This is a genomic window from Pseudomonas sp. zfem005, from assembly GCF_032621735.1.
In the GTDB taxonomy this organism is placed as follows: Bacteria; Pseudomonadota; Gammaproteobacteria; order Pseudomonadales; family Pseudomonadaceae; genus Metapseudomonas; species Metapseudomonas solani.
Window position 1 is genome coordinate 1 of the sequence record NZ_JAVYJE010000014.1, and the last position, 55,002, is coordinate 55,002.

The 55,002-nt window shown below is 68.0% G+C and carries 52 protein-coding genes and 1 pseudogene; 31 read left to right on the forward strand and 22 right to left on the reverse strand.

From position 1 onward, the window contains the following. Positions 1-127: pseudogene (locus tag RTW82_RS26675) on the forward strand (IS110 family transposase); the annotation flags it as partial. A gap of 147 nt (positions 128-274) precedes the next feature. Here the strand turns inward: RTW82_RS26675 and RTW82_RS26680 are convergent. Next, a complete protein-coding gene (locus RTW82_RS26680; RefSeq protein WP_111261561.1) occupies positions 275-1,228 on the reverse strand; it encodes a LysR family transcriptional regulator in 954 nt (317 codons plus the stop codon). Between the two features lie 171 nt (positions 1,229-1,399). On the opposite strand from RTW82_RS26680, the gene RTW82_RS26685 reads away from it, so the two are divergent. The 6 genes from RTW82_RS26685 to tpx all read left to right on the forward strand — a co-directional run bounded on the left by RTW82_RS26685 (position 1,400) and on the right by tpx (position 7,309). Further along, on the forward strand, positions 1,400-2,905 hold the full coding sequence (locus RTW82_RS26685) for an efflux transporter outer membrane subunit (RefSeq protein WP_316926975.1): 1,506 nt from the start codon (positions 1,400-1,402) through the stop codon (positions 2,903-2,905). Between the two features lie 9 nt (positions 2,906-2,914). Further along, on the forward strand, positions 2,915-5,086 hold the full coding sequence (locus RTW82_RS26690) for an FUSC family protein (RefSeq protein ID WP_316926976.1): 2,172 nt from the start codon (positions 2,915-2,917) through the stop codon (positions 5,084-5,086). Then, positions 5,076-5,276, forward strand: coding sequence for a DUF1656 domain-containing protein (locus RTW82_RS26695; RefSeq protein WP_021219158.1), 201 nt, complete (start codon positions 5,076-5,078; stop codon positions 5,274-5,276). The genes RTW82_RS26690 and RTW82_RS26695 overlap by 11 nt, the downstream gene beginning before the upstream one ends. 7 nt (positions 5,277-5,283) lie before the next feature. Further along, on the forward strand, positions 5,284-6,168 hold the full coding sequence (locus RTW82_RS26700) for an HlyD family secretion protein (protein WP_316927078.1): 885 nt from the start codon (positions 5,284-5,286) through the stop codon (positions 6,166-6,168). A gap of 205 nt (positions 6,169-6,373) precedes the next feature. Continuing rightward, a complete protein-coding gene (locus RTW82_RS26705) occupies positions 6,374-6,628 on the forward strand; it encodes a DUF2790 domain-containing protein (protein WP_111261556.1) in 255 nt (84 codons plus the stop codon). 183 nt (positions 6,629-6,811) lie between these two features. Beyond that, positions 6,812-7,309 carry a thiol peroxidase gene (gene tpx, locus RTW82_RS26710; protein WP_316926977.1) on the forward strand — a complete coding sequence of 166 codons (498 nt, stop codon included), beginning with the start codon at positions 6,812-6,814 and terminating at the stop codon, positions 7,307-7,309. A gap of 589 nt (positions 7,310-7,898) precedes the next feature. Here tpx and RTW82_RS26715 read toward each other — a convergent pair. Continuing rightward, on the reverse strand, positions 7,899-9,236 hold the full coding sequence (locus RTW82_RS26715) for a TldD/PmbA family protein (RefSeq protein WP_316926978.1): 1,338 nt from the start codon (positions 9,234-9,236) through the stop codon (positions 7,899-7,901). Beyond that, positions 9,236-10,666 (reverse strand): TldD/PmbA family protein, encoded by a 1,431-nt coding sequence (locus RTW82_RS26720; RefSeq protein WP_316926979.1) that lies wholly within the window; start codon positions 10,664-10,666, stop codon positions 9,236-9,238. The genes RTW82_RS26715 and RTW82_RS26720 overlap by 1 nt, the downstream gene beginning before the upstream one ends. 233 nt (positions 10,667-10,899) lie before the next feature. Here RTW82_RS26720 and RTW82_RS26725 point away from each other — a divergent pair, with 233 nt between their 5' ends. From RTW82_RS26725 to RTW82_RS26740, 4 genes are all read left to right on the forward strand, one after another. After that, positions 10,900-12,192: an MdtA/MuxA family multidrug efflux RND transporter periplasmic adaptor subunit gene (locus tag RTW82_RS26725; RefSeq protein ID WP_410478860.1), complete on the forward strand. Its 1,293-nt coding sequence runs from the start codon at positions 10,900-10,902 to the stop codon at positions 12,190-12,192. Beyond that, positions 12,189-15,284 carry an MdtB/MuxB family multidrug efflux RND transporter permease subunit gene (locus RTW82_RS26730; RefSeq protein ID WP_316926981.1) on the forward strand — a complete coding sequence of 1,032 codons (3,096 nt, stop codon included), beginning with the start codon at positions 12,189-12,191 and terminating at the stop codon, positions 15,282-15,284. Before RTW82_RS26725 ends, RTW82_RS26730 begins: the two co-directional genes overlap by 4 nt. Before the next feature lie 118 nt (positions 15,285-15,402). After that, positions 15,403-18,510 carry an efflux RND transporter permease subunit gene (locus tag RTW82_RS26735; protein WP_316926982.1) on the forward strand — a complete coding sequence of 1,036 codons (3,108 nt, stop codon included), beginning with the start codon at positions 15,403-15,405 and terminating at the stop codon, positions 18,508-18,510. Beyond that, the gene (locus RTW82_RS26740; RefSeq protein WP_316926983.1) at positions 18,507-19,994 is read left to right on the forward strand and encodes an efflux transporter outer membrane subunit; all 1,488 of its coding nucleotides are present in this window, start codon (positions 18,507-18,509) and stop codon (positions 19,992-19,994) included. The genes RTW82_RS26735 and RTW82_RS26740 overlap by 4 nt, the downstream gene beginning before the upstream one ends. 387 nt (positions 19,995-20,381) lie before the next feature. Here the strand turns inward: RTW82_RS26740 and RTW82_RS26745 are convergent, their stop codons facing one another. After that, a complete protein-coding gene (locus RTW82_RS26745) occupies positions 20,382-21,239 on the reverse strand; it encodes a LysR family transcriptional regulator (protein ID WP_316927079.1) in 858 nt (285 codons plus the stop codon). 105 nt (positions 21,240-21,344) lie between these two features. Between RTW82_RS26745 and RTW82_RS26750 the strand changes: the two genes are divergently transcribed. Further along, complete coding sequence (locus RTW82_RS26750) at positions 21,345-21,806, forward strand: nucleoside deaminase (RefSeq protein ID WP_316926984.1); 462 nt, start codon at positions 21,345-21,347, stop codon at positions 21,804-21,806. Then, the gene (locus tag RTW82_RS26755) at positions 21,793-22,992 is read left to right on the forward strand and encodes a CynX/NimT family MFS transporter (protein ID WP_316926985.1); all 1,200 of its coding nucleotides are present in this window, start codon (positions 21,793-21,795) and stop codon (positions 22,990-22,992) included. Before RTW82_RS26750 ends, RTW82_RS26755 begins: the two co-directional genes overlap by 14 nt. A 6-nt stretch (positions 22,993-22,998) precedes the next feature. On the opposite strand, the gene RTW82_RS26760 is transcribed toward RTW82_RS26755, so the two are convergent. After that, the gene (locus RTW82_RS26760; RefSeq protein WP_021219145.1) at positions 22,999-24,003 is read right to left on the reverse strand and encodes a TRAP transporter substrate-binding protein; all 1,005 of its coding nucleotides are present in this window, start codon (positions 24,001-24,003) and stop codon (positions 22,999-23,001) included. Positions 24,004-24,395: 392 nt separating this feature from the next. Here RTW82_RS26760 and RTW82_RS26765 point away from each other — a divergent pair, with 392 nt between their 5' ends. Continuing rightward, positions 24,396-25,139 (forward strand): SDR family oxidoreductase, encoded by a 744-nt coding sequence (locus tag RTW82_RS26765; RefSeq protein ID WP_265168381.1) that lies wholly within the window; start codon positions 24,396-24,398, stop codon positions 25,137-25,139. A 137-nt stretch (positions 25,140-25,276) separates the two neighbouring features. Next, positions 25,277-27,322 (forward strand): WG repeat-containing protein, encoded by a 2,046-nt coding sequence (locus RTW82_RS26770; RefSeq protein ID WP_316926986.1) that lies wholly within the window; start codon positions 25,277-25,279, stop codon positions 27,320-27,322. On the opposite strand, the gene RTW82_RS26775 is transcribed toward RTW82_RS26770, so the two are convergent. Both RTW82_RS26775 and RTW82_RS26780 read right to left on the reverse strand, forming a co-directional pair. After that, a complete protein-coding gene (locus tag RTW82_RS26775) occupies positions 27,311-28,648 on the reverse strand; it encodes a heavy metal sensor histidine kinase (RefSeq protein ID WP_316926987.1) in 1,338 nt (445 codons plus the stop codon). The two genes, RTW82_RS26770 and RTW82_RS26775, sit on opposite strands and share 12 nt — an antisense overlap. Next, positions 28,648-29,328: a heavy metal response regulator transcription factor gene (locus RTW82_RS26780; protein WP_021219141.1), complete on the reverse strand. Its 681-nt coding sequence runs from the start codon at positions 29,326-29,328 to the stop codon at positions 28,648-28,650. The genes RTW82_RS26775 and RTW82_RS26780 overlap by 1 nt, the downstream gene beginning before the upstream one ends. Positions 29,329-29,472: 144 nt before the next feature. Here RTW82_RS26780 and RTW82_RS26785 point away from each other — a divergent pair, with 144 nt between their 5' ends. The 4 genes from RTW82_RS26785 to queF all read left to right on the forward strand — a co-directional run bounded on the left by RTW82_RS26785 (position 29,473) and on the right by queF (position 33,279). Then, positions 29,473-30,021, forward strand: a complete 549-nt coding sequence (locus tag RTW82_RS26785) for a cupredoxin family protein (RefSeq protein WP_316926988.1) — start codon at positions 29,473-29,475, stop codon at positions 30,019-30,021. Beyond that, positions 30,018-31,682, forward strand: a complete 1,665-nt coding sequence (locus RTW82_RS26790) for a copper resistance system multicopper oxidase (RefSeq protein WP_316926989.1) — start codon at positions 30,018-30,020, stop codon at positions 31,680-31,682. The genes RTW82_RS26785 and RTW82_RS26790 overlap by 4 nt, the downstream gene beginning before the upstream one ends. Continuing rightward, positions 31,669-32,370: a copper resistance protein B gene (locus tag RTW82_RS26795; RefSeq protein WP_316926990.1), complete on the forward strand. Its 702-nt coding sequence runs from the start codon at positions 31,669-31,671 to the stop codon at positions 32,368-32,370. Before RTW82_RS26790 ends, RTW82_RS26795 begins: the two co-directional genes overlap by 14 nt. A gap of 78 nt (positions 32,371-32,448) precedes the next feature. Then, positions 32,449-33,279, forward strand: a complete 831-nt coding sequence (queF, locus tag RTW82_RS26800) for an NADPH-dependent 7-cyano-7-deazaguanine reductase QueF (RefSeq protein ID WP_316926991.1) — start codon at positions 32,449-32,451, stop codon at positions 33,277-33,279. A gap of 87 nt (positions 33,280-33,366) precedes the next feature. Here queF and RTW82_RS26805 read toward each other — a convergent pair whose 3' ends face one another. From RTW82_RS26805 to RTW82_RS26815, 3 genes are all read right to left on the reverse strand, one after another. Continuing rightward, complete coding sequence (locus RTW82_RS26805; protein ID WP_021219136.1) at positions 33,367-33,630, reverse strand: DUF4404 family protein; 264 nt, start codon at positions 33,628-33,630, stop codon at positions 33,367-33,369. A gap of 128 nt (positions 33,631-33,758) precedes the next feature. After that, on the reverse strand, positions 33,759-34,499 hold the full coding sequence (locus RTW82_RS26810) for a hypothetical protein (protein ID WP_021219135.1): 741 nt from the start codon (positions 34,497-34,499) through the stop codon (positions 33,759-33,761). Between the two features lie 76 nt (positions 34,500-34,575). Then, positions 34,576-34,962, reverse strand: a complete 387-nt coding sequence (locus tag RTW82_RS26815; RefSeq protein ID WP_410478861.1) for an acyl-CoA thioesterase — start codon at positions 34,960-34,962, stop codon at positions 34,576-34,578. Positions 34,963-35,084: 122 nt separating this feature from the next. On the opposite strand from RTW82_RS26815, the gene RTW82_RS26820 reads away from it, so the two are divergent. Next, complete coding sequence (locus RTW82_RS26820; protein ID WP_031287576.1) at positions 35,085-35,786, forward strand: VacJ family lipoprotein; 702 nt, start codon at positions 35,085-35,087, stop codon at positions 35,784-35,786. A gap of 59 nt (positions 35,787-35,845) precedes the next feature. Here RTW82_RS26820 and RTW82_RS26825 read toward each other — a convergent pair whose 3' ends face one another. Next, on the reverse strand, positions 35,846-36,145 hold the full coding sequence (locus RTW82_RS26825) for a PilZ domain-containing protein (RefSeq protein WP_021219132.1): 300 nt from the start codon (positions 36,143-36,145) through the stop codon (positions 35,846-35,848). Positions 36,146-36,364: 219 nt separating this feature from the next. On the opposite strand from RTW82_RS26825, the gene rssB reads away from it, so the two are divergent. After that, complete coding sequence (rssB, locus tag RTW82_RS26830) at positions 36,365-37,549, forward strand: two-component system response regulator RssB (protein WP_263402922.1); 1,185 nt, start codon at positions 36,365-36,367, stop codon at positions 37,547-37,549. After that, positions 37,546-38,028: an anti-sigma factor antagonist RssC gene (rssC, locus tag RTW82_RS26835; RefSeq protein WP_021219130.1), complete on the forward strand. Its 483-nt coding sequence runs from the start codon at positions 37,546-37,548 to the stop codon at positions 38,026-38,028. Before rssB ends, rssC begins: the two co-directional genes overlap by 4 nt. Positions 38,029-38,087: 59 nt before the next feature. Here the strand turns inward: rssC and tal are convergent, their stop codons facing one another. Further along, complete coding sequence (gene tal / locus RTW82_RS26840; RefSeq protein WP_316926992.1) at positions 38,088-39,017, reverse strand: transaldolase; 930 nt, start codon at positions 39,015-39,017, stop codon at positions 38,088-38,090. 300 nt (positions 39,018-39,317) lie between these two features. Between tal and RTW82_RS26845 the strand changes: the two genes are divergently transcribed. Next, positions 39,318-39,596, forward strand: coding sequence for a hypothetical protein (locus RTW82_RS26845; protein ID WP_263402925.1), 279 nt, complete (start codon positions 39,318-39,320; stop codon positions 39,594-39,596). Here RTW82_RS26845 and dusA read toward each other — a convergent pair. Further along, positions 39,593-40,603: a tRNA dihydrouridine(20/20a) synthase DusA gene (gene dusA / locus RTW82_RS26850; protein ID WP_316926993.1), complete on the reverse strand. Its 1,011-nt coding sequence runs from the start codon at positions 40,601-40,603 to the stop codon at positions 39,593-39,595. The genes RTW82_RS26845 and dusA overlap by 4 nt on opposite strands. 360 nt (positions 40,604-40,963) lie before the next feature. Here dusA and RTW82_RS26855 point away from each other — a divergent pair, with 360 nt between their 5' ends. Further along, the gene (locus RTW82_RS26855; protein ID WP_316926994.1) at positions 40,964-41,401 is read left to right on the forward strand and encodes a GNAT family N-acetyltransferase; all 438 of its coding nucleotides are present in this window, start codon (positions 40,964-40,966) and stop codon (positions 41,399-41,401) included. A 104-nt stretch (positions 41,402-41,505) separates the two neighbouring features. Here RTW82_RS26855 and RTW82_RS26860 read toward each other — a convergent pair whose 3' ends face one another. After that, on the reverse strand, positions 41,506-42,339 hold the full coding sequence (locus RTW82_RS26860) for a hypothetical protein (RefSeq protein ID WP_316926995.1): 834 nt from the start codon (positions 42,337-42,339) through the stop codon (positions 41,506-41,508). A 608-nt stretch (positions 42,340-42,947) separates the two neighbouring features. Here RTW82_RS26860 and RTW82_RS26865 point away from each other — a divergent pair. From RTW82_RS26865 to RTW82_RS26875, 3 genes are read left to right on the forward strand one after another with little or no spacing between them, the layout of a single operon-like run. After that, positions 42,948-43,631: a CsgG/HfaB family protein gene (locus RTW82_RS26865; protein ID WP_021219068.1), complete on the forward strand. Its 684-nt coding sequence runs from the start codon at positions 42,948-42,950 to the stop codon at positions 43,629-43,631. A gap of 23 nt (positions 43,632-43,654) precedes the next feature. Beyond that, positions 43,655-44,008 carry a DUF4810 domain-containing protein gene (locus RTW82_RS26870; RefSeq protein ID WP_316926996.1) on the forward strand — a complete coding sequence of 118 codons (354 nt, stop codon included), beginning with the start codon at positions 43,655-43,657 and terminating at the stop codon, positions 44,006-44,008. Next, positions 44,005-44,667 (forward strand): DUF799 domain-containing protein, encoded by a 663-nt coding sequence (locus tag RTW82_RS26875; protein ID WP_316926997.1) that lies wholly within the window; start codon positions 44,005-44,007, stop codon positions 44,665-44,667. The genes RTW82_RS26870 and RTW82_RS26875 overlap by 4 nt, the downstream gene beginning before the upstream one ends. Positions 44,668-44,724: 57 nt before the next feature. Here RTW82_RS26875 and RTW82_RS26880 read toward each other — a convergent pair whose 3' ends face one another. Continuing rightward, positions 44,725-46,341, reverse strand: coding sequence for a diguanylate cyclase (locus RTW82_RS26880; protein ID WP_316926998.1), 1,617 nt, complete (start codon positions 46,339-46,341; stop codon positions 44,725-44,727). 357 nt (positions 46,342-46,698) lie between these two features. Here RTW82_RS26880 and RTW82_RS26885 point away from each other — a divergent pair, with 357 nt between their 5' ends. Beyond that, positions 46,699-47,217 carry a DUF3592 domain-containing protein gene (locus tag RTW82_RS26885; protein WP_021219064.1) on the forward strand — a complete coding sequence of 173 codons (519 nt, stop codon included), beginning with the start codon at positions 46,699-46,701 and terminating at the stop codon, positions 47,215-47,217. 47 nt (positions 47,218-47,264) lie between these two features. Here the strand turns inward: RTW82_RS26885 and epsC are convergent, their stop codons facing one another. After that, complete coding sequence (epsC, locus tag RTW82_RS26890; RefSeq protein WP_316926999.1) at positions 47,265-48,206, reverse strand: serine O-acetyltransferase EpsC; 942 nt, start codon at positions 48,204-48,206, stop codon at positions 47,265-47,267. Between the two features lie 79 nt (positions 48,207-48,285). Next, positions 48,286-49,173 (reverse strand): threonine/homoserine exporter RhtA, encoded by an 888-nt coding sequence (gene rhtA / locus RTW82_RS26895; RefSeq protein WP_184490293.1) that lies wholly within the window; start codon positions 49,171-49,173, stop codon positions 48,286-48,288. Positions 49,174-49,237: 64 nt separating this feature from the next. Between rhtA and RTW82_RS26900 the strand changes: the two genes are divergently transcribed. Beyond that, complete coding sequence (locus RTW82_RS26900; protein ID WP_316927000.1) at positions 49,238-49,840, forward strand: XRE family transcriptional regulator; 603 nt, start codon at positions 49,238-49,240, stop codon at positions 49,838-49,840. 4 nt (positions 49,841-49,844) lie between these two features. On the opposite strand, the gene RTW82_RS26905 is transcribed toward RTW82_RS26900, so the two are convergent. The 5 genes from RTW82_RS26905 to RTW82_RS26925 form a co-directional block, all read right to left on the reverse strand. Beyond that, entirely contained in the window at positions 49,845-50,174 is a 330-nt protein-coding gene (locus RTW82_RS26905) for a DUF5629 family protein (protein WP_316927001.1), read from the reverse strand. A gap of 61 nt (positions 50,175-50,235) precedes the next feature. After that, positions 50,236-51,231, reverse strand: coding sequence for an alpha/beta hydrolase (locus tag RTW82_RS26910; protein WP_316927002.1), 996 nt, complete (start codon positions 51,229-51,231; stop codon positions 50,236-50,238). Positions 51,232-51,334: 103 nt separating this feature from the next. Then, positions 51,335-51,658, reverse strand: coding sequence for a hypothetical protein (locus tag RTW82_RS26915; protein ID WP_316927003.1), 324 nt, complete (start codon positions 51,656-51,658; stop codon positions 51,335-51,337). Between the two features lie 85 nt (positions 51,659-51,743). Continuing rightward, positions 51,744-52,289: a cytochrome b gene (locus RTW82_RS26920; RefSeq protein WP_316927004.1), complete on the reverse strand. Its 546-nt coding sequence runs from the start codon at positions 52,287-52,289 to the stop codon at positions 51,744-51,746. Continuing rightward, positions 52,286-53,344, reverse strand: coding sequence for a catalase family peroxidase (locus tag RTW82_RS26925; protein ID WP_316927005.1), 1,059 nt, complete (start codon positions 53,342-53,344; stop codon positions 52,286-52,288). Before RTW82_RS26925 ends, RTW82_RS26920 begins: the two co-directional genes overlap by 4 nt. Before the next feature lie 139 nt (positions 53,345-53,483). Between RTW82_RS26925 and RTW82_RS26930 the strand changes: the two genes are divergently transcribed. Together RTW82_RS26930 and RTW82_RS26935 are read left to right on the forward strand one after the other, a co-directional pair. Beyond that, positions 53,484-53,993, forward strand: coding sequence for a sigma-70 family RNA polymerase sigma factor (locus tag RTW82_RS26930; RefSeq protein WP_021219055.1), 510 nt, complete (start codon positions 53,484-53,486; stop codon positions 53,991-53,993). Continuing rightward, complete coding sequence (locus tag RTW82_RS26935) at positions 53,990-54,742, forward strand: anti-sigma factor (protein WP_316927006.1); 753 nt, start codon at positions 53,990-53,992, stop codon at positions 54,740-54,742. Before RTW82_RS26930 ends, RTW82_RS26935 begins: the two co-directional genes overlap by 4 nt. The last annotated feature ends 260 nt before the right edge of the window (positions 54,743-55,002 follow it).

A 55,002-nucleotide genomic window follows, 5' to 3' on the forward strand; every position in this document is an offset into this window, starting at 1 on the left:
CCTCAGAGCCAAGGGCAAGACCGGCATGCAGATCATCTGCGCAGCGATGCGTAAGCTGCTGAACATCGCTTATGGCGTCTTGAAATCGGGCCAGCCGTACGACGTAAAACTGGCCCTTGCTCACTAGGGATCAAGACGGTATCTACGCAGCGGCGACCGTGGTGCTGGAGTGGGGCACCGAGGTGGGCCGGATGTAGGGTGGATGGCGCTCTTTTCATCCACCGGCGGAGCCCGGCGTGACCACGGATGCTGGGCGGGTGACGCGGTGTTCAGCCTACGGCTGCGGTGGCAGGGCATTGCTGCAGGCGGTGATCACCGCGTCGTCGGCCTTGAGGCGGTCGGGGAGGAAGTCGCGGAGGAATTCCACCCAGGTGCGGATCTTCGCGTCGAGGAACTGCCGCGACGGATAGAGGGCGTAGATGCCCAGGGGGAACAGGCTGTGGCGCGGCAGCACGCGTACCAGGCTGCCGTCGGCCAGGCCCTTCACGGCGGAGTACACCGGCAGCACGCCGATGCCCATGCCGGCGATCAGCGCCTCGGTCATGGCGTCGGCGGTGTTGGCCTGGAAGGGGGTGTGGTTGATGGAGATCATCTGCTGCCCGTCGGGGCCTTCGAACAGCCATTTGTCCAGGGCCATCACCGAGTTCACCAGGCGCAGGCAGCGGTGCTGGGTGAGGTCCGACGGCTGGCGCGGGGCGCCGTGCTTGGCGATGTAAGCAGGGGAGGCGCAGAGCACGCTGTAGGTGGTGCCGAGCTGCTTGGAGATGAAGCCCGAGTCGGGCAGCTCCTGGGCGATCACCACCGAGATGTCGTAGCCCTCGTCGAGGATGTCGGTGGTGCGGTTGGCCAGGGTCAGGTCGAAGCTGACGTCGGGGTAGGTCTCGCTGTACTGGGCGATGGCCTTGATCAGGTAGTGCTGGCCGATGCCGGTCATGGCGTGGACCTTGAGGTTGCCGGCGGGGCGGGCGTGGGCTTCGCTGGCTTCGGCTTCGGCTTCCTCTATGTAGCCAAGGATCTGCTCGCAGCGCAGCAGGTAGCGCTGGCCGGCTTCGGTGAGGGCGATGCGACGGGTGGTGCGGTGCAGCAGGCGGGTGCGCAGGTGGGTTTCCAGGGTGGCCACGGCGCGCGAAACGTAGGAGGTGGTGAGGTCGAGGCGGGCCGCCGCAGCGGTGAAGCTGCCGGTTTCGGCCACGCAGACGAAGGCGCGCATGTTGAAGAGGATGTCCATGAAGGGCTCCGGCCTGGAAGGGATGCGAATTCTGGCATGAAGTACCGAGGGGATTATGGCCGATCAGTACACAATGAATCGCCTATCCGAGCGCTTATCCCGAGGCCGGGCCACACATAGAATCGCCGCCGTTTCGGGCCTTTTCGGCCCTTGCCTCAGGATGTGCCGCACGTGCCCCGCAATCGTCGGCCCGGGTTGACCCGAGCCAGTCTGTTCGCTGTCTTCCCGCTTCTGTGTTCCTGTATCGATTCCTCCGGCCTTGCGCCATCCTCACGGCCCCTGGACGCCCATGAACTGGCGCCGGGCGCTGCCATCAGCGCCGCCCAGGCCGAGGCCGGCTGGCCCGCCGGGCAGTGGTGGCGCGCCTATGGCGACCCGCAGCTGGACCGCTGGATGGACCGCGCCCTGGCCGGTAGCCCGAGCCTGGCCATGGCCGCCGCGCGGGTGCGCCAGGCCCGGGCGCGGGCCGGTGTGGTGGAGGCCGACGAGGCGCCGCAACTGGGCCTGGACGCCAGCCTGCAACGCAAGCGCTGGCCCGACGACGCCTTCTACGGCCCCGGCGACCTGGCCCGCAGCAGCAGCTGGAACAACACCAGCCAGCTGGGCTTCAGCTATCCGCTGGATCTCTGGGGGCGCGAGCGCAGCCGCGGCGAGTCGGCCCTCGACCAGGCCCGGGCGACGGCGAGCGAGGCGCGCCTGGCAGCCCTGGAGCTGCAGGGCAACCTGGTGCGCAGCTACATAGGGCTGGCCCTGCACCACGCCGAGCTGGATATCGCCGAAGCCGAACTGGCCCGCCAGGAACAGCTGCTGGCACTGACCCGCCAGCGCCGCCACGACGGCATCGGCACCGGCCTGGAGGAGACCCGCGCGCAGCTGGGCCTGCCCGAGGCCCACCGGCAGATCGACCTGCTGCACGAAGCCATCGCGCTGGACCACAACCAGCTCGCCGCCCTGGCCGGCGCGGGGCCGGGGGAGGGCGAGGCCCTGCAACGCCCGGCGCTGTCGCCATTGCTGGACCTGGGCCTGCCGCCGCGCCTGCCCCTGGAGCTGCTCGGCCACCGGCCGGACCTGGTGGCCGCGCGCTGGCGGGTGGCGGCCGAAGCGCGGGGCATCGAGGCGGCGAAGGCGGACTTCTACCCCAACGTCGACCTGCTCGGCGGCCTCGGCACCTCGGCGGTGCAGGGTGGGGTGCTGGACTTCCTGCGCTACGACAAGCTGACCTGGGGCCTGGGCCCGGCGCTGTCCCTGCCCGTCTATGACGGTGGCTTGCGCCGTGGCCGCCTGGCCGAGGCGGGGGCCGGCTACGACCTGGCGGTGGAGGGCTACAACCAGGCGCTGGTGCTGGCGATCAAGGGCGTGGCCGATGCCCTGGTGCGGCTGAAATCCCTGCGCGAGCAGCAGCACCTGGCCGCCGAGTCGGTGGCCCAGGCGCAACACGCCTTCGACCTGGCCCAGCTGGCCCGCCAGCGCGGCCTCACCGACCAGCGCGCGGTGCTGGAGGCGCAACCGGCGCTGCTCCAGGCCCAGCGCCTGCAGCAGCAGGTGCGCGCCGCACGCCTGGTGGCCCAGGCCGACCTGTTGCTGCAACTGGGCGGCGGCGTGCTGCCGGTGGCCGCCGGCCCGCAGCCGGCGCGACTGACGCCCAGCGAACCCACGCTGCACATCCCCCATCCCTGAGAAACGACCATGACCACAACCTTGCGCCGCGACCTGGCCAACTGGGCGCGCACCGAGGGCCTGACCTGGGTGTTCATCCTCAAGGCCCTGCTCACCGCCTTCATCGCCCTGTGGCTGGCCTACCGCCTGGAGCTGCCGCAACCGGGCACCGTGCTGGTGACGGTGTTCATCGTCATGCAGCCGCAGAGCGGCCAGGTATTGGCCAAGAGCTTCTACCGCATCATCGGCACCCTGCTGGGGCTGACGGTGATGGTGGCGCTGATCGCCCTGTTCAACCAGGAGCGGGTGCTGTTCATGCTCAGCGTGGCCATCTGGATCGGCCTGTGCACCGCCGGTGCCGCGCGCTACCGGGACTTTCGCGGCTACGCCTGCGTGCTGGCCGGCTACACGGCGGTGATCATCGGCCTGCCGGCGACCCTGCACCCGGAAGGCGCCTTTATGCAGGCGCTGTGGCGGGTGCTGGAGATCACCCTCGGCATCCTCTGCACCGGGCTGGTCAACGCCCTGGTGCTGCCGCAGACCAGCAGCGCCGATCTGCGCGCCACCTTGCAGGCGCGCTTCCGCGACTTCGCCGCCTTCGCCTGCGAGGGGCTGGCCGGGCGCCTGGACAGCGAGCGCTTCGAGGCCCTCAACGCACGTTTCGCCGCCGCTGCCGTGGGCCTGGAGAACCTGCGCAACGCCACCGCCTTCGAAGACCCGCACATGCGCCTGCGCGCCGGGCGCCTGGGGCGGCTGAACAACGAGTTCATGGTGCTCTCCACGCGCTTCCACGCCCTGCACCAGCTGCTCAACCGCCTGGCCGCTGCCGTGGAACCGACCGGGCAGCTGGTGCGCGAGGCCCTGGCGCCCTGCCTGGCGGAAGTGGCCGCGCTGCTGGCCGCCCAGCGCGAGAGCCTGGGCAGCGACGCCGAGGCGGCGGAGTTCGCCGGGCGCCTGGCGGCCTGCCGGCAGGAACTGATGCAGCTGATCCGCGCCGGGCGCGGACGCCTGGCCATGCAGCAGGTGGACGAGGCCGGCGCGCTGGATTTCGATACCGCCGCCGAGCTGCTGTTCCGCTTCGTCGACGACCTCCACAGCTACGCCCTGACCCTGGCCTCGCTGCTGGACCACCGCCACGCCCGCGAGGACTGGCGGGAGAGCTTCCGCCCCCGCGCCAACGCCCTGGCCGCTGCCGTGGCCGGCATGCGCAGCAGCCTGCTGATCCTCGCCCTGGGCACCTTCTGGATGGCCACCGCCTGGCCGGCCGGGGAGACCTTCACCATGACCGTGGGGATGATCTCGGCACTGGCGTCGTCATCCTCCAACCCCAAGCGCCTGGCCCTGCAGCTGACCATCGGCGCCACCGGCGGCGCCCTGGCCGGTATCGCGACCACCTTCTGGGTGCTGCCCTGGCTGGACGGCTTCGCCATGCTCTGCTGCGCCCTGGCGCCCACCTTCGCCCTGGGCGCGCTGCTGCTCTCGCGCAGCCAGTGGTCGGGCTACGGCGTCGGTCTGCTGGTGTGGTTCTGCCTGCTGTCGCTGCCGGCCAACCTGACCCACTACGACCCCTACCGGCTGTTCAACGAGTACCTGGCGGTGCTGCTGTCCATGACCCTGGCCACCCTGGCGGCGGCGCTGATCCTGCCGCCCAACCGGCCCTGGCTGTGGCGGCGCCTGGAGCACGACCTGCGCCTGTGCGCGGTGCACACCGTGAGCGGGCGCATCCGTGGGCTGGTGAGCGGCTTCGAGAGCGGCACCCGGGACCTGCTGGCCCAGGCCTATGCCTTCTCCGCCGGGCGCCCGGACGTGCAGCGCCGCCTGCTGCGCTGGATGTACGCGGTGCAGGAGGTGGGCCACGCGGTGATCGAACTGCGCCTGGAGCAGGCACGGCTGCCGGCGCTGTCCTGCTATGCCGAGTCGATGCCCTGGCGGCAATCGGTGCGGGTGATGGGGCGGGCGCTGATCCGCCTGCTGATCCAGCCCGGCGAGGGCAACCGCCTGCGTGCGCTGCAGGCGGTGGAGCAGGCCATCGAGGCGGTGCGCGCCACCCCCGAGCCCTGTGCGCCGCAGTTCGAAACCTCGCCCTTGCGCCGCCTGCAGAGCTACCTGCACTTCATCCGCACCTCCCTGCTCGACCCGCTGGCGCCCTGGGCTGATGCCCTCGAGCCGGCACCTGCCCCGGTACTCGCCCATGCCACGTGAGATCGCCTTGCACGGCGTCTACCTGCCCAGCCTGACGCTGCTGTTCCTCCTGGCCCTGGCCGGTGGCTGGGTGCTCGACCGCCTGGCCGCGCGCCTGGGGCTGTACCAGCACGCCTGGCACCCGGTGCTGCTGCGGGTCAGCCTGTTCACCTGCCTGTACGGCGCCCTGGCGCTGGCCACCTACCGTTGAGAGATCTCTGTCCGTGAAACGAATCATCAGTGTCGTCGCGACCCTGCTCATCCTCGCCCTGGCGGTGACCTTGGTGCACCAGCTGTGGCAGCACTACATGGAGTCGGCCTGGACCCGCGACGGCCGGGTGCGCGCTGATGTGATCAACATCGCCCCCGATGTCGCCGGGCTGGTGGTGGAGGTGCCGGTGCGCGACAACCAGGCGGTGAAGGCCGGCGACGTGCTGCTGCGCATCGACTCGTCGCACTACGCGCTGGCGGTGAGCGAGGCCGAGGCGGAGGTGGACGCCGCCCGCGCCGAGCTGGACATGCGCCGCCTCAATGCCCGTCGCCGCGCCGACATGGACGACCTGGTGGTGTCGCGGGAGAGCCGCGAGGACGCCAGCCATATCGCCAACGGCGCCGAGGCCCGCTACCGCCGTGCCCTGGCCCAACGCGATGCGGCGCGGCTTGACCTGGAACGCACCGAGGTGCGCGCGCCGGTGGACGGCTACGTCACCAACCTCAACATCTACCGGGGCGACTACGCGCGCACCGGCCAGGCCAGCATGGCGCTGGTGGACGGGCGCTCGTTCTACGTCAACGGCTACTTCGAGGAGACCCGCCTGCCGCGCATCCGCGTGGGCGCGAAAGTGGAGATGCGCCTGATGAGCGGCGAGCGCTTGCTGGGGCACGTCGACAGCATCGCCCGGGGCATCTACGACCGCGACAACCCCGAGAGCCGCGAGCTGGTGGCGGACGTGAACCCCACCTTCAACTGGGTGCGCCTGGCCCAGCGCGTGCCGGTGCGCATCCACCTGGACGAGGTGCCCGAAGGGCTGGCGCTGTCGGCGGGAATGACCTGCACCGTGGTGGTGGACGAGGGGCAGGGCGGGGACGCTTCGCGGGGCTGAGGGATTGTTGAGCCAGCGGCCACAGTCCTTGTGCTGGATCGGTCTGTAAGCGCCGGGTGGCGCTCCTTAAAATTGACCTGCCTCCCACGACGAGGCGCACATGCTGATCTACCTCACCGTCCTGCGGTGTTGCGCAGTACCTTCGGCCCGTTCGTGGAGAGCGGGCCGAAGCCCCTCCCTCCAAGGCAATTCGGATAACAGATCAATGAAAGCGTTCATGTTGCTGGCCCTGGCCGGCCTGTCTCCTCTCGTCTTCGCTGCCGCCCCCGAACAACCCGCTCCCACCCAGGCCGAGCAGTACCACTACGGCATGGAGCTGGACATCGCCCGGGTCATCTCCCGCAGCGAAGTCCCTGATGTCTGCGGCGTGGTGCCGGCCTACCTGACCTATGAAGACCACCAGGGCAAGGTCCACCGCCTCGAGTACATGGTGTTCGGCAATGGGTGCTCCAACGGTTGAGCCCAGCGCGCTGTGCGACCTGACAGATGCCCGGCCGAGATGCCGGGCATTGTCGTTTGAGGGGGTGTGGTGGGGGCCTACGTGAAGCTTGGATTAAATATCTGACTTGCCGGTCGGAATTCATTATCCTGCGGCACTCTTGCTTGCAGTACAGAACAACCCATCAATAAAAGGATCAATTCCATGGCTCAAGTAACCCTCAAGGGCAACCCCGTCAGCGTCGATGGCCAACTGCCGGCCAAAGGCGCCCAGGCACCGGCTTTCAGCCTGGTCGGCGGCAACCTGGCGGACGTGACCCTGGCCAGCCTGAGCGGCAAGCGCAAGGTGCTGAACATCTTCCCGAGCGTCGACACCCCCACCTGCGCCACCTCCGTGCGCACCTTCAACACCGAAGCCAGCAAGCTGGCCAACACCGTGGTGCTGTGCATCTCCGCCGACCTGCCGTTCGCCCAGGCGCGCTTCTGCGGCGCTGAAGGCCTGGAAAACGTGATCAACCTGTCCACCATGCGTGGCGCGCAGTTCCTCAAGGACTACGGCGTCGCCATTGCCAACGGCCCCCTGGCCGGCATCGCCGCCCGCGCCGTGGTCGTGCTGGACGAGAATGACAAAGTGCTGCACAGCGAGCTGGTAGGCGAAATCGCCGACGAGCCGGACTACGCAGCCGCCATCGCCGTGCTCTGATCGGGCGAGGGTGACGAAAAAGGGAGGCCATTGGCCTCCCTTTTCTTTGGGCGCTAATCCGTGGCCAGGCACGGCGTTGAGCCGTGTGTGGGGGTTGTCGCTTTTTACCTCCACCAGCGGTGTCGGGCGGGGCACCGATGGTGGATGGGTGAAGCGTCATCCACCCTACGCACCGGTCGAATTCGTAGGTTGGCGCCGAGCGTAGCGAGGCCCAACGCAGCAGTGTGCAGCCTCGCTGCGGGCATTCTCTGTGGGAGCGGCTTCAGCCGCGAAGGACCCACCGCCGGCACCGGGCTGCGAGTGGGCGGATGTTTCATCGCGAATGAATTCCCACGGGTTCGAGCAACAGCTTCGCGAGCAGAGCTCGCTCCTACGAGGCGTGCCAGGGCCGACCGACGGGGTTGCGCGGGGCCATGTACGGCGTTGACCCGTGTGTAGGGTGGAGGTCGCCCTTTACCTCCACCAGCGGTGTGTGGCGGGGCGCCGATGGTGGATGGGTGAAGCGTCATCCACCCTACGCAGCGGTCGGCTCCGTAGGGCGTGGGAAACCCGCTCCCGGGCTGAAGCCCGGGCTACGGGGGGTGTGGCGCTATAGCGTGAGCTGCAGGCGCTTGACCAGGGCGCCGGGGAGCAGGGAGGAGAGGGTCTGGCGTTCGTCGTAGGTGCTGGCGGAGAGGCGCAGCTGGCGTTCGGCGGTTAGGGCTTCGAGCTGGTCACCGAGGAGGTCGAAGAGGCTGTCGTCGAAACGCATGGTGCTGACCGGCGCCTGGATGCGGCCGTCCTCCACCCAGAAGGTGGCGAAGCGGGTCATGCCGGTGATGCGGGCGGCGGGCAGGTCGGACCAGTTGAGGTACCAGAGGTTGCCGATGTAGAGGCCGGTGCCGAGGGCGGCGAGGGCGTCGGCTTCGGGCAGGGTGCCGGCGTCCATCACCAGGGCCAGGGGATTTTCGTCGCCGCTGGCGCCGTTGCCGGGCAGGCCGTATTCACGGGCGCTGCGCGAGCCAACCAGGCGGCCGGTGAGGCGGCCCTGCTGGATGAGGGCGACGTCGCTGCGCGGCGAGCCCTCGGCGGTGAAGGGCGGGGAGAGGGCGCCGGCCACCTGTTCGTGCAGGCCCAGCAGCGGGCTGAAGCGGGCGCCGTCGTCCAGGCGTTGCAGCGGGCTTTCCTTGCTGGCCAGGGCGCGGGCAGAGAAACCGCCCCAGCAGAGCATGCCGGTGATCTCCTCCAGCGCCGCCGGGGCGATGTAGGCGCGGTAGCCGCCCGGGGCGAGGATGCGCAGGGGCTTGCCCAGGTGCTCCAGCTGGGCGCGGGCGGCGGCGAAGCGGCGGAGGAACTCCTCGTCGTTCCAGCCCTGGCCGGCGTAGTCGGCCTTCACCGCCTGGCCGTTGGCGTGGAACAGGCTGAAGTCGAAGTTGAAGCAGTGGGCGCTGTGCCAGCCGAAGGCGCCCCAGCTGTTGGCGAAGCCCCGGTAGAGCGGGCCGGCGGCGTAAATGCCGACCATGTCCAGCCCTTCGGCGGCGGCGCTGATGCAGGGCAGCACGGCGGCCGGGTCGGGCAGCGGCTGGCTGTCGACATGGCGGCGCTGCCAGGGCGTGCGGTCGGGCATCAGGTAGGGGTCGGGCGGCAACTGGCCGATCACCGCGCGCAGGCGTTCGAGGCCGTCGGCCAGGCGCTGGCGGTCTTCGTCCGGCTGGCCGGAGAGGGTGACGGCCATCTGCGCCTGGCGCTCGGCGGCAATCAGCTGCAGGGTGGCGCCGGCCTGGGATACATGGCCGGCCTGGCGCACGCGGGCGTGGTTGAAGCGGATGAAGTCGGATTCCTCGGCGCTGTACCAGAGGGTGAAGTCTTCGCCGGGGCGCATGGCCTGGCGCAGGGGGGCGGCGAGGGCGGCGAAGCCGGCTTCGCGGGAGTCGATATGGACGCTCATCAGGCGGCACCTCCGAATACGTCGACCTGGCTGAACACGCAGGCGGGGGACGCGTGGCCCACCCGCACCACCTGGTTGGGCTCGCCCTTGCCGCAGAAGGGCGTGCCGAGCACCTCGAAGGTACTGGCGTCACCCACCGCGGCGAGGCTGCGCCAGAAGCTGGCGGAGATGCCCCGGTAGTTGGGGTTCTTCACCACGCCCTTGAGCTCGCCGTTCTCGATGAGCTGGCCCCATTCGCAGCCGAACTGGAACTTGTTGCGCGCGTCGTCGATGGACCAGGAGCGGTTGGTGGTCATCAGGATGCCGCGCTCGATGCCGCCGACCAGTTGCTCCAGGCGCTGGTTGCCGGGCTCGATGTTGAGGTTGGCCATACGGTCGATGGGCGCGCGGTTCCAGTTGCAGGCGCGGCTGTTGGCCACGCCCGGCAGGCCGCTGCGTTGCTGCGAGAGGGCGCCGCCGAGGGGGCGCAGGAGCAGGCCCCTTTCGATCAGCAGGGTCTTCTGCGCGGCGCTGCCGTCGTCGTCGTGGCCGTAGCTGGCCAGCTCCTCGGGGATGCCCGGGTCGAAGCTGACGTTGAGCAGCGCCGAGCCGTACTGGTAGTGGCCGAAGTCTTCCTGGCGGATGAAGCTGGTGCCGGCGTAGTTGCGCTCGTCGCCGAGGATGCGGTCCAGCTCCAGCGGGTGGCCGATGGATTCGTGGATCTGCAGCATCATCTGCTCGGGCATCAGCAGCAGGTCGCGCGGGCCTTCCGGGGTGTTGGGCGCCAGCAGCAGCTGCAGCGCCTCGTCGGCCACGCGGGGCGTCGAGCCGCGCAGGCCCAGGCGCTGGATGACCTCGGCGCCGCCCTGCTGGCCGCCGTGGTAGCCACCGAAGCTGCGGGTCTGGCTGTCGTGGCCGTCGAAGGCGGTGACGCTGGCGCCAGGGTAGACGAATTGCAGTTCCTGCCAGTGCTCGGCACCGGCGCTGTTGAGGTAGAGCTGCTCGTGGCGGTTGACGCTGAGCAGCAGCGTCCAGTTGACCAGGCGCGGGTCGGTGGGCACCGCGGCGGATTCCTCGCGCAGCAGCTCGATGCGCTCGGCGATGCTGGGCAGCGGGGTGTCGAGGCCCGGGGAGCGGTACTCGGCGCGGCCCTGGGGCGGGGCGACGCGGGCGTCCACCAGGTTGTGCGGGGCGATCAGCCGGGCGCGGGCTTCGGCCAGGTCGAGGGCGCGTTGCAGGCCTTCGGTGCTGAGGTCGCTGGTGGCGGCATAGGCTTCGACGCCATCGATGCGCACGCTGAGCATGGCACCCAGGTCGCTGGAGAAGAACGGCGGCTCGGCGACGTTGCGCCGTACCCGGCAGTGCTCGCCGCTCTGGCGGACGATGCGCAGGGCGTGGAAGTCGGCGCGGCTGCGCAGGGTGGAGAACTGCTGCTTGAGTCGTTCGAACACGGGGCGCTCCCAATAATCGGCAAGGCAAGCGCGCATGGTCGCGCGGGGCGGCTTGATGGACAAGAGCGGGCGCGGAAAGGAGATGTGACATTTGCGCAGGGAGCCGCCAAGGGCCGCCACCGCTCAAGGGCGCGCCATCGCTGCGGTAAGGAATGGGTAAATAGGCGGTAAAGAGACTTTGCCTATGGGCGCCGAGTGCTTATCGTGCACGCTCTCGCACAGACCGACCCTGAATCATGTCCTCGATACAAGACTCGCGCCCCCGTCCTTCCCGCAACTGGCTGATCATCACCCTCTGCCTGGCCGCCCTGGTGGCGCTGGTGTGGTGGTTCTGGCCGGCCTCGTCCAAGCACCCGGAAGGGGAGGCGACCCGTACCCGACCCGGCCCCGCCGGCATGGCGCGCCCGGGCTTCGGCGCGTTCGGCGGGCCGGTGCCGGTGCGCGTGGCGGCCGCCAGCGAGGGTGACTTCCCGGTGTTCTACAAGGCACTGGGCACGGTGACCTCGCTGAACACGGTGAACGTGCGCAGCCGGGTCAACGGCGAAGTGATGAAGCTGGCCTTCGAGGAAGGCCAGCAGGTGAAGGCCGGCGACCTGCTGGCGGTGATCGACCCGCGCCCCTATGAGGTGGCGCTGCAACAGGCCGAGGGCACGCTGCTGCAGAACCAGGCGCAGCTGAAGAACGCCGAGATCGACCTGGCGCGCTACCGCGGCTTGTACGCCGAGGACAGCATCGCCAAGCAGACCCTGGACACCCAGGAAGCCCTGGTGGGCCAGTACAAGGGCACGGTGAAGGCCAACCAGGCCGCGGTGGCCGATGCCAAGCTCAACCTCAGCTTCACCCAGGTGCGCGCCCCGGTGTCGGGCCGCGTGGGCCTGCGCCAGGTGGACCTGGGCAACCAGGTGAGCTCCGGCGACACCACGCCGCTGGTGGTGATCACCCAGACCAAGCCCATCAGCGTCACCTTCACCCTGCCGGAGAACCAGCTGCCGGCGGTGGTCACGCGCTTCCGTGCGGGCAATGCCCTGGCGGTGGAAGCCTGGGACCGTGGCGACACCCTGAAGCAGGCCGAGGGCGTGCTGCAGAGCCTGGACAACCAGATCGACACCGCCACCGGCACCCTGAAGTTCAAGGCGCGCTTCGCCAACGAGGGCGAGACGCTGTTCCCCAACCAGTTCGTCAACGTGCGCCTGCTGGCCGACACCCTCAAGCAGTCGGTGCTGATCCCGTCCGCCGCCGTGCAGTTCGGCAGCCAGGGCACCTTTGCCTACGTGATGGATGGCGACAAGAAGGTGCGCGTGCAGGCCCTGGAAACCGGCCCGAGCGATGGCGAGCGCACCGTGATCAAGGCCGGGCTCAAGGTCGGCGAGCGCGTGGTACTGGAAGGCACCGACCGCCTGCGCGACGGCAGCGAGGTGGAAGTGGTGCACGACAGCGACCAGGTACCGACCCAGCCCAGCGAGCAGTTGCAAGGCGCGGACAAGGGCGCCGAGAAGGGCGGCAAGGCTGAAAAAGGCGGCGTATGAACATCTCCCGCCTGTTCATCCTGCGGCCGGTCGCCACCACGCTGAGCATGCTGGCGATTCTCCTCGCCGGCCTGATCGCCTACCGCCTGCTGCCGGTTTCGGCGCTGCCGGAGGTGGACTACCCGACCATCCGCGTCATGACCCTGTACCCGGGCGCCAGCCCGGACGTGATGACCAGCGCCGTGACCGCGCCGCTGGAACGCCAGTTCGGGCAGATGCCGGGGCTGACGCAGATGTCGTCCACCAGCTCCGGCGGCGCCTCGGTGATCACCCTGCGCTTCAGCCTGGAGGTGCAGCTGGACGTGGCCGAGCAGGAGGTGCAGGCGGCCATCAACGCGGCCAACAACCTGCTGCCCAACGACCTGCCGGCGCCCCCCGTCTATAACAAGGTCAACCCGGCCGACACCCCGGTGCTGACCCTGGCGGTGAGCTCCAAGACCCTGCCATTGCCGCAGCTGCACACCCTGGTCGACACGCGCATGGCGCAGAAGCTGTCGCAGATCAGTGGCGTCGGCATGGTCAGCATCGCCGGCGGCCAGCGCCAGGCGGTGCGGATCAAGGTCAACCCGGAGGCGCTCGCCGCCAACGGCCTGAACCTGTCCGACGTGCGCTCGCTGGTGAGCGCCTCCAACGTCAACCAGCCCAAGGGCAACTTCGACGGCCCGACCCGCACCTCGATGCTGGACGCCAACGACCAGCTGAAGTCGCCGGAGGAATACGCCAACCTCATCCTCGCCTACAAGAACGGCGCGGCGCTGCGCCTGAAGGACGTGGCGACCATCGTCGAGGGCGCCGAGAACGAACGCCTGGCCGCCTGGGCCAACCAGAACGAGGCGGTGCTGCTGAACATCCAGCGCCAGCCCGGCGCCAACGTCATCGAGGTGGTGGACCGCATCCAGGCGCTGCTGCCGAAGATGACCGCCAACCTGCCGGCGGGCCTGGACGTGGTGGTGCTCACCGACCGCACCCAGACCATCCGCGCTTCGGTCACCGACGTGCAGCACGAGCTGTTGATCGCCATCGCCCTGGTGGTGATGGTGACCTTCCTGTTCCTGCGCCGGGTCAGCGCCACGCTGATCCCGTCCATCGCCGTGCCGCTGTCCCTGGTGGGCACCTTCGGGGTGATGTACCTGGCCGGCTTCTCGGTGAACAACCTGACGCTGATGGCCCTGACCATCGCCACCGGCTTCGTGGTGGACGACGCCATCGTCATGCTGGAGAACATCGCCCGCCATCTGGAGGAGGGCGCCACGCCGCTGGAGGCCGCGCTCAAGGGTGCCCGGCAGATCGGCTTCACCCTGATCTCCCTGACCTTCTCGCTGATCGCCGTGCTGATCCCGCTGTTGTTCATGGCGGACGTGGTGGGGCGGCTGTTCCGCGAGTTCGCCATCACCCTGGCGGTGGCCATCCTGATTTCCCTGGTGGTGTCGCTGACCCTGACGCCGATGATGTGCGCGCGGCTGCTCAAGCCCGAGCCGGAAGAGAAGGAGCAGGGCCGCTTCTACCGCGTCAGCGGCGCCTTCATCGACGGCATGATCGAGCGCTATTCCCACGGCCTGCGCTGGGTGCTGCGCCACCAGCCGCTGACCCTGCTGGTGGCGGTCGCCACCCTGGGCCTGACCGTGGTGCTCTACCTGGCGGTGCCCAAGGGCTTCTTCCCGGTGCAGGACACGGGCGTGATCCAGGGCATCACCGAGGCGCCGCAATCGGTGTCGTTCCGCGCCATGAGCGAGCGCCAGCAGCGCCTCGCCGAACTGGTGCTGAAGGACCCGGCGGTGGCCAGCCTGACCTCCTACATCGGCGTCGACGGCGACAACGTCACCCTCAACAGCGGGCGCATGCTGATCAACCTCAAGCCCCACGGCGAGCGTGACCTCACCGCCAGCGAGGTGATCCAGCGTCTGCAGCCGCAGCTGGACAAGCTCAGCGACATCCGCCTGTACCTGCAGCCGGTGCAGGACCTGACCATCGAGGACCGGGTCAGCCGTACCCAGTTCCAGTTCAGCATGGAATCCCCGGACGCCGACCTGCTGCGCGAGTGGACCGGCAAGCTGGTGGACGCCCTGAGCCAGCAGCCGGAGCTCTCGGACGTGGCCAGCGACCTGCAGGACAAGGGCCTGCAGGTGTACCTGGACATCGACCGCGACATGGCCGGGCGCCTGGGGGTGGAGATTTCCGCCATCACCGACGCGCTCTACGACGCCTTCGGCCAGCGGCAGATCTCCACCATCTTCACCCAGGCCAGCCAGTACCGCGTGGTGCTGGAATCGGCCACGGGCGACCGCATCGGCCCGCAGGCGCTGCAGCAGCTGCGCGTCGCCGGCACCGACGGTGTGCAGGTACCGTTGGCCACCCTGGCGCGCATCGAGGAGCGGCAGACGGAGCTGGCGATCAACCACATCGGCCAGTTCCCGGCGGTGAACCTGTCGTTCAACCTGGCCCCCGGCGTCGCCCTGGGCGAGGCGGTGGCGGTGATCGAGCGGGTGCAGCAGGAGATCGGCATGCCGGAAGGCATCCAGACCCGCTTCCAGGGCGCGGCGGCGGCCTTCGAGGCCTCGCTGTCGAGCACGCTGCTGCTGATCCTGGCGGCGGTGGTGACCATGTACATCGTCCTCGGTGTGCTCTACGAGAGCTACATCCACCCGGTGACCATCCTCTCCACGCTGCCCTCGGCGGGCGTCGGCGCCTTGCTGGCGCTGCTGCTGTCGGGCAACGACCTGGGCCTGATCGCCATCATCGGCATCATCCTGCTGATCGGCATCGTCAAGAAGAACGCGATCATGATGATCGACTTCGCCCTGGAGGCCGAACGCAACCAGGGCATGAGCCCCGAGGACGCCATCTACCAAGCCGCGCTGCTGCGCTTCCGCCCCATCCTGATGACCACCCTGGCCGCGCTGTTCGGCGCCGTGCCACTGATGCTCGCCACCGGTTCCGGCGCCGAACTGCGCCAGCCCCTGGGCCTGGTGATGGTCGGCGGTTTGCTGGTCAGCCAGGTGCTGACGTTGTTTACGACGCCCGTTATTTATCTGGCCTTCGATCGGTTGTCGCGGCGCTTCGCCGGCCGCAGTGCCGCCGGAGTCGAAGTATGAGCGCGGCGAGCTTGAAGCTTGAAGCTGGAAGCTTGAAGTGGCAGAGCAGTCGTTTGGGGGTGAGCTTTTCGCTTCCGGCTTCCAGCTTCCAGCTTCCAGCTCAGTGCGGAGCACTGCAGTGAACTTATCCGCCCCGTTCATCCACCGCCCCGTCGCTACGATGCTGCTGAGCCTGGCGATCATGCTGCTGGGCGGCATGAGCTTCGGGCTGTTGCCGGTGTCGCCGTTGCCGCAGATGGATTTCCCGGTGATCACGGTGCAGGCGAGCCTGCCCGGGGCGAGCCCGGAGATCATGGCGTCCAGCGTGACCACGCCGCTGGAGCGTTCACTGGGGACCATGTCCGGCGTCACCCAGATGACCAGCCGCACCAGCCAGGGCTCGACGCGGATCATCATCCAGTTCGACCTGGACCGTGACATCAACGGCGCCGCCCGCGATGTGCAGGCGGCCATCAACGCCTCGCGCAACCTGCTGCCCAGCGGTATGCGCAGCATGCCCACCTACAAGAAGGTCAACCCGTCCCAGGCGCCGATCATGGTGCTGTCGCTGACCTCCGATGTGCTGGAGAAGGGCCAGCTGTACGACCTGGCCTCGACCATCCTGGCCCAGAGCCTGTCCCAGGTTAAGGGCGTGGGCGAGGTGCAGATCGGTGGCAGTTCTCTGCCGGCGGTGCGGGTCGAGCTGGAGCCGCAACTGCTCAACCAGTACGGGCTGTCCCTGGACGATGTGCGCAGCCGCATCGCCGCCGCCAACCAGCGCCGGCCCAAGGGCGCGGTGGAGGACGACGGGCGGCATTGGCAGGTGGGCGCCAACGACCAGCTGGAGAAGGCGGCCGACTACGCGCCGCTGATCCTCCGCTACCAGGAAGGCTCGGCCCTGCGCCTGGGCGATGTGGCCCGGGTCCGCGATGCGGTGGAAGACCGCTACAACAGCGGCTTCTTCAACGACGAGAACGCGGTGCTGCTGGTGATCAACCGCCAGGCCGGCGCCAACATCATCGAGACCATCGAAAGCATCAAGGCGCAGCTGCCGACCCTGCAGGCGGTGCTGCCGGCCAGCGTCAAGCTGAACCAGGCGATGGACCGCTCGCCGGTGATCCGCGCCACCCTGCACGAGGCCGAGCGCACCCTGCTGATCGCCGTGGTGCTGGTGATACTGGTGGTCTACCTGTTCCTCGGCAGCCTGCGCGCCTCGCTGATCCCGGCGCTGGCGGTGCCGGTGTCGCTGGTGGGCACCTTCGCGGTGATGTACCTGTTCGGCTTCTCCCTCAACGTGCTGTCGCTGATGGCGCTGATCCTCGCTGCCGGGCTGGTGGTGGACGACGCCATCGTGGTGCTGGAGAACATCTCGCGGCACATCAACGACGGCATGCCGCCGTTCAAGGCGGCGCTGCAGGGCACCCGCGAGGTGGGCTTCACCCTGCTGTCGATGAACCTGTCGCTGGTGGTGGTGTTCGTTTCCATCCTGTTCATGGGCGGCATCATCGACCGCATGTTCCGCGAGTTCTCCCTGACCCTGGCGGCGGCCATCCTGGTGTCGCTGCTGGTGTCGCTGACGCTGACCCCGATGCTCTGCGCGCGCTGGCTCAAGCCCCACGTGCCGGACAAGGACAGCCGCATGCAGCGCTGGAGCGAGGCCATCCACGAGCGCATGACCCGGCTCTACGACGTGACCCTCGGCTGGGCCCTGCGCCACCCGCGCCTGACCCTGCTCAGCCTGTTCATCACCATCGGCCTCAACGTCGCGCTCTACGTGGTGGTGCCCAAGACCTTCCTGCCGCAGCAGGACACCGGGCAGCTGATCGGCTTCATCCGCGGCGACGACGGCCTGTCGTTCAGCGTGATGCAGCCGAAGATGGAGATCTTCCGCCGTGCCGTGCTCAAGGACCCGGCGGTGGAAAGCGTTGCCGGCTTCATCGGTGGCAGCGGCGGCATCAACAACGCCTTCATGATCGTGCGCCTGAAGCCGATCAAGGAGCGCAAGCTGTCGGCGCAGAAGGTCATCGAGCGCCTGCGCAAGGACATGCCCCTGGTGCCCGGCGGCCGGCTGATGCTGATGGCCGACCAGGACATCATGACCGGCGGCTCCCGCGAGCAGCGCAGCTCCGAGTACGAGTATGTGCTGCAGGCCGAGGACCTCGGCGACCTGCGCACCTGGCTGCCCCAGGTGACTGCGGCGCTGAAGTCGCTGCCGGAGCTCACCGCCATCGACGCGAAGGAAGGCGAGGGTGCCCAGCAGGTGACCCTGAAGGTGGACCGCGAGACGGCCAAGCGCCTGGGCATCGACATGAACATGGTCACGGCGGTGCTCAACAACGCCTACAGCCAGCGGCAGATCTCCACCATCTACGACAGCCTCAACCAGTACCAGGTGGTGATGGAGGTCAACCCGAAATACGCCCAGGACCCGGCCACCCTCGACCAGGTGCAGGTGATCACCGCCGATGGCCAGCGCGTGCCGCTGTCCAGCTTCGCCAGCTATGAGCGCAGCCTGGAGGAGGACCGGGTCAACCACGAGGGCCAGTTCGCTTCGGAAAGCATCTCCTTCGACCTGGCGCCGGGCGTGAGCCTGGACCAGGCCACCGTGGCCATCGAGAAGGCGGTGGCGGCCATCGGCATGCCCAGCGCCGTGGTCGCGCGCCTGGGCGGCACCGCCGATGCCTTCGCCGACACCCAGCAGAACCAGCCGTGGATGATCCTCGCCGCGCTGGTGCTGGTGTACCTGGTGCTGGGCATCCTCTATGAGAGCTACATCCACCCGCTGACCATCCTTTCGACGCTGCCGTCGGCGGGCGTGGGCGCGCTGCTGACCATCCAGCTGCTGGGCGGCGAGTTCAGCCTGATCTCGCTGCTGGGGCTGTTCCTGCTCATCGGCATCGTCAAGAAGAACGCCATCCTGATGATCGACCTGGCCCTGCAACTGGAGCGCAACGAGGGCCTGTCGCCCGCCGACTCCATCCACCGCGCCTGCCTGCTGCGCCTGCGGCCGATCCTGATGACCACCCTGGCCGCCATCCTCGGCGCGGTGCCGCTGCTGATCGGCGGCGCCGAGGGCGCGGAGATGCGTCAGCCGCTGGGTGTGACCATCATCGGCGGCCTGGTGCTGAGCCAGATCCTCACCCTTTACACCACCCCCGTGGTCTACCTGTACCTCGACCGCCTGCGCCATCGCTTCAACCGCTGGCGCGGCGTGCGTACCGACGCTTCGCTGGAGACACCGCTATGAGTCCGCAAACCCGCCGTCTGTTCCCGGTGCTGGCCCTGGCCATCGCCCTGGCCGGTTGTGCCATCGGGCCGGATTACCAGCAACCCGACCATGCCGTGCCCGCCCAGTTCAAGCATGCCGAAGGCTGGAAGGCCGCCGCGCCCGCCGACGCCCTGACCCGTGGCGCCTGGTGGGAGCTGTACGGCGACACCACCCTGAACGACCTGCAGAATCGCCTGGAAACCTCCAACCAGACCCTGGCGCAGTCCGTCGCCCAGTTCCGCCAGGCCCAGGCGCTGGCCCGGGGTGCGCGCGCCTCGTTCTTCCCCTCGGTGAGCGCCAACGCCAGCAAGACCCGCTCCGGCCAGGGCGGGAGCAGCAGCACCGTGCGCCTGTCCGACGGTTCCACCGTCACCAGTGGCGGCAGCGGCGGTATCTCCAACAGCTACAGCGCCACCCTCGGCGTGAGCTGGGAGCTGGACCTCTGGGGCAAGCTGCGCCGCCAGCTGGAAGCCGACAGCGCGAGCATGCAGGCCAGCGCCGCCGACCTGGCCGCCGTGCGCCTGAGCCAGCAGTCCGAGCTGGCGCAGAACTACCTGCAACTGCGGGTGATGGATGCGCAGAAGCGCCTGCTGGATGCCACGGTGCAGGCCTACGAGCGCTCACTGAAACTCACCGAGAACCAGTTCCGCGCCGGCATCGTCACCCGGGCCGACGTGGCCCAGGCGCGCACCCAGCTGAAGAGCACCCAGGCCCAGGCCATCGACCTCAAGTACCAGCGCGCGCAGCTGGAGAACGCCATCGCCGTGCTCATCGGCGTGCCGCCGGCCGAGTTCGACCTGGCCGAGGTGGACAGCGTGCCGGGTCTGCCGCAGGTGCCGGCGCTGGTGCCTTCGCAACTGCTGGAGCGCCGCCCGGACGTGGCCTCAGCCGAGCGCAAGGTGATCGCCGCCAACGCGCAGATCGGGGTCTCCAAGGCCGCCTACTACCCGAGCCTCAACCTCAGCGCCACCGGCGGCTACCGCAGCGGCGGCCTGAGCGACTGGATCAGCACGCCGAACCGCTTCTGGTCCATCGGCCCCGAGTTCGCCCTCAACCTGTTCGACGGCGGCCTGATCCGCTCCCAGGTCGACCAGGCCGAGGCCAGCTACGACCAGACCGTGGCCAGCTACCGCCAGACCGTGCTCGACAGCTTCCGCGAGGTGGAGGATTACCTGGTCCAGCTCAGCGTGCTGGAAGAGGAGAGCGGCGTGCAGCAGGAGGCCCTGGAGTCCGCCCGCGAGGCCTTGCGCCTGGTCACCAACCAGTACAAGGCCGGCCTGCAGGACTACAGCAGCGTGGTCTCCAGCCAGGCCACCGCCCTGTCCAACGAACGCACCGTGCTCAGCCTCACCGGCACCCGCCTCACCGCCAGCGTCCAGCTCATCGCCGCCATGGGCGGTGGTTGGGAGCAGGCCAGGCTGGAACAGGTGGACTCCGACGACGAAGGGCAGCCGGCGCCCTGAGCGGGGCGGCTGGCGCGCTGCCCTGCATCCTGCCCGTAGGATGGGTAGAGCGAAGCGAAACCCATGCGGTTGTGCGGTGACCCAATGCTTCTGTGCATGGGATCGGCTTCGCTCGGTGGATGAAAGAGCGCCATCCACCCTACGCAGCGGTCAYGTCCATCCGTCGTGAGCGARTTCATTCGCGAACGGCGTTCGTGCCGGGCATCGCGGTTATTGGCTGCCCCCRCCACAGAGCCTGACCAGCCCGTAGGATGGGTAGAGCGAAGCGAAACCCATGCGGTTGTGCGGTGACCCAATGCCTCTGTGCATGGGATCGACTTCGCTCGGTGGATGAAAAGAGCGCCATCCACCCTACGCCACGGGAAAGTGGGTTTGTCGCGGATGCCCCTACAGGTCTGCGCCATCTGGGCTGAGGAGCCTGACCAGGCGCTCTTCCAGCTCACGGCCGGCGCTGCCTTGGCCTTGGCGGCTGTAGAGGGCCAGGCGTACGCCCTGGATGTCGGGCAGGCCGCTGCTGGCGTCGAGCACGCGGTGCTGGGCGGTGGCGATGCGCAGGGGCAGCAGGCTGATGCCGAGGCCGGCGGCGACGGCGGAGCAGACGCTGGCGAGGCTGGCGCTGGAGTAGGCGATGCGCCAGCGGCGGCCCTGCACGTCGAGGCCGTGGAGCATCTCGTTGCGGTACAGGCCGCCGGCGGGGAAGGCCACCAGGGGCAGGGGCTCGCGGCCCAGCACCGGGTTGTCGCGGCTGTCGAACCAGCCCATGGGTTCCGGCCAGGAGGCGAGGCAGTCGTCGCTGTCGCCCATCTGCTTGACCAGCAGCAAGTCGAATTCGCCGCCCTGCCAGGCACGGCGCAGGTCCGGGCCGAGGCCGCTGGTGACCTCCAGGCGCGTGCCGGGGTGGTTGGCGGCGAAGGCGGCCAGCAGCGGCATCAGGCGTTCGGCGGCGAAGTCCTCAGGCACCCCCAGGCGCAGCACACCGGCGCTTTCCAGGTCGCCCATGGCGTCGCGAGCCTCTTCCTGCAGGGCGAGCAGGCGCCGCGCATAGCCCAGCAGGCGCTCGCCTTCGACCGTGGCCACCACGCGGCGCTGGCTGCGGTCGAGCAGGCGGCAGCCGGCGTCGTCTTCCAGACGGCGCAATTGCTGGCTGACGGTGGATTGGGTGAGGTGCAGGCGCTCGGCGGCGCGGGTGAAGTTGCCGCAGTCGGCCACCGCCACGAAGCTGCGCAGGAGTTGCGGGTCGAACATGGAGTCATGCCCTCTGCCACTGGTTTGCATGGTCATATTTAATTTCAGAATACCTGGCCGGCTGGACATAATCCGCAGGTTTTCCTCACCTTCGGAGCGATTTCCATGATGGATGACCAGGCATTCCTGCAGCGGGCGGTGGAGCTGGCCCGCGCCAACGTCGAGCGCGGCGGCCGGCCTTTCGGTGCGCTGCTGGTGAAGGACGGCGCGGTGCTGGCCGAGGCGGTGAACGAGATTCACCTCAGTGGCGACCCCACCGCCCACGCCGAGCTGCTGGCCATGCGTGCCGCCAGCCGCAGCCTGGGCCCGCGCCTGGAGGGCTGCGTGATCTACGCCAGCGGCCAGCCCTGCCCGATGTGCCTGGCCGCCATGCACCTGAGCGGGGTGAGCCGCGCGGTGTTCGCCATCGCCAACGAAGAGGGCGAGCCCTTCGGCCTCTCTACGGCGGCCATCTACCAAGAGATGGCGCGACCCCTGGCGCAGCAGCGCCTGCCGGTGCGGCACCTGCCCCAGGCGGGCGCCACCGCGCTCTACCAGCGCTGGAAGGACCTGCATGCACAAGGCTGAAACCCGCACCCCGCTGGTCGCCTGGCTGCTGCTGGTGGCCCTGGGCCTGAACCTGCGGCCGATCCTCGGTTCGGTGAGCCCGCTGCTGGGCGAGATCCGCGCGGCCACCGGGCTGAGCTTCCAGGGCACGGCGCTGCTGACCACCCTGCCGGTGATCTGCATGGGCCTGGTGGCCCTGGCGGCGGTGCGCCTGGAAGCGCGTTTGGGCGAGCGGCGTGGCGTGGCCATCGGGCTGGCGTTGATCTTCGGTGCCTGCCTGGCCCGCTGGCTCTGCGACCAGGGCGGCGCGCTGCTGGGTACGGCGTTGCTGGGTGGCATCGGCGTGGCGCTGATCCAGGCACTGGTGCCCGCGGTGATCAAGCGCCAGTTCGCCGGCCGCGTGGCCTTGGCCATGGGGCTGTATTCGGCGTCGCTGATGAGCGGCGGCGGGCTGTCGGCCTTGCTCAGCCCGGTGCTGGCCGGGCATTTCGGCCACTGGCAGGCGGGGCTGGGCTTCTGGCTGGTGCCGGCGGTCCTGGCCTGGGTGCTGTGGTTGTGGTTGCCCATGGCGGGCAGCGCGGCACCGCGCGTGGCGGGCGGCGGGCCGAGGTTGCTGGGGGACCGCCGCGCCTGGACGCTGGCGCTGTACTTCGGGCTGATCAACTGCGGCTACATGAGCATGGTGGCCTGGCTGCCGGCCTTCTATCAGCAATTGGGCTGGAGCCCCATCCGCAGCGGCTCCCTGCTGGCCTTCATGACGGTGTTCCAGGTGCTGGCCGCGTTGGTGATGCCGGCCCTGGCCCAGCGCGGGGTGGACCGCCGCCCGCTGCTGACGCTGTGCCTGGCGGCCCAGGCGGTGGGCTTCGCCGGGCTGGTGTGGATGCCGCAGCAACTGACCCTGCTGTGGGTGGCGCTGATCGGCTTCGGCCTGGGCGCGTGCTTTGCGCTGAGCCTGATCCTCACCCTCGACCATCGCCGTGACCCGCGCGAAGCGGGGCAACTGGCGGCCTTCGTGCAGGGCATCGGCTTCCTGATCAATGCGGTGTCGCCCTGGCTGACGGGCTGGCTGCGGGAAGTGACGGGCAGCTTCACCAGCGCCTGGGTGGTGCTGGTGGTGATGGTGCTGGCGATGCTGGCGCTGACCCGGGTGTTCAGCCCGGCCAGCTATGGGATGGCGCCGGGCGGCGAAGTGCCGGCCCGGGCCTGAGGCGGGTTACTGCGACTGCTTGCGGTTGACGACCTGCGCGGCCTTGACGATGTCGGCGCCGATCTCGGGGGTGAACTGCTCCCACACCGGTTGCATGGCGGTGCGCCAGGCCTGGCGTTCCTCGGGGCTGAGGGTGACCAGCTGGGTCTTGCCGCTGCTCTGGATGCGCTGGCGGTCGGCCTGGTTCTGCTGCTCGGCGGCGTGGTTCACCGCAAAGGTGACCTCATCGATGATGGCTTCCAGCTCGGTGCGGGTCTTGTGCGGGATGGCGTACCAGGTGCGCGCGTTGCTCACCAGCATGTAGTCCAGCACACCGTGGTTGGTTTCCATGATGAAGGGCTGAACGGTGTTGATCTTCTGGCTGTAGAGGTTGGACCAGGTGTTCTCGGTGCCCTGCACCTTGCCGCTTTGCAGCGCCGCGAAGGCTTCGGCAAAGGGCATAGGCACGGCCTTGGCGCCGAGCTGGGCGAACTGCGCCTCGAGTACGCCGGAGGCCTGGATACGGAAGGCCAGGCCGCGGGCGTCGGCCGGTGTGTGCAGGGCGCGGTTGGCCGACATCTGTTTCATGCCGTTGTGCCAGTAGGCGAGGCCGATGATGCCCTTGTCTTCCATGGAGCGCAGCAGTTGGCGGCCCTTGGCGCGCTTCTGGAAGCGGTTGACGGCTTCGAGGTCGTCGAACAGGAAGGGCAGGTCGAAGATCTGCAGCTGCTTGGTGTACTGGTCGAACTTGGCCAGCGATGGGGCCAGCAGGTCCACCTTGCCGTCCGCCAGGGCTTGCAGCTCGTCGGCGTCGCCGAACAGCGTGGAGTTGGGGTAGACCTCCACCTTCACCTGGTTGCCGAGGCGTTCTTCCACCAGCTTCTTGAACAGGAGCGCGCCCTGGCCCTTGGGCGTGTCGTCGGCCACCACGTGGGAGAAGCGCAGGGTAATGGGCGCTTCCTCCGCAGCGGCGGCGAAACCGGTGGGCAGAGTCAGTGCGCAGGCCAGGACGGCGATGTACTTCTTGATCATTGATGTCCCTTTCTTGTTATCGGGCAGATAAGTGCACCTTCGCGGGTTAGCGAGGGCGGCAGGCGCAGTGGCGCCCATCGGGGGCGTCCGGCTACGGCCTTGTCGTTATGGTAGTTCCCGCTTCGGCAGTTTGCCGGGGCGGTTTCGGGCAGGGGGCTGGCGGGTGGCCATCGACTGCGACGGACCGCCGATTATCTCCCAGAGCGGCCGCTCCAATGAGCGGAGCACTGCTCAGTTCTGGCAAATAGCCGGTGGCGCGGGTGACGTGTCGTCGGCTGGCTGCGTCGACGGCGCCCCTGGCGGATGACCGGCATCACGGCCGCGACCCCGCCAGCTATACCCAGTGAAGGCCCGGCCTGCCTGAAGTCGCCGTGGCCTCCCGGAGGGAATCCATGCCGCACCCTGCCAGAACCGCAATCGTCACGGGCGCCTCCCGAGGGATAGGGGCCGCCATCGCCCGACGCCTCGCCGCCGACGGCTTCCAGATCGTCGTCAACTATGCCGCCCGTCCCGAGGCCGCCGAACAGGTGGTGCGCTCGATCATCCAGGCCGGAGGCCGGGCGTACGCCATCCTCGCGGACGTCAGCGACCCGGCGGCGGTGGCCGTGCTCTTCGACCAGACCGAGCTGGAGTACGGCGGGGTCGATGTGCTGGTGAACAACGCCGGGATCATCCAGCCCGGCCTGGTGGACCTGGCCGATACCAGCGAGGCGCTGTACGACCGGATCTTCGCGGTCAACACCCGCGGCACCTTCAACACCATGAAGCTGGCCGCGCAGCGCCTGCGCGATGGCGGGCGGATCATCAACTTCTCCACCAGCGTGGTGGGCCTGGCGCTGCCGGGCTACGCCGCCTATGCCGGCTCCAAGGCGGCGGTGGAGGCCATGGGCCGGGTGTTCGCCAAGGAGCTGCGCGGCCGCGGCATCACCGTCAACTGCGTAGCGCCGGGGCCGACCGCCACCGAGCTGTTCCTCGACGGCAAGGATGCGGAAACCGTGGCGCGCCTGGCCAACCTGGCGCCCTTGCAGCGCCTCGGCCAGCCGGAAGACATCGCCGGGGTGGTGGCCTTCCTCGCCAGCGAGGAGGGCGGCTGGATCAACGGCCAGACGCTGCGGGTCAATGGCGGCATCGTCTGAGCCGTCCCGCCTGACCCTTCAGCAAAGCGAGGAAAAACCCCGGCAAGCCCTGTACAGTCGCGCCGCAGTATTCGCTGCCGCTCGTCGTCGAACGCGCGGCGGGTGGTCGATCGATACGGGGTGCAGGGAGTGGTTGCATGGTGAAGGGAGGCAAGGCGCTGCTGTGGGGCCTGGCGCTGATGATGGGCGGCATGGGCGCTGCCGAGGCGGCGTCGCAGCTGCTTTGCAGCACGCGTTGGTCGAGCGCCAACGAGGCGGTCGACCAGCGTCTGGGTGGCGATTGCATGCTGGTGACGGCGAAGGGGGCACTGCAGGTGCCGCAACTGTTCCAGCAGGTGGGCGGCGGGTTGCAGGCCGGGCGCTTCGCCTTCAAGCGCGACGAACTCTGGGGTTATGCCGATGACGCGGGGCGGGTGCTGGTGGCGCCCGGCCTGAGCATTGCCCGTCCCTTTGTCGAGGGGCGGGCGATGGTTTGCCGCGAGGAGGCCGAGCGGCGCTTCTGTGGCTACCTGGGCCTGGATGGCAAGCCGGCGTTCCCCTTGGTCGAGGGGCTGTATTTCCTCCGTGACTACCGTGGCGGCCAGACCCTGGCGGCGCCCGATGGTGGCCGGGGCAATTTCATGATGGACAGCGCCGGGGGGCGCCAGGAGCTGGGGGCCAGCGCGGCCGGCCGTTGCAACACCTGGGTGCTGGAGACCCGCTCCGCCCGTGCCCTCGGGCGCCTGCCGGCGGATGGGCGGCTGCCGGTGCCGGGGGCTGATGCGCAGCACCCGCTGGGCGATTGCGCCCAGGCGCTGGAGGCGGTGCCGCCCCTGGAGCTGGACCTGCCGGCGCTGTTCAGCGAGTGGCTGCACCTGCAGGTGACCCGTGTGCACCCGTTGAATGAAGGCGTGCGGGTGATGGCGACGGACGGGCCCTGGGGCTGGGGCCTGCTGGATGAGCAGGCGCAGCTGGTGTTCGGCCCGGCGCCAAGGTTGTACAGCGAGCCGCTCGACCTGAGCCTGCGCGAAGGCCTGCTGCCGGTGCGGCTGCCCACCGGGGAGAACCTGGGGCAGGTGCAGTCGCCGAGCACGGTGCGCTTCATGGCGGTGGACGGCAGCTACCCGCTGCCGGGGGATTTCGAGGATGCCCACGGCTTCCACGAGGGCCTGGCGGCGGCGCGTTCATCGCAGAACCACTTGTGGGGCTTTATCGATCACCAGGGCGCCTGGGTGATCGCCCCGAGTTACCCGGCGGTGATCGACGACTTCGATGAGGGGCGGACGGTGGTGACCCTGCCGCTGCCCTACGAGCGCAGCGTCGAGGCGCTGATCGACCGCAGCGGGCAGGTGCTGGCCCGTTACGACGAGTTGCTGGCGCGTCATTTCCCCGACCCGCAGCTGGAGCAGTTGCCGGGGCCGCTGCCGTTCCTGCCCTGCGTGCTGAACGGTGCGAACTACCTGTCGCCCGAGGAACGGCGGGTGGCGCTGGAGGGGCAGGGCGGTGACTGGGCAGGGCTGTGCGTGGACGATCAACTGCGGGCGAAGGCGCAGCAGATGGCGTTGCGCTTGCACGGCAGCCTGGCGCCGGAGCGCTCGATCCTGCAGTGGTCCGCTGCCCTCGACGCCTGGCTGGCGCGCTTGCGGGCCTGCAAGGCCGACGTCAGCTGCCAGCGGGCGCTGCTGGATGAGGGCCTGAGCGACCCGCGCTGGGCGCAGCCGGTAGGTCCGGAAGGCGGTCTGGCCTTGCCCGGACTCCCGGGCGAGGTGCCGGAGGCGCTGCAGCAGCGCTTGCGTCAACAGGTGGCGCAGTCGGGCAATTACACGCCCGAAGACGAGGACATGGGCGATGGCTGGGGCGATGCAAGCCTGGGCTTTGGCCGGGTCGACCTGGGTGAGGGCCGGCCAGGCATCCTGGTGTCGCAGAACGTGCAGCGCAGCAACGCCCTTTGGCTGTTCGCGGTGAATGACGCGGGTGAGCCGCAGCTGCTGCTGGAAGGGCAGGGCATGCTCGGCGCAGTGAGCGGGCCGCTGAGCCAGGGCCATGTACCGGTGCGCCTGTATGCGGACCAGGGGCAGGGGGTTTCCGACTGGCGCTTCAACGGCTCGACCTATGTGATGGAGGCGTCCTGTGGGCAGGCCTGGGGCATGGATGTGCTTCTGAGCTACGACTGCCAGCCCGCCGGCCCCGATTCAGGGCGCTAGGGGGAACTCCAGCACGAAGCGCGTCCAGCCGCCGGCCGATTCGCAGCGGATGGCGCCGCCGTGGGCGTGGACGATGGAGCGGGTGATGGCCAGGCCGAGGCCGGCGTGCTCCGCCTGGCCTTCACGGCGCGCCGGGTCGCCACGGAAGAAGCGGTCGAACAGCCGCGGCAGCAGCTCGGCGGGGATCGGGGTGCCGTCGTTGGCCACTTCCAGGCGGACCTGGCCGGCGTCCTGCTGCACCAGGAGCTGGATGCGTCCGCCCGCCGGGGTGAAGCGCAGGGCGTTGTCGATCAGGTTGGACAGGGCGCGGCGCAGCAGGGCGCGGTCGGCCGGCAGGCGGGCATCGCCCTGGCGGCTGAGGGTGACCTGGCCATCCTCGGCCAGGGGCGCGAAGAATTCCGCCATCGCGTCCAGCTCGGCCCCCAGCTGCAGGGGCTCCAGGCGGGTGGCGAGCAGGCCGTGCTCGGCCTTGGCCAGGAACAGCATGTCGTTGACCATCTGCGCCAGGTGCTGCAGCTCTTCGAGGTTGGAGTGCAGGGCTTCGCGGTAGGCGTCGCCGTCACGGGGCTGGGCGAGGGTGACCTGGGTCTGGGTGAGCAGGTTGGACAGCGGCGTGCGCAGCTCGTGGGCGATGTCGCTGGAGAAGGCCGAGAGGCGCTGGAAGGCGTCGTCGAGGCGGCCGAGCATGGCGTTGAAGGCCTGGGTGAGGCCGGCCAGCTCGGCAGGCAGTTGGTCGTCGGCCAGGCGCGTGGTGAGCGAGCTGGCGGAGACGCCGGCGGCGACTTCGGTCATCCGCCGCAGGGGGCGCAGGCCACTGCGCACGGCCCAGGCGCCGAGCAGGGCGGTGGCCAGGGCGCTGAGGCCGACGGTGAGCCAGATCAGCCGCTGCATGCGTTCGAGGAAGTGCTGGTGGTGGGTGATGTCCAGGCGCAGTTCCAGCCGGGGCGATTGCGCGCGCTGCGGTTCCAGGGGCGCGTCGAAGCGGCGCCAGGCGGTGTCGCCGTGGCGGTCATGGCCGGCGCCGGCGACGGCCTGGCTGTCGAACCAGGGTTCGCCGTCGGCGCCGAGGATGCGCAGGGCCAGGTCGGGGTGGCGTTCCAGCTCGGTGCGCAGCTCGTCTTCATGGCGGCCGATGGCTTCGGCGTTGCGTGCCGGGCCGAGGATGCTGCGGAACACCTCGACCTTGCCGGCCAGCAGTTGCTGGTCGAGTTCGACGAAGTGTGCGGCGCTGGCGCGGTCGAAGAGCAGGCCGGCGATCAGCGAGACGGCGGCGGTGCAGGCGGCGAACAGCAGGCTGAGGCGGGCGCCGAGGGACAGGCGGCGCATCAGGCGTCCCGCGCCTCGAGCACGTAGCCCATGCCGCGCACGGTGTGGATGAGCTTGGTCGGCCAGGCGTCGTCGACCTTGGCGCGCAGGCGGCGGATGGCGACCTCGATGACGTTGGTGTCGCTGTCGAAGTTCATGTCCCAGACCTGGGAGGCGATCAGCGACTTGGGCAGCACCTCGCCGTGGCGGCGCAGCAGCAGTTCCAGCAGGGCGAATTCCTTGGCGGTGAGGTCGATGCGCTGGCCGTCGCGTTCCACCCTTCGGCGCAGCAGGTCGAGGCGCAGGTCGGCCAGTTGCAGGCTGGTGTCCTGCTGGCCGGTGGCGCCCCGACGCAGCAGGGTGCGCACCCGGGCCAGCAGCTCGGCGAAGGCGAAGGGCTTGACCAGGTAGTCGTCGGCGCCCTGTTCCAGGCCGCGCACGCGGTCTTCCACGGCGTCGCGGGCGGTGAGGAACAGCACGGGGATCTCCAGGCCGGACTCACGCAGGGCGCGCAGCACCTGCCAGCCGTCGCGGCCGGGGAGCATGACGTCGAGGATGACCAGGTCGTAGTCGCCGGTGAGGGCCAGGTGCTGGCCGGCGATGCCGTCGCTGGCGAGGTCGGCGAGGAAGCCGGCTTCGCCCAGGCCCTGGCGCAGGTAGTGGCCGGTCTTGGGTTCGTCTTCGACGATCAGCAGTTTCATGGGGCACTCGTGACGGGGAACACTTGCTTTATACCGCGCCGGCGGCCGCCGGTGGCGCAAGCTGACAAAGTTGTAATGTCGCGGTCAGCCAGGCGCCAGCCTGGGGTGCTTAAGGTGGCGTCATCGTCACTCAAGGAGCGCCTTATGAAATCCTCTCTCATCGCCCTGGCCCTGGGCCTGTCCATCAGCCTGCCGGTGCTGGCCGACACGCCGTCCGGTGGCTATGCCTTCGGTCACCCGGGCAAGGCCGCCGAGGCCGACCGCACCGTGGAGATCACCCTCGGCGACATGTATTACGAGCCGGCCAGCCTGGAGGTGAGGGCGGGTGAGACGGTGCGCTTCGTGCTGAAGAACAGCGGCAGCCTGCTCCATGAGTTCAACCTGGGCGACGCCGCCATGCATGCGGCGCACCAGAAGGAAATGCTGCAGATGCAGCAGATGGGCATGCTCACCCCCACCGGCATGAACCACGACATGGGCCAGATGGACCACAGCAAGATGGGCCACGACATGGCCGGCATGGACCACGGCGCGATGATGAAGCACGACGACCCCAACAGCGTGCTGGTGGAGCCGGGCAAGACCGCCGAGCTGACCTGGACCTTCAGCGCCACCACCGGGCTGGAGTTTGCCTGCAACATCCCCGGCCATTACCAGGCGGGAATGGTGGGCAGCCTCAAGGTCACGCCATGAAGCGGGTGCTGATCGGCGCCGGGCTGCTGGCCCTGGCCGCCAACGCCCTGGGTGGCAGCTATGACCTGGTGATCGATGAGGGGCAGGTCGAGCTGAGCGATGGCCGCCGGCCGGCGCTGACCATCAACGGCCAGTCCCCCGCCCCGGAGTTGCGCTTCAAGGAGGGCGAGGAGGTGGAGATCCGCGTCACCAACCGCCTGGACCGCGACACCTCGCTGCACTGGCACGGGATCATCCTGCCCTACGACCAGGACGGCGTGCCGGGCATCAGCTTCCCCGGCATCAAGCCCGGGCAGACCTTCACCTACCGCTTCCGCCTGCAGCAGTCGGGCACCTACTGGTACCACGCCCACAGCGACTTCCAGGAACAGGAGGGGTTGTACGGGCCACTGGTCATCGAGCCCCGGGCCCGCGAGCCGTACCGCTACGACCGCGAATACACGGTGATGCTGTTCGACTGGCAGGACGAGAAGCCCGAACGCACCCTGGCCAACCTGAAGAAGGACGCCGAGTACTACAACGACCAGAAGCTGACGGTGGGGGACTTCTTCCGCGATGCCGCTCGCGATGGCGTCTGGGCGACGCTGAAGGACCGCTGGGCCTGGGGCGACATGCGCATGTCGCCGACCGATATCGCCGATGTCAGCGGCTTCCGCTTCCTGGTCAACGGCCGCGACACCGAACAGAACTGGACGGCGCTGTTCAAACCGGGCGAGCGGGTGCGCCTGCGCCTGATCAACGCCTCGGGCATGAGCTACTTCGACCTGCGCATCCCCGGCCTGCCGATGACCGTGGTGCAGGCCGACGGCAACGACGTGTTGCCGGTGACGGTGGACCGCCTGCGCATGGCGGTGGCGGAAACCTATGACGTGATCGTGCAGCCGACCGAGGACCGCGCCTATTCGCTGCTGGCCGAATCCATGGACCGGCGTGGCCTGGTGCGCGCCACCCTGGCGCCGCGCGAGGGGATGGCCGGCGAGGTGCCGCCCCTGGGGGCGCCGCGCCGCCTGACCATGGCCGACATGGGCGATATGGGTGAGATGGCGGGCATGGACCACAGCGCCATGGCCGGGATGGACCACGCCGCCATGGGCCACGGGATGCCATCGGCACCGGCGGGCAACCCCGACTACGCGCCCGGCAGCGGCGTGGCACCGGAGGCCGAGGGCGGGCGGGTGCTGGTGTACGGCGACCTCAAGGCGATGCGCCCGGACGCCCGCTACCGCGCGCCGGACCGCACCATCGAGCTGAAGCTCACCGGCAACATGGAGCGCTACTTCTGGTCCTTCGACGGGGTGAAGTATTCGGAGGCCGAGCCGATCCGCCTGCGCTACGGCGAGCGCGTGCGCTTCCGCTTCGTCAACCAGACGATGATGAACCACCCCATGCACCTGCATGGCATGTGGATGCAGCTGGACAAGGGCAACGGGCGGCTCAACCCGCTCAAGCATGTGGTGAACGTGGCGCCCGGCAGCACCCTGGAAGTGGATGTGCCGGCCGACGCCATCGGTGAGTGGGCCTTCCACTGCCACCTGATCTACCACATGGTCAGCGGCATGTTCCGCAAGGTGATTGTCGAGGCGCCCGACGGCAGCAGCCGTTCCCTGGGCGACGCGATGGAGATGGACAGCAAGGGGGACGCCGCTCATGCGCAGCATTAAGTGGGGCTTGCTGGCGGCATTGGCCAGCCCGGCGGCGCTGGCGATGGACATGGACGCCATGCCCGTCGGCTACTTCGGCTTCGATCGCCTGGAGAGCCGTTTCCACGGCGACGACGCCCAGCTGGCTTGGGAGGCGGAGGGCTGGTACGGCAACGACCTGCACAAGCTGGTGCTGAAGAACGAGGGCCTGCGCGATGCCGGTGGGCCGACCGTGGACAGCGAGACGCAGCTGCTCTATCGGCGCATGGTCAGCGACTTCTTCGACTGGCAGGCGGGGCTGCGTTACGACGACCAGCCCGGGCCTTCGCGCAGTTACGGGGTGCTTGGCATCAAGGGCCTGGCGCCGCAATGGTTCGAGGTGGAGGCGAACCTGTTCCTCAGCGAGCGGGGCGACCCCTCCCTGCGCCTGGAGGCAGAGTACGAGCTGCTGCTGACCCGCAGCCTGGTGCTGGAGCCGCGCCTGGAATACGACCTGGCCCTGGCCGACGACCACGACCTGGGGCGCGGCGCTGGTGGCAGTACGCTGGAGACCGGGCTGCGCCTGCATTGGCGGCTGGCGCCGGACTTCTCGCCCTACGTCGGCTACGAGTGGGAGCGCACCTATGGGCGCAGCGGCGATTGGCTGCGGGAGGAGGGCGAGGCGGACGAGGAGGGGGCCTGGGTGGTGGGGCTGCGCGCCTGGTTCTGAGCGGGCGCCGCGCGGGTTTCGCGGCGGGTGGCGGCCTGTATACAATTGCCGGGTTTTCCCGCTCAGGTCGCCTTCCTCATGCAGCATCCCGCCGAACACTCGCCGCTGGGCAAATCCAGCGAGTACATCAGCACCTACAGCCCGCAACTGCTGTTCCCCATCTCCCGCGTGGCGAAATGGAACGAGCTGGGGCTGACGGCGGAGACCCTGCCTTATAAAGGCGTGGATTTCTGGAACTGCTATGAGCTGTCCTGGCTGACCCCGTCCGGCAAGCCGGTGGTAGCCATCGGCGAGTTCGCCATCCCGGCGGCCTCGCCGAACATCATCGAGTCGAAGTCGTTCAAGCTTTACCTCAACTCGCTGAACCAGAGCGCCTTCGCCAATGCCGACGAACTGGTGGCGGTGCTGGAGAAGGACCTGTCGGCCGCCGCCGGCGCGCCGGTGCAGGTGCGCGTGCGCAGCCTGGCCGAGGTGGAAGCCGAAGGCGTGGCCCGCGCCGCCGGGACCTGCATCGACGACCTGGACGTGGCCATCGCCAACTACGAGCACCCGCAGCCGGAGCTGCTGCGTGCCGATGCCGGCGAGGTGGTGGAAGAGGCGCTGCACAGCCACCTGTTGAAGTCCAATTGCCCGGTCACCAGCCAGCCGGACTGGGGCACCCTGGTGGTGGAGTACAAGGGCGCGCGCCTGGATCACGCCAGCTTCCTGGCCTATATCGTCAGCTTCCGCCAGCACTGCGACTTCCACGAGCAGTGCGTGGAGCGCGTCTTCCTCGACCTGCAGCGCCTGCTCAAGCCGGAGTACCTGAGGGTGCATGCCCGCTACGTGCGCCGGGGCGGGCTGGACATCAACCCCTACCGCAGCACCCATGAGCTGGCACCGGACAACGGGCGGCTGGCACGGCAGTAGGAGGTCCATTTTCCCGGGCTGAAGCCCGGGCTACCCCCAGAACGCAAAACCCCGGCACAAGGCCGGGGTTTTTCGTTTGCGGGTGCTTCAGATGCCCATGTTCGCCAGGCTCTGGACGATGTTGCGCAGGGTGCCGGCGAGGGTCGGGTGCTTGATCTCGAAGCGCTCGACCGCGAGGTTGACGCCGTCCACCAGGCTGTCGTCGGGCGGGGTGGCCGGTTCGGTGGCCAGTTGCAGTTCGATGTCCTGGATCAGCGTGTTCAGCTCGGCGCGCTCGTGCTCATCCATCGGGGCGTCGCTGGCCAACTGCTCGCGCAGTTCTTGCAGTTGCTGCTGCAGACGTTCAGACATGGCGTTCTCCTTTCATATGACTCAGGAGTGGACCTCCGGCGGCTGCCAAAAGGTCCCTCGTGTCGTTGAGATTAATCCAGGAGTGCCGCGCGCGCCTGATCCCGATCAAGGCTGTAACAATTGTGCGGTCAGGGCTTTTCGCCTTTCTGTCGGCGCGCCGCGAGGTCGTCCAGGCAGGCGGGCAGTTCGCCCAGGTGGTCGATCACCGAGTGCGCGCCCAGGCGGTAGAGCTCCAGGGTGGCGCGGGCACGCAGGGGGTCGCGCTCGTTGGCGGCCAGGGCCTGCCAGTCGCCCAGGGCCTGGCCACAGAGGCGGCCGCTGGCGGCGAGGCCGACGGTCCAGAGCCCGGCATTGAGGCCGGCCTGGAGCAGGCGCGGTTCGCTGCTGACCAGCACGCAGCCTTCCAGGCGCTCCACGCCCAGGGCGGCGAGGGCCCGCCAGCAGGCGTCAGGGGCTGGCCAGGGGCGGCTTTCGGGGTCGTTGCCGGCGGCCAGGGTGCTGGCCAGGGGGCCGGCGAGGGCGTGGGTGGTGCCTTCGGGCAGCTCGTCGAGCCAGGCGCCGGGGATCTGCCGGGCGGCGAGCAGGTCGAGGAGCTGGTCCAGCCCGGGTGCGGCTTCGGCGTGTTCATCGGCGGCGCTGGCCAGGGCTTCGTTGAAGCGCGCCAGTTCGGCGGCCTTGGCCGGGCGTTGCAGGGCATGGCCGAGGGCCTGGGTCGGCGGCAGGGTGGCGGCTTCCTGCAGGCGCTCTGCGGTGCAGCGTGGCAGGGTGCGGGTCAGGGCTACGGGGAGCGTCCTGGCGCCGAAATCCACGAGGCAGCCGGAGAGGCCGAAGAGCAGGGCATTGAATGCGGGCGGTGTGCTGGTGGGCATGGCAAGGTCATCCTGACGGGGTCAGGCCCCAGCCTAGCCCTGCCGCATGACGGCTGGATTAAGGAAAGATGACGGCTCAGCTGCCGTTCATTAGCTCGCGCAGGCTGGCGGGGACGGGGACCGGGCGGTTGCCGGCGTGATCGACCCAGACCAGCTTGCAGTAGCCCTCGCCGTAGAGGGTGTGCGGGTCTTCCTCGGTGCTCAGGCGGTGCTCGACCACCAGACTGGAGGTACCGACGGTGCCGGCGAACAGCTGGATGACCACGGTGGCGGGGTGCACCACGGGCTTGAGGTAGGTGTGCAGGGTCTGCAGGACCACCGGGCCCTGTTCGACGTTGGTCATGGGGATGCCGTGCTGCTCGAACCAGGCTACGCGGGCCTCTTCCAGGTATTGGATATAGAGGGTGTTGTTGACGTGGCCGTAGCTGTCCATGTCGCCCCAGCGCACCGGGATGCGGGCAATAGTTTTTCCTGCATCGGGCGCCTTCGCTATGCTGCCTATTGAGTTCCCGATGGCCGTATAATGCGCGCCTCACCGGGCGGCCCACGGGTTCGCCACACTACTTTTCTCTAGGAGAGTCTGCAATGCGAATGATCGCCACCGGGTGGCTCGATCGTCTGGGTCGTGTGTGCTGCGTAGCGGGGCTGGCACTGCTGCCGCTGGCGGCGAATGCGGCGGAAAGCGATCCGTGGGAGGGCGTCAACCGGGTGATCTTCCGCTTCAACGACACCCTGGATACCTATGCGCTGAAACCTGTCGCCCAGGGCTACCAGGCGGTGACCCCGGACATCGTCGAGAGTGGCGTGCACAACGTCTTCAACAACGTCGGCGATGTCGGCAACCTGGCCAACGACCTGCTGCAGGCGAAGTTCCATGACGCCGGCGTCGACACCGGTCGGCTGATCTTCAACACCACCTTCGGCCTGCTGGGCGTGTTCGACGTGGCCACCCGCATGGGGCTGCAGCGCAACGACGAGGACTTCGGCCAGACCTTGGGCGCCTGGGGCGTGGGCAGCGGCCCTTACGTGGTGCTGCCGCTGCTGGGCTCGAGCACCCTGCGCGACGCGCCGGCGAAGATCCCGGACAGCTACCTGGGCCCGTACCCGTACATCGACCACGTGCCGACGCGCAACGTGATCCGTGGCGTGAACGTTATCGACGCCCGCGCCAACCTGCTTTCGGCGGAGAAGTTCATCCAGGGCGACAAGTACAACTTCATCCGCAACGCCTACCTGCAGAACCGTGAGTTCAAGGTGCGCGACGGGGAGGTCGAGGACGACTTCTAAGCCTTCCCGGGTATGAAAAAGGCGGCCATCGGGCCGCCTTTTTCGTTTCCGCGCGTTGCTCAGCGCATCGAGATGATGGCGAGCCCGATGGACTTGCCACCGTTCTCGCTATCACTCAGGCGCACCACCTCGGCTTCAGCCAGGAGGCCCTGCAGTTCGGCGTGGTCGGATGGGATATGGACCTTGACCTTGTCGCCGATCGCCAGCTCCACGTCCGCTTCCAGCTGCATGCCGGTACTGGAGAGGTCGCGGCAAAGGGCGGGAATCTCGCGTCCGGCATGATGCAGGACGACATGGGCTTCGACTTGCATCCGGATGAAATCGCGTTTCTCGCTATAGGCTCGATCGCTTTGGCTCATTGCCACTGTCCTCTTGTATTTGATGGACTCTCCCCGAGCTTCTTATAACTCCCGTCGATTTCTTGTGTAAAGGCGGGTTTCGACAATCGGTGCACGCTTGAATCGCCCCGCGGATGGGAGTACCGTCTGCGCCTTGAAGCGAACCCCCATACGCGCACCAGGGCCTTGGGCCGGGTGTTCAACCAGCCCGTCCCATGGCGCCGTTTGCCTGGATACTCCATGCACAATACCAGTGCCAAGCTGCTGATCATCGATGACGACGAGGTAGTGCGCGCAAGCCTTGCGGCCTATCTGGAAGACAGTGGTTTCAGCGTCCTGCAAGCTGCCAATGGCTTGCAGGGGCTGCAGGTTTTCGAGCAGGAACATCCTGACCTGGTGATCTGCGACCTGCGCATGCCTCAGGTCGATGGCCTCGAACTCATCCGCCGCGTCAATCAACTCCAGTCCGATACCCCGGTCATTGTCGTGTCCGGCGCTGGCGTCATGAGCGATGCCGTGGAAGCGCTGCGCCTGGGCGCGGCCGACTACCTGATCAAACCCCTGGAAGACCTGGCGGTGCTGGAGCACTCGGTGCACCGGGCGCTGGACCGCCACGCCCTGCGCGTCGAGAACCAGCGCTACCGCGAAGAGCTGGAAGCGGCCAACCGCGAACTCCAGGCCAGCCTGCACCTGCTGCAGGAAGACCAGAACGCCGGGCGCCAGGTGCAGATGAACATGCTGCCGGTGACGCCCTGGACGGTGGATGGGCTGAAGTTCGCCCACCAGATCATCCCGTCGCTGTACCTGTCGGGGGATTTCGTCGACTACTTCCGCGTGGACGATCACCGCGTCGCCTTCTACCTGGCCGATGTCTCCGGCCATGGCGCGTCGTCGGCCTTCGTCACCGTACTGCTGAAATTCATGACTACCCGGCTGCTGTACGAATCCCGCCGGGGTGGGTTGCTTCCCGAGTTCAAGCCTTCCGATGTGCTCGGCCATATCAACCGTGGGTTGATCAACTGCAAGCTGGGCAAGCACGTGACCATGCTCGGCGGGGTGATAGACGAAGAAAGCGGTCTTCTGACCTACAGCATCGGCGGGCACCTGCCGCTGCCGGTGCTGTTCAGCGAAGGCAAGGCGCGTTACCTGAGCGGGCGCGGCCTTCCGGTTGGGCTGTTCGATGAGGCGACCTACGAGGACCAGGTCCTCGAGCTGCCGGAGTCCTTCAGCCTGACGCTTTTATCCGACGGCATTCTGGACCTTTTGCCGGGAGATACGCTCAAAGAAAAAGAGGCTGTGCTACCGGAATTGGTGTGCACGGCAGGTGGCAGTCTGGATGGCTTGCGACAGGTGTTTGGACTGGCCAATCTGGGCGAGATGCCGGATGATATCGCCTTGCTGGTGTTGAGCAGGAACCTTGCATGAGTACCGGTAAAATCCAGTTTGCCGAGCAGGACGGAACCTTCGTCCTGAAGTTCGTCGGTGAAATTCGCCTTACCTTGTGTTCGGCTCTGGATGCGACCATTGAGAAGATCTTCTCCGCGCTGAATTTCTCTGCGATCGTCATCGATCTCACGGAAACTCGCAGTATCGACAGCACTACATTGGGCCTGCTGGCCAAGCTGTCGATCCTCTCGCGGCAGAAGGTAGGACTGTTGCCGACCGTGGTGACCACCCACCCGGACATCACTCGACTGTTGCAGTCGATGGGGTTCGACCAGGTGTTCAACATCGTCGGCAAGCCGCTGCCATGCCCGGAATGCCTGGAAGACCTGCCTCCGCAGGACCAGACCGAGGACGTGGTACGCACCAAGGTGCTGGAAGCACACCGCATCCTGATGGGGCTCAATGAGTCCAATCGAGAAGCCTTCCACGATCTGGTGAGCGCCCTCGAGCGCAGCTGATCGTCTTTCCCCCTGATTGGTGAACCCGCGCGCGCAGCCTTGTGGCTGCGCGCGCGTTTTTATTTCTGGCGGGCGTTGAGCAGGGCTTCGAGCTTTTCCTGGTCGCGGGCGAACAGGCGGATGCCCTCGGCGAGCTTCTCGGTGGCCATGGCGTCTTCGTTGAACTGCCAGCGGAACTGGGCCTGGTCCAGGGCGACGCGCGGCTCGCTGTCGTTGCTCGCACTGAGCGTGAGTTCCAGAGTGCCGGTATCGTCCGCCAGCTGTTGCAGCAGGTCGGGGCTGATGGTCAGGCGGTCGCAGCCGGCCAGCTGTTCGATCTGGCCGAGGTTGCGGAAGCTCGCCCCCATGACCACTGTGTCGTAGCCGTGGGCCTTGTAGTAGCGATAGATGCGCGAGACCGACTGCACGCCCGGGTCTTCGGCGCCTGCGAAGTCACGGCCCTCGGCCTTCTTGTACCAGTCGTAGATGCGCCCGACGAAGGGCGAGATGAGGAAGACCCCGGCATCGGCGCAGGCGACCGCCTGGGCGAAGTTGAACAGCAGGGTGAGGTTGGTCTGGATGCCGTCGCGCTCCAACTGCTCGGCGGCGCGGATGCCTTCCCAGGTGGAGGCGATCTTGATCAGCACGCGGTCGCGGCCGATGCCGGCCTTGTCGTAGAGGCCGATCAGGCGTTCGGCGCGACGCAGCGTGGCCTGGGTGTCGAAGGACAGGCGGGCGTCCACTTCCGTGGAGATGCGGCCCGGGATCACCTTGAGGATCTCCTGGCCGACGGCGACGCCGAAGCGGTCACAGGCCAGGCCCAGGTCGCCTGCGCTACCAGCGACCGCCGCGTCGAGCAATTCGGTGTAGCGGGGCAGGGCGGCGGCCTTGAGCAGCAGCGAGGGGTTGGTGGTGGCATCGACCGGCTTGAGGCGGGCGATGGCGTCGAGGTCGCCGGTGTCGGCGACCACGGTGGTGAACTGCTTGAGTTGATCCAGCTTGGATGTCATGGACGAAGCCTTGTCGTTGCAGATTGCATGACCTTACCCGAGCCGCCTGGCCCGCTCAACGGGGCGGCGTGGGTAAATTCGTGGCCTTGTCCCGCGTCATTCTTCCCTGAGGGATCGAGCGGAACCGCCGCAGCAGTCTGACCGCCGGATTTGGATTTTTTTCCTTTTTTCTTGCGGGTTTTTCGTTCTCGTTCGTCTTTATTAGTAGAACCCCTGAAATTGCAGGGGGAAAAGAGGCCAGCAGGACCGCCAGCCTCGATGCGAGCCGAACAGGCAACCGATACAACAAGGAGTCATGCCATGCCGATGAGCGACCACCAGCACCTGCGCCACATGCTCCAGGAGGCCGGCCTGAAGACCAGTCTGCCCCGCCTGAAAGTGCTGGAAGTACTCTGCGATGCCAGCCAGGAAACCGGCGGTATTTCCACCCGCTTGCTGCACGAGCGCCTCAACGCCGCCGGCGAGCCCCTGTCACTGATCAGCGTGCGCCAGGTGCTTGGCCGCATGCTGGAAAGCGGCCTGGTGGTGCCCGAAGGGCAGAAGGGTTACTGCCTGGCGCGGAGCCAGAGCGCGGCTTAGTGGCCGCGTAACAGCTCGGTGGCCTGATCCAGCAGGCCCAACGGGTCCTGGGTCTTGTGCACGTCCACCGAAAGCAGCTGACGGAAGCGCCGCGCCCCGGGGAAGCCCTGGCCCAGGCCCAGCACATGGCGGGTGATGTGGTGCATCTGCCCGCCTTCCGCGATGTGCCGCTCTATATAGGGACGCAGCGCCGTCAGGGCCTCGGCCCGGGTCGGTTGCGGCGCCTGGCCACCGAATAGCCGCGCATCCACGCCTGCCAGCAGGTAGGGGTTGTGATAGGCCTCGCGGCCGAGCATCACGCCGTCGAATACCTCGAGGAGGGCCGCGCACTCATCCAGCGTCTTGATGCCGCCGTTGAGGATCAGCTCCAGGTCCGGGAAGTCCTGCTTCAGTTGCGCGGCGACGTCGTAGCGCAGCGGCGGGATTTCACGGTTCTCCTTCGGCGACAGCCCTTCGAGGATCGCGATGCGCGCATGCACGGTGAAGCTGCGGCAGCCGGCATCGCGGACCTGGCCGACGAAATCACACAGCTCGGCATAGCTGTCGCGGCCGTTGATGCCGATGCGGTGCTTGACCGTCACCGGGATCGCCACGGCATCCAGCATCGCCTTCACGCAATCGGCCACCAGCGCCGGATGCCCCATCAGGCAGGCGCCGATCATGTTGTTCTGCACCCGATCACTGGGGCAGCCGACGTTGAGGTTCACCTCGTCGTAACCCGCTTCCTCCGCAAAGCGCGCGCAGGCCGCCAGGTCAGCCGGCACGCTGCCGCCCAACTGCAGCGCCAGAGGGTGCTCGGCCTCGTCATGACGCAGGAAGCGCGCACGATCCCCCTGGAGCAGCGCCCCGGTGGTCACCATCTCCGTGTACAGCAGCGCATGGCGCGAAAGCAGGCGCAGGAAGAACCGACAATTTCTATCTGTCCAATCCATCATCGGCGCAACGGAGAAGCGGCGGGACAGCGCAGGGCGCGTGGTTGCTGGGATTGCGGTGGATTCGTTGAGCATTTTTCGTACAGCTGATAAGGGGCGGTTTGAGGCCGGCAGCAAGTGGCGATTCGACTCACTGGCACGGCGATGCAGGGAAACGGAAGCGCTCAGACGAGGCAGTGTCGGTCTGGCCCAGTTTGAGGCCCTGCGAGACAGGCGCGGGAGTTTATCAGGAAAGACGGTTATCCGGCCGGAAGAGACGACCTGTGAGCTCTGCGCTGCGCTCGATGTACCGGCTAGCTCAGCAGCGTTGCCAACCCCGTCACGAACACGGATGGCAGGGGGATGGAGAGTGCGGAGAGCCATGCGCCGGATCAATTCCGGGTGATTTCAAGCCGCTAGGATGCGCCCGAAATCAACCACGGAAAGGAGTTCTTCATGTCGGATCGGGTTTCCATTCACCTGGCGCGCGCTCCGGGTATCCAGGCTGCGGAGAAGCTGCTCGAGCTGGATGGTTACAGCAGTTTCAGGCAGGTGATGAGCGGGGAGTTGTCCGTAGCCCTGGACGAGGAGTGCTACCTGGTGGCGCTTGGGGGGGACTACGTTGGCTTTGCGGTGATCCGAGGCGCTTCTGCCGGCAACTCGGGTTTCTTCGAGATCTTCCGGCTGTTCGTTTCAGTGCCCGCTCGTGGCAAGGGGGTGGGCAGGTGCGCGGTGGCTCAGATCATCGACCTGCTGAAGAAGCGGGGGAAGGATGAGCTGGTTCTGGAGATCGAGAGCGATATTGCGGCGTCGTTCTGGGAGAGCGTGCTGCAGGGCTACAAGATCCATGACCTGCATAACGGCAAGCGCATCGTCCACCTCTATCCCGCCTGAACCACGGGCTGGCGTTACACCCGAAGCCCCGGCTCGTGCCGGGGCTTTTCATTGCCTGGCATTCCCTCACACCTTTTACGGCCCCGCCCCAGGCGCCTGGCGACTCAACCGGTCGCGGGCAACGCCTCGGGCAGGTTCAGGCGCTGGCGCAGGGCGCGGAAATGGGCGAGCGAGTCATGGAAGAAGGCCTCTGGCAGTACGCCGTAGCGGCTCAGCGCAGCCTCTACCCGATCCAGTCCCGCCTGCTCGGCCAGCTCGTAGGCACGCATGCCTTTTTCGATGCGCTCTCGGGTACTGGCGAAGTCGCTGAATTTCATGTCGCGGCTGCTGGCGAAGTAGGCGAACTCGATGCGTGGGCGCAGCGCCACCTGGCGGATCAGCGACCAGTCCAGTGCCGCCAGCGCCTGCTCCACGGCGGGCCCGACTATGACGTCCTGCTCCCACAGGAAGAATGCCTCGAACAGCTCCCGTCGCACCGGTTGCGGCAGCGGCTCGCCCAGCGCCTGGGCCTGGTGGCAGCGGTTGAGCGCGGCCAGCAGGCGTGGCTGCAGGTAGTGCTCGATGCCGGCAGCCTGGCCATGCAGCCGGCTGAGGTGATAGGCCGTATAGGCCTCGACGCAGACCCGCCGGTTGATCTCGCGGAAGGCGTCGGCGAAGGCGTGCAGCTGGCGCAGCTTGTAGTGGCGGAGTGTGGGGGTGAAGAGGAATTGCGCGGAGAGCAGGGTGCCCACGCGCATGCCCAGGGCGAAGTAGCCGGCGCCCCAGAGCGCGCCGTGGGCGGCGATCAGCGGGAAGACGTTGCGCCCGCCGGAATCCTCGTAGAGGTGGTGGTAGACCGAGGCGCGCTGGCCGAGGTCGGTAAGGGTGCCGGCCAGTGCCGTTGCCTCCCGGTGAATCCGCTGGTAGTCACGGTCGAGGGTGCCGCTTTTGCTATCCATATGCAGGGCTCCAAGGCTAATCATCTGGATTGAATCTATGCAGGCTTGGGCCTGCCAGCCTCGCGGCAAATTGCCTCAGGTCGCGTCACGGGCGGCTTCCGCCCCGGTTGCAGTGGGGGCGCCAGCCGCGCTGGCGTGGGTGTGTGACGGGGGTATCAGCAGGTCCAGCCGATACGTCCGCTGGTCGGCCGGTCGTCGGATTTACGGCGAAAGGCCAGTATCCTCCGCGCCAGTCTGTTCCCCAGGCCCGGACGGCCGCCCGCGTGCGGCGTCGGCGCGTTGCTGGGGAGCAAGATCCATGGAGCCGTAGTCGCAGGACATTGGATGTTGTCTTCACCCCTCAGCCCGGCCGGGTTTCCTCTGGCCCGCTCGTTCCGCCCCCTTGCCGATCACGCACTGCATAGGGCCCGCCATCAGGTGCGGGGCCGTGCGCTGCATGGTATTTCGCCGACGCAATCACATTCGGCAGATTTTCCGGGGGATGCATGTGGGGAATCGTCCCCGCAGGGCGTCTCCAGTCTTATCGCTTCGCCCATCACCTCCGCCGATGCACCGCTGCCCACCGGGCGGCCGTCGCCGGCACCTTCCGCTCGTTCAAGGAGAACCCCATGAGCATCGTTTCGAGAACCGCTTTGCTGCCGATCCTGGCTACGGTGGCGTTGGCCGGCCTGTCGGGCTGCGCCACCGAAACCTCCACCGCCGTCGCCGTGCAGCAGGTCGAAAGCGTCAACCGTCCCTACAGTGGCGTGCGCGCGCCGATCGCGGTCGGCAAGTTCGATAACCGCTCCAGCTACATGCGCGGCATCTTTTCCGACGGCGTCGACCGCCTCGGCGGCCAGGCCAAGACCATCCTCATCACTCACCTGCAGCAGACCAACCGCTTCAACGTGCTGGACCGCGACAACATGAGCGAGATCCAGCAGGAAGCCGCGATCAAGGGCCAGGCCCAGCGCCTCAAGGGTGCCGATTTCGTGGTCACCGGCGACGTCACCGAGTTCGGCCGCAAGGAAGTGGGCGACCACCAGCTGTTCGGCATCCTCGGCCGCGGCAAGACCCAGATCGCCTACGCCAAGGTGGCCCTGAACATCGTCAACATCTCCACCTCCGAGGTCGTCTATTCGACCCAGGGCGCCGGCGAGTACGCGCTGTCCAACCGCGAAGTGATCGGCTTCGGCGGCACCGCCAGCTACGACTCCACCCTCAACGGCAAGGTGCTCGACCTGGCCATGCGCGAGGCGGTGAACAAGCTGGTGAATGCGGTGGAGAGCGGCGCCTGGAAGCCGCAGAACTGAAACAGGGACGTCAGGACATGAACATGAGCAGGACAATCGCATACGCGGCTGCGCTGTTGGGCAGCATGATGCTGGCCGGTTGCAGCGGCCCCAAGACGCTGTACCAGTGGGAGGGTTACCAGACCCAGGTCAACCAGTACTTCAAGGGCGAATCCAAGGAGGCGCAGGTGGAGGCGCTGGAAGCCGACCTGCAGAAGATCCGGGCCAAGAACGGCGCGGTGCCGCCGGGCTATCACGCCCAGCTCGGCCTGCTGTACTCCAGCCTCGGCAAGGATGACGAGATGATGCGTTCCTTCGAGACCGAGAAGGCGCTGTTCCCCGAATCCGCTTCGTACATGGACTTCCTCATGAAGAACGCCAAGGGAGGCGCCCAATGACCCGTCTACTCTCCCGCCTGCTGGTCTGCGCCGCGCTGGCGGCCCTGGTCAGCGGCTGCGCGCCGACCCGTAGCGTCGATTACTCGGCCTACAAGGAAGCGCGCCCGCGTTCCATCCTGGTGCTGCCGCCGCTGAACGAGTCGCCCGACGTGAAGGCCACCTACAGCATGCTGTCCCAGGTGACCTACCCGCTGGCTGAAGCCGGCTACTACGTGGTGCCGGTGGCGCTGGTGGACGAGACCTTCCGCCAGAACGGCCTGACCAGCCCCGGTGACATCCACCAGTTGCCGACGGCCAAGCTGCGCGAGGTCTACGGCGCCGATGCTGCGCTCTACGTCACTGTGAGCGAGTACGGCACCCAGTACATGCTGATCAGCAGTGCATCCATCGTTACCGCCAGCGCTAAGCTGGTCGACCTGAAAAGCGGCACCACCCTGTGGACCGGCTCGGCGAGCGCCTCCAGCGAGGAAGGCAACAACAATAACGGTGGCGGCCTGGTGGGCATGCTGGTGACGGCTGCGGTGAAGCAGATCATCAACAGCTCCATGGAGGATGCGTCTTATCCCATCGCCGGGATCACCAGCGCGCGCCTGCTCTCCACCGGCTACAACGGTGGCCTGCTCTACGGTCCGCGTTCGCCGAAGTACGGCACCGACTGACCGGTAGCCGGCGCATCGCAAGGGTGCGCCGGCCCGCTTGGCTGCCGGGTGGCAGCGTCAGTGCATCTCGATCCTGTTGCGTCCTTCCGCCTTGGCCCGATAGAGCGCCAGGTCGCTGCGTGAAAGTGCAGCTTCGGCGTTGGCGTCGCCGGCATCGAGGGTGGTGATGCCGATGCTGACGGTCAGGGGGATGACTTCGCCCTGATGCCGCAGCGGGGTTTCCAGCATCTGCTGCTGCAGGCGCTGGGCGAAGACCAGGGCGCTGGCGTGGTCCGCCTCATTGAGCAGCACGGCGAACTCTTCCCCGCCCATGCGGCCGGCCAGGTCGACACGGCGCATCTGCCCGGCGAGGAGGGCGGCGAAGTGGCGCAGGGCGTCATCGCCGACGCCGTGGCCCCAACGGTCGTTGATCACCTTGAAGTGGTCCAGGTCGCACATCAGCAGCACCGCGCCACGCCCCGGCGCGCGTTGCAGCCGGGCCAGCTCCTCTTCGAGGCGCGCCATGAAATGGCGGCGGTTGGGCAACTGGGTGAGAAAGTCGGTGGTGGCCAGGGCCTGCAGTTCGACCTCGATGCGCTTCTGTTCGGTGATGTCGGTGATGAAGCCGTGCCAGAGCACGCTGCCGTCAGCCAGGCGCTTGGGGTGGGCATTGCCCTGGCGCCAGCCGGTGGAGCGGCCGGGGATCTGTACGCGGTATTCCATCTGCCAGGGGGTGAGGGCCAGGGCGGAGGTTTCCAGTGAGTTCTGGTAGGCGGGCAGGTCGTCCGGGTGGACCAGCGCCAGGATGCGTTCGCGCCCGTTGGGCAGCTTCAGCTGTTCGGGGGACAGCCCGTAGACGTCCAGGCTGCCGGCGCTGATGTAGCGGTAGCTGCCGCTGCCGTCAGGGCGCCCCATGTACTGGAAGACCATGCCGGGGATCTCGTTGGTCAGTTCCGTCAGCAGTTCGAGGTTCTGCTCCAGGCGCTCGCCCATGCGCTTCATTTCGGTGATGTCGGTGGTGGTGCCGATCATTCGTAGCGGGCGGCCCTGGTCATCGCGCTCGACCACACGGCCGCGGCTGCTTACCCAGATGAAGTGGCCGTCCTTGTGGCGCAGGCGATGCTCCACCTTGTACTGATCGCTGCGCGATTCGAAGTGGTCGAGCATGGTGCGCCGGACGTATTCGAGGTCGTCGGCGTGTACGCGGACGTAGGCGTCCTCGATGCGGGTGCCGATTTCATCGTCGGCATAGCCCAGCAGCGATTTCCAGCCGGGCGAGTAGTGGATCAGCCCGTTGACCACGTCGCGGTCCCAGATGCCGGTGCCGCTGCCGGCCACGGCCAGGGCCAGGCGCTGTTCCTTTTCCCGTAGCACCCGCAGCCACTCCCGCATGCCCAGCACTTCGCGGCGGCGGGTGAACAATTCGCTCGCCAGGCTGGCGAATTCGGCCAGCGCCTGCTGGTCCACCTCGCGGGGCTGGTCATCGAACAGCAGCAGCTCGCCGCCGCCATCGGCGATGGGGCAGCGGGCGATCGGTTGGGGAGTGCCGGAAACCAACGTGCGAGCGGCTCGCTGCTGGTCGATGCCATCGCAGGCGAGCGGGCCGTCGGGCTCGATCAGCACGGCAGCGCTGACGCCGAAGTGCAGGCGCACGAGGTGCAGCAGGGAAGAGAATCGGTTGGCCGTGGTGCTCACATCAATACCTCGAGAAACGGCTGGCTACGCTGGACGACGTGGAGGCTCATGGTCCCGTCCCTGGTCCGTTGGAGGCAGTCTCGTCTCTGCCGCACGACAACCTGTCATCGGCTTTGCAATGAATGTAACAGGATGTGACGCCAATCAAGTGGTTCCCTCGCCTCTGGATGCTAGCTTAGTGCTATTAACTTGCCATGGAAGGGTTGGCCCGTGCACCGGGCGGCGTGCGTTTTTCACGCCTGTCCGGTGCCGTGCTGGGTTTTCCATGGTGACCCCGGGTGGGCCCGCAGGTGTTCGTGGAGCTGCCTGCCGCCGCCCGGGGGCGACAGGGCACTGCAACCAACCGGAAGGGACACCATGATCAGCTTCAAGACCTCGCCTGAAACCCATCGCACCCTGAGCAAGGTGTCGATGATCCTGCTCAGCCTCGCCGCCGTGATCGGCGCCGGCTTTCTCATCGTCACTGCGATCCTCAACTACTTCAATGCCAACGCCATCCTCAAGGACCACTCCGAGGTGCTGGCGCCGGTGAGCCTGGACAGCGTGACCGAAGAACACCATCGCCGCGGCCGTACCAGCGAGACCTACCACTTCCATTACAGCTTCGAGGTGGCCGGCAAACCCTACGACGGCACCTTCGAGACCTCTGCGTCCAATGCCGAGCCCTACTTGCATGAGGGCGCCTCGGTGAAGGTGGGCTACGCCAATGCCGAGCCGTCGCACTTCGGCCGCCTCGATGTGCTGCAGAGCCAGGCCGATTTCGGCTCCAGCATCACCCGCGCGCTGACCGCCGTCCCCCTGGCCGCGCTGCTGGCCTTCATCCTCCACCTGATGCTGACGCGCCGGCTGTTCGTCCCCCGGGAAACCTCGGCCTGATACGAAGAACCCCGCAAGCGCGGGGTTCTTTTTTGTGCGTGCGGGGCTCAGGCGCCGCAGTCGTTCTGCAGGGTGGCCTGGGTGATGTTGCTGTCCGCCGGCACGCTGCGGGTCAGCCAGACGTTGCCGCCGATGACCGAGCCCCTGCCGATGGTGATGCGGCCGAGGATGGTGGCGCCGGCGTAGATCACCACGTCGTCTTCGACGATGGGGTGGCGCGGCTGGCCCTTCTGCAGGTTGCCCGAATCGTCCGAGGGGAAGCGCTTGGCGCCCAGGGTCACCGCCTGGTAGATGCGCACGCGCTCGCCGATGATCGCCGTCTCGCCGATCACCACGCCCGTGCCGTGGTCGATGAAGAAGCTCCGGCCGATGGTGGCGCCGGGGTGAATGTCGATGCCGGTGGCCGAGTGGGCGATCTCGGCGATGATGCGCGCCAGCAGCGGCAGGCCGTTGCGGTAGAAGTAGTGGGCCAGGCGGTGATGGATCACCGCGTGCACGCCCGGGTAGCAGAGCAGCACTTCGTCGACGCTGCGTGCTGCCGGGTCGCCCTGGTAGGCGGCCAGCACGTCGGTATCCAGCAGCACGCGCAGCTCCGGCAGGGCGGCGGCGAAGCCTTTCACCACGCGGATCGCCTGGCATTCGCTGTCGCCGTCTTCGGCGCTGCCGTTGCGGGCGGCGTAGCCGAGTTCGCGGCGCACTTCGATGACCAGGGCGTTGAGCGCCGTGTCCAGGGTGTGGCCGACGTAGAAGTCTTCGCTCTCTTCGCGCAGGTCGGTGGGGCCGAGGCGCATTGGGAAGAGCGCGCCGCTGATGGCTTCGATGATCTGGCCGACGGCGGTGCGTGAGGGCAGCTCGCGGCCGCCACGATCCTGGGTGCGGCCATTGCGGCTGCGCCATTCGGCGCGGGCGGCGCGCAGTTCGGTGACGATCTGCTCCAGCTGCCAGTTGACCGGGGGGCAGCCGCTGGGGCCGGGAGTGAACTTGTTCATGGAGGGTCCTGTTGATGCGCAAGGCTGGCGATAGCCTTGCGCAGGAGTGCGCTTCTCGGCAAGCAGATTCGCAGCGCGATCAATCGGCGGGGATCAGCCCTTCGGCTTCCTTGCGGCTCTTCATGCTGGCGGTGGTGCCCACCGAGGCGAGGATGATCGCGCCGATGGCCAGCCATTGCAGCAGCGACAGGCGCTCACCGAGGAACAGCAGCCCGGAAAGCGCGCCCAGGGCCGGCTCGATGCTCATCAGGGTGCCGAAGGTGCGCGCGGGCATGCGCGTCAGGGCGTACATCTCCAGGGTGTAGGGGATGGCGGTGGAAAGCAGCGCCACGCCCAGGGCGACGGGCAGCAGGCTGAGGTTGAGCAGGTCGGTGCCGGCATGGGCGATGCCGAAGGGCGAGATGACCAGCGCCGCGACCAGCACGCCGAGGCTGGCACTCTGCATGCCGTGATCGGCACCGGCGCGCTGGCCGAAGATGATGTACAGCGCCCAGCAGACCCCGGCACCCAGGGCATAGGCTGCGCCCACCAGGTCCAGGTGGGCGGCGCTTTCGCCGATGGGCAGGAGCAGCAGCAGGCCGACCACCGCGAGGGCGATCCAGAGGAAGTCCAGCGCCCGGCGCGAGGAGAACACCGCCACCGCCAGCGGGCCGGTGAACTCCAGGGCCACGGCGATGCCCAGGGGCACGGTGCGCAGGGACATGTAGAACAGCAGGTTCATGAAGCCCAGGGCGAGGCCGTAGAGCAGCACAGTGCCCAGGGCGCCGGTGTTGATGCGGGTGCGCCAGGGGCGCAGCACCAGCAGCAGGAAGATGGCGGCGAGGATCAGGCGCAGGGTGGTGGTGCCCTGGGCGCCGATCACCGGGAACAGGCTCTTGGCCAGGGAGGCGCCGCTCTGCACCGAGATCATGGCGACTATCAGGATGCCGACGGGCAGCAGCGTCGAAGCGAGGTTGCGGGCGTTCATGGAGGGTCCGGGTCAGGCAGTTACGAGGGGGCGAAGCTTGTTCTGGTTCGTTGTGTGCAACATAATGCGCAAAAAACAGCGTGTGAGCAATATATTGCCCAACTCTATGACCCCCTCCATGGACAGACCCAACGTACTCGAACACGTCTCCGACAATGTGCGGCGGCTGCGCAAGGCGCTTGGCCTGAGCCAGGACGCCCTGGCCACGGCTTCAGGTGTGAGCCGGCGGATGATCGTCGGCATCGAGGGGGGCGATGTGAACGTCAGCCTGGCCACCCTGGACCGCATCGCCGAGGCTTTGGGCGTGCTGTTTCCCGACCTGGTGCAGACGCCGAGCCGACCCGACCGTTCGCGCATCGAGGCGGTGGCCTGGGTCGGCAAAGACCCGCGCAGCCGCGCCACCCTGCTGGCCAGTGCGCCGGCGCGGCGCGAAGTCGAACTCTGGGCCTGGTCGCTGGAACCGGGTGAACGCTATGTGTCGGAGGCCGATGCTGAAGGCTGGCGGGAGATGGTCTACGTCACCGAAGGCGAGCTGACCCTGGAGCTGCCGGAAGGCGAGGTGCGCATTGGCGCGGGGGACTTCCACGTCTTCGCCAGCAGCCAGCCCTATGGCTACGCCAACCGTGGCGAAGTCGCGGTGCGCTATATCCGCAACGTGGTGAGCTGAGGCTTCAGGCGCGGTCGATGCCGTCGTCGTTGGCGGCGTCGCCCGCTTCTTCTTCGCCCTCGTCTTCGTCGTCGTTGCTGCCGCTGAAGGCTTCCATGCACACCAGGCTATGAACCCCCTGGTCGTCATGGAGGGTCCAGGTGCCCTGGGCCGCGTCGAACTGAGCTGCCTGCACCTGCTCGGCGCTGAAGTTCCAGCGGCGCTGGGTGCGGCCGTCGACGCATTCGATCAGCAGGGCGCCGGCGTCGAGCTCGAACTGCCAGGCGTGCAGGCCGTCGATCTCCAGCATGTCGCTGTTGGCCAGGCGGTCGAGAAGGGTGGTTTCGTTGCTCATGGGCGGGGCTCCCGGGGTGAATGGCCGGCGATGATAGTGCAGCGCCGGCCCGGGTGCGAACTCAGCGGGCCTTCAGGCCCTCCAGCAGCGCCTTGTGGAACACTTCCGGTGCCTGAATCTGCGGCGAGTGGCCGAGGTCGGCGAAGGTCACCAGGCGGGCGTCGGGGATGCGTTCGGCGGCCTGCTGGCCGAGCACCTTGTAGTTGCCCAGCTGGCCGCGCAAGGCTTCGGGCGCGGCGTCCTTGCCCGGTGCGGTGTTGTCGGTCTGGCCGATGAGCAGCAGCACCGGCATCTGCAGTTTGTCGAACTCGTGCACCACCGGCTGGGTGTAGATCATGTCGTAGGTCAGCGCCGAGTCCCAGGCCACCGCCTCACGCCCCTTGCCGCGGTACATGCCGGCCTGCATCTCCACCCACTTGTCGAACTCCGGCCGCCATTGGCCCGCGTAGTAGGTGCTCTTCTGGTAATTGCGGATGGTCTCGCTGCTGGTCTTCAGCTCGCGCTGATACCAGGCGTCGATGCTGCGCCAGGGCACGCCCTTGGCCTTCCAGTCCTCCAGGCCGATGGGATTCACCAGCACCAGCTGCTCCACCTGCTGCGGGTATTGCAGCGCGTAGCGGCTGGCGAGCATGCCGCCCATGGAGTGGCCCATCAGGGTGACCTTCTCCAGCTTCAGGCTCGCCAGCAGGGCGTGGGTGTTGGCCGCCAACTGCTGGAAGCTGAACTGGTAGCGCTGCGGCTTGCTGGATTTGCAGAAGCCCACCTGGTCCGGCACCACCACGCGGTAGCCGGCCTGGGTCAGCGCCTGGATGCTGCCCTCCCAGGTGGCGCCGCAGAAGTTCTTGCCGTGCAGCAGCACCAGGGTGTGGCCGTTGGGCGTGCTCGGCTGGATGTCCATGTAGGCCATCTGCAGTTTCTCGCCCTGGGAGTCGAAGGCGAAGCGCTTGACCGGGTGCGGGTAGTCGAAGCCTTCCAGCTCGGGGCCGTAGACGGGCGGCTCGGTGGCCAGGGCGGGGAGGGCGAGGCTCAGCAAGAGTGCGGCGCAGGCGGTGCGCATGGTCGGGCTCCTTGGTTCCGGGTGGGGATGGGCAAGGGTTTTGCCAGACAACGGCGCGCGGCGACAGGAAAAACCGGCGCCGCGCTGTAACCGTTATTTTCGGTCAGGGCTTGCGGGCGTCGATCAGGTTGTCGGCCTCGCTGATGAAGGCCTTGCCGCTCTTGCGCTGGTACAGGCACAGCTCGCGGCCGGCGCGGTTTTTCATGTGCGCCTGGGGGTAGCGGCCGCTGAGGGCCAGGGCGGTGATGCCTAGACGGTCGTCGAAGAGCACCGCCTGGCCGGCGGCCTTCACTTCTTTCAGGCCGCTGAGTTTGGTGCAGGCGGCGAGCATGCGTTTGTCCTGCTCCTGCCAGGCTTCGGGCGTCGAGGCTTGGGCGCTGGCGGCGCAGAACAGCAGGGTGGCGAGCAGGCAATGGCGAGTCTTCAAGGGGCTTCTCCGCAGTGGGTGTCAGCAGCGTAGACCGCGCGCCTGGCCGTTTGTTGTGGTGACTGGCCCTGCGCGCGGGCTTCCGTCAGCGTTCGCCGTTGCCGGTGACCATGCTGGCGAGCACGCCGTCGCGGCGGATCAGCCCGTGGAACAGCGCCGCGCCCAGGTGCAGCAGCACGGTGGCGAACAGCAGGTAGCCCAGCCAGTGGTGGGCCTGGCGCAGCACGGCATAAAGCGCGGCGTCATGGGGGGCGATCGCCGGCAGTTGCAGCCAGCCCAGCAGCACCACCGGGTAGCCGCCGGCCGCGAGCATCGCCCAGCCCACCAGCGGCATCGCCAGCATCAGGGTATAGAGCAGCAGGTGCGAGAGGTGGGCGAGCCTGTGCTGCCAGCCCGGCAGGTCAGGAGGTAGCGCGGGTGGCGGGCGACGCAGGCGCACGGCGATGCGCAGCAGCACCAGGGCCAGCAGGGCGATGCCCAGCGGCTTGTGCAATTCCACCAGCCAGGTGTGGCGGGTGGACAGGGTGACCACCATGCCCACGCCTATGAACAGCATGGCGAGGATGAGCAACGCCATGGACCAGTGCAGCAGGCGGGCGAGGGGGCTGAACCCCTGGATGTGATGGCTCATGGGTGGGCTCCTGCGGGGGGAGTGGGAGCACCTTCGCGGGTGCGGCGGTTGAAGGAGACGGCGTAGGCCGCCGAGCGCGCGGCGAGGATCGGGTCGGCGGAGGGCTCGATGCCGTCGGGGAGGATCAGCGGGTCGAAGTTGAGGTCACGGCAGGCGCCCTGGTCCTCGGGCTGGGCCTGGTCGAGCACCAGGGTGCCGGCGTCGATGCGCTGGCGCGAGGTGGGCCAGGGCCTGGATGGGTCGTCGCTGGGGTCTCCGGCCTCGGCCAGGGTCAGCACCAGGTGCCAGCGCAGCGGGCCCTGCTGCAGGCGCTGGAGCAGGTCGTGGGCGAGGAAGTCCTTGTTGTCCGCCTCGCTGCCCAGCGGCTGGTAGGGCGTCTCCGGCTCCATGGCCCAGCGCACGTAGCGGCCCTTGCCGTCGCCATCCACCAGGCGGAAGGCGTTGATGCTGTTGTAGGTGGCGTTGGCGAAGCTGTTGGAGGCCTTGTTGTCCTTGGCCCATTGGCGGAAGGCGGCGCTTTCCGGGTGAGCGGCGAAGAAGGCCTGCAGGCGCGCCGGGTCCGGCTTGCCGGTGGCCGGGTCGGGCTTGGAGGCCAGTACCTGCTCGAAGAAGCCTTCGATGGTGGACACCGGCAGCACCGGTGGCGTGTTCATGCCGGTGCGCCATTCCTGGCCGCTGGCGCTGCGCAGCTGCAGCGCCAGGCTGCGCACCGGCACGCTGGCGTCGGGCGCATAGGGGTTGCTGCCGCCGATGGCCAGGCGGCCGATCACCGGCACCTTGCCGGCAGCGAACACCTCGGCGCGGGACAGCCCGGCGGCGGCGCCGTTGCTGAGGAACTGGCCGCTGACGCAGAGGCCCTTCGCGTGGTTCTTGCGGTAGCCGGGGTAGCTGCCGGCGTTGGCCTCGAAGGTGTCGATGATGCGTTGCGGCGTCAGCCGGTCGGGCCCGATCCAGCCGCCGGCATAGGCGAAGGTGCCGGCCAGCGCGGCCAGGCCGAGGCCTATCAGCGCCAGGCGGCCCAGGGTCTGGGAAGGGGAAAGCGGGGGTCGGCTCATTGGCTGCTCCGTGGGCTTGCGGTCATGTCGTCGAGCCCGTGGGACGAACCAGTTGCAGATTTATTCCCGGCCCCTGGAATAAAGTTGCTGCCTGAGCGTCTTCCTCGCACTGGAACCACGACGAGCACCGCACGACCCCATGCACGACATCGATGACGACGAACTTCGCGAGCTGCTGCAGCGCCTGCGCCGCTTCGCCCTGTGGCTGACGCGCAACCCCGCCAGTGCTGACGACCTGGTGCAGGCGACCCTGGAGCGCGCCCTGGATGGTCGCGCCGGGCCGCGCACCGATGGCAGCCTGCGTGCCTGGCTGTTCGCGATCCTCTATCGCAAGTTTCTCGATGGGCAGCGGCGTGCCCGGCGTTATGCACGCATCCTCGAGTTCTTCGGTGCGGCACCGGCCGAGACGGCCTCCACCGAGGAGCTGGTAATGGCGCAATCCACGCTGGAGGCCTTCGCCCGGCTGCCCGCCGAGCAGCGCGCGCTGCTGGTGCTGGTGAGCGTCGAGGGCCTGAGCTACAAGGAGGCCGCCGTGGCCCTGGACGTGCCCATCGGCACCGTGATGTCCCGCCTGTCCCGGGCGCGCAAGGCGCTGCGCGAGCTGGCCGAGGGCGAAATCGCCAATCCCCCGTTACGGATACTCAAATGAACCGCTTCGAACCCAGCGAGAACGACCTGCACGCCTACCTCGATGGCCAACTGGATGCCGCGCAGCGGGCCCAGGTGGAGGCCTGGCTGGCGGCCAACCCCGACCAGGCGGCGCGGGTCGACGCCTGGCGCCGCGACATGCAGCAGCTGCGCGCGGGCCTGGCCAACCTGGAGCTGCGCCCCACCAACCCGCAGCTGGACCCGCTGGCGATCCGCCGCTCCCTGCGTGCGCGTCGCCGCCAGCGTCTGGCCACGGCCGCGGCACTGGTGCTGGCCTTGGGCTTCGGCGGCCTGGGCGGCTGGCAGGCCCGCGACCGCTCGCTGCTGGCGGAGAACCCGCCGATGCAGGACGCCCTGGAAGCCCACCGCCTGTTCGCCACCGGCCACGCCGGGGTGGTCGACGTCGCCGCTCGCGAGCCGGGGCAGCTGCAGGCCTGGCTGGACCAGCGCTTCAGCCATGCCTCGCGCATTCCCGATCTCGCCCCCTATGGCTTCCACCCGGTGGGCGGGCGCCTGCTGACCAACGAGCAGGGCGCTGCGGCGCTTCTGTTGTTCGAGGATGTGGGCGGGCAGCGCATCAGCCTGTACCTGCGCTCGCCGGGTTCGCTCTATGCCGAGATGCCCGCCGGTAACCGCCGTGATGGCGAGCTGGAAGCGCGCTACTGGTCGCAAGGTGGCTACAACTACGCCCTCGTCGCGCCCAGCGACGATCCCCGCGGCGAAGTGGTGCAGCGGGCGTTCTCGTTGTAAGCCGGACACCGTAGGTTGGCGCCGAGCGCAGCGAGGCCCAACACAGCCATGTCCGGTCTCGCGGCAGGCTCTCCCCGTGGGAGTGGCTTCAGCCGCGAAAGACCTTCCGCAGGCACAGGGTTGCGCGTGGCCGGGTATTCCATCGCGAATGAATTCGCTCCCACGAGGTGGGTTGCGGTGCTGGCTGCAAGATCGCCTGGTGGATGAAAAGAGCGTCATCCACCCTACGGGTGTGCGGATGTGCGGATGTGCGGATGTGC

Excerpts from the sequence above, each read along its gene's own strand:
- RTW82_RS26680 (WP_111261561.1), bottom strand. The coding sequence starts at position 1,228 with ATGGACATCCTCTTCAACATGCGCGCCTTCGTCTGCGTGGCCGAAACC.
- RTW82_RS26690 (WP_316926976.1), top strand. The coding sequence starts at position 2,915 with ATGACCACAACCTTGCGCCGCGACCTGGCCAACTGGGCGCGCACCGAG.
- RTW82_RS26695 (WP_021219158.1), top strand. The coding sequence starts at position 5,076 with ATGCCACGTGAGATCGCCTTGCACGGCGTCTACCTGCCCAGCCTGACG.
- RTW82_RS26705 (WP_111261556.1), top strand. The coding sequence starts at position 6,374 with ATGAAAGCGTTCATGTTGCTGGCCCTGGCCGGCCTGTCTCCTCTCGTC.
- tpx (WP_316926977.1), top strand. The coding sequence starts at position 6,812 with ATGGCTCAAGTAACCCTCAAGGGCAACCCCGTCAGCGTCGATGGCCAA.
- RTW82_RS26715 (WP_316926978.1), bottom strand. The coding sequence starts at position 9,236 with ATGAGCGTCCATATCGACTCCCGCGAAGCCGGCTTCGCCGCCCTCGCC.
- RTW82_RS26730 (WP_316926981.1), top strand. The coding sequence starts at position 12,189 with ATGAACATCTCCCGCCTGTTCATCCTGCGGCCGGTCGCCACCACGCTG.
- RTW82_RS26740 (WP_316926983.1), top strand. The coding sequence starts at position 18,507 with ATGAGTCCGCAAACCCGCCGTCTGTTCCCGGTGCTGGCCCTGGCCATC.
- RTW82_RS26745 (WP_316927079.1), bottom strand. The coding sequence starts at position 21,239 with ATGTTCGACCCGCAACTCCTGCGCAGCTTCGTGGCGGTGGCCGACTGC.
- RTW82_RS26750 (WP_316926984.1), top strand. The coding sequence starts at position 21,345 with ATGATGGATGACCAGGCATTCCTGCAGCGGGCGGTGGAGCTGGCCCGC.
- RTW82_RS26755 (WP_316926985.1), top strand. The coding sequence starts at position 21,793 with ATGCACAAGGCTGAAACCCGCACCCCGCTGGTCGCCTGGCTGCTGCTG.
- RTW82_RS26760 (WP_021219145.1), bottom strand. The coding sequence starts at position 24,003 with ATGATCAAGAAGTACATCGCCGTCCTGGCCTGCGCACTGACTCTGCCC.
- RTW82_RS26765 (WP_265168381.1), top strand. The coding sequence starts at position 24,396 with ATGCCGCACCCTGCCAGAACCGCAATCGTCACGGGCGCCTCCCGAGGG.
- RTW82_RS26770 (WP_316926986.1), top strand. The coding sequence starts at position 25,277 with ATGGTGAAGGGAGGCAAGGCGCTGCTGTGGGGCCTGGCGCTGATGATG.
- RTW82_RS26775 (WP_316926987.1), bottom strand. The coding sequence starts at position 28,648 with ATGCGCCGCCTGTCCCTCGGCGCCCGCCTCAGCCTGCTGTTCGCCGCC.
- RTW82_RS26780 (WP_021219141.1), bottom strand. The coding sequence starts at position 29,328 with ATGAAACTGCTGATCGTCGAAGACGAACCCAAGACCGGCCACTACCTG.
- RTW82_RS26785 (WP_316926988.1), top strand. The coding sequence starts at position 29,473 with ATGAAATCCTCTCTCATCGCCCTGGCCCTGGGCCTGTCCATCAGCCTG.
- RTW82_RS26790 (WP_316926989.1), top strand. The coding sequence starts at position 30,018 with ATGAAGCGGGTGCTGATCGGCGCCGGGCTGCTGGCCCTGGCCGCCAAC.
- RTW82_RS26795 (WP_316926990.1), top strand. The coding sequence starts at position 31,669 with ATGCGCAGCATTAAGTGGGGCTTGCTGGCGGCATTGGCCAGCCCGGCG.
- queF (WP_316926991.1), top strand. The coding sequence starts at position 32,449 with ATGCAGCATCCCGCCGAACACTCGCCGCTGGGCAAATCCAGCGAGTAC.
- RTW82_RS26805 (WP_021219136.1), bottom strand. The coding sequence starts at position 33,630 with ATGTCTGAACGTCTGCAGCAGCAACTGCAAGAACTGCGCGAGCAGTTG.
- RTW82_RS26810 (WP_021219135.1), bottom strand. The coding sequence starts at position 34,499 with ATGCCCACCAGCACACCGCCCGCATTCAATGCCCTGCTCTTCGGCCTC.
- RTW82_RS26820 (WP_031287576.1), top strand. The coding sequence starts at position 35,085 with ATGCGAATGATCGCCACCGGGTGGCTCGATCGTCTGGGTCGTGTGTGC.
- RTW82_RS26825 (WP_021219132.1), bottom strand. The coding sequence starts at position 36,145 with ATGAGCCAAAGCGATCGAGCCTATAGCGAGAAACGCGATTTCATCCGG.
- rssB (WP_263402922.1), top strand. The coding sequence starts at position 36,365 with ATGCACAATACCAGTGCCAAGCTGCTGATCATCGATGACGACGAGGTA.
- rssC (WP_021219130.1), top strand. The coding sequence starts at position 37,546 with ATGAGTACCGGTAAAATCCAGTTTGCCGAGCAGGACGGAACCTTCGTC.
- tal (WP_316926992.1), bottom strand. The coding sequence starts at position 39,017 with ATGACATCCAAGCTGGATCAACTCAAGCAGTTCACCACCGTGGTCGCC.
- RTW82_RS26845 (WP_263402925.1), top strand. The coding sequence starts at position 39,318 with ATGCCGATGAGCGACCACCAGCACCTGCGCCACATGCTCCAGGAGGCC.
- dusA (WP_316926993.1), bottom strand. The coding sequence starts at position 40,603 with ATGCTCAACGAATCCACCGCAATCCCAGCAACCACGCGCCCTGCGCTG.
- RTW82_RS26855 (WP_316926994.1), top strand. The coding sequence starts at position 40,964 with ATGTCGGATCGGGTTTCCATTCACCTGGCGCGCGCTCCGGGTATCCAG.
- RTW82_RS26860 (WP_316926995.1), bottom strand. The coding sequence starts at position 42,339 with ATGGATAGCAAAAGCGGCACCCTCGACCGTGACTACCAGCGGATTCAC.
- RTW82_RS26865 (WP_021219068.1), top strand. The coding sequence starts at position 42,948 with ATGAGCATCGTTTCGAGAACCGCTTTGCTGCCGATCCTGGCTACGGTG.
- RTW82_RS26870 (WP_316926996.1), top strand. The coding sequence starts at position 43,655 with ATGAGCAGGACAATCGCATACGCGGCTGCGCTGTTGGGCAGCATGATG.
- RTW82_RS26875 (WP_316926997.1), top strand. The coding sequence starts at position 44,005 with ATGACCCGTCTACTCTCCCGCCTGCTGGTCTGCGCCGCGCTGGCGGCC.
- RTW82_RS26885 (WP_021219064.1), top strand. The coding sequence starts at position 46,699 with ATGATCAGCTTCAAGACCTCGCCTGAAACCCATCGCACCCTGAGCAAG.
- epsC (WP_316926999.1), bottom strand. The coding sequence starts at position 48,206 with ATGAACAAGTTCACTCCCGGCCCCAGCGGCTGCCCCCCGGTCAACTGG.
- rhtA (WP_184490293.1), bottom strand. The coding sequence starts at position 49,173 with ATGAACGCCCGCAACCTCGCTTCGACGCTGCTGCCCGTCGGCATCCTG.
- RTW82_RS26900 (WP_316927000.1), top strand. The coding sequence starts at position 49,238 with ATGCGCAAAAAACAGCGTGTGAGCAATATATTGCCCAACTCTATGACC.
- RTW82_RS26905 (WP_316927001.1), bottom strand. The coding sequence starts at position 50,174 with ATGAGCAACGAAACCACCCTTCTCGACCGCCTGGCCAACAGCGACATG.
- RTW82_RS26910 (WP_316927002.1), bottom strand. The coding sequence starts at position 51,231 with ATGCGCACCGCCTGCGCCGCACTCTTGCTGAGCCTCGCCCTCCCCGCC.
- RTW82_RS26920 (WP_316927004.1), bottom strand. The coding sequence starts at position 52,289 with ATGAGCCATCACATCCAGGGGTTCAGCCCCCTCGCCCGCCTGCTGCAC.
- RTW82_RS26925 (WP_316927005.1), bottom strand. The coding sequence starts at position 53,344 with ATGAGCCGACCCCCGCTTTCCCCTTCCCAGACCCTGGGCCGCCTGGCG.
- RTW82_RS26930 (WP_021219055.1), top strand. The coding sequence starts at position 53,484 with ATGCACGACATCGATGACGACGAACTTCGCGAGCTGCTGCAGCGCCTG.
- RTW82_RS26935 (WP_316927006.1), top strand. The coding sequence starts at position 53,990 with ATGAACCGCTTCGAACCCAGCGAGAACGACCTGCACGCCTACCTCGAT.